This window comes from Bartonella bacilliformis Ver097 (genome assembly GCF_000709795.1).
Taxonomy (GTDB): Bacteria; Pseudomonadota; Alphaproteobacteria; order Rhizobiales; family Rhizobiaceae; genus Bartonella; species Bartonella bacilliformis_A.
Genome location: NZ_KL503802.1, coordinates 403,700 through 461,370 on the forward strand (window position 1 = coordinate 403,700; position 57,671 = coordinate 461,370).

A 57,671-nucleotide genomic window follows, 5' to 3' on the forward strand; every position below is an offset into this window, starting at 1 on the left:
AAGCGGCGCGTATCATTATTACGGGCGATTGCTGAACAACCAGACGTTCTATTGTTGGATGAACCAACCAATCATCTCGATTTAGCAACCATTGAATGGCTTGAAAGCATTTTATGTTCTCTAAATTCAGCACTTGTAGTGATCTCGCATGATCGGCGGTTTTTAGAAACGGTGACACATTGTGTTGTATGGCTTGATCGTGGCCGGACTAAAAAGCTTGAAAAACGTTTTTCTGAATTTGAAACTTGGCGCGATAAAGCTTTGGAAGAAGAAGCACTTGATCAGCATAAGCTTAGCCGGCAAATTGCGCGAGAAGAACAATGGGTGCGCTATGGGGTGAGCGCACGGCGAAAGCGCAATGTGCGGCGTTTGACCGAGTTAAAAGAGCTACGGCAGCAGCAGAAAAATTATCAAGCGGTGCCAGGAACGGCACTCTTTTCTGCTGCGGACAGTCATGATTCTAGCCAATTGGTACTTGAAGCTAAGAAAATTACAAAATCCTATGGTGAGCGCGTGATTGTGAAAGATTTTTCTTTGCGCATTCAGCGTGGCAATAGGATCGGCTTTGTGGGACCAAATGGGGTTGGAAAAACGACCTTGCTTTCTCTTCTTATAGATCAGGAAAAGCCAGATAGTGGAGTGATTAAGCGTGGGCATAATCTGGCAATGGCTCTGCTCGACCAACAGCGCATTGTCAATGAAGAGGAAACAGTGGCACATTATTTAACCGGAGGGCGGGGTGATAGTTTGGTGATCAATGGGCAAGAGCGTCATGTTGTATCCTATATGAAAGATTTTTTATTTGCGCCGGAACAAATGCGTACACCATTGAAAGAATTATCTGGTGGGGAGCGTGCGCGTTTAATATTGGCACGGCTTTTATCGCAGCCAGCAAATTTTTTGATTCTCGACGAGCCGACTAATGATCTGGATATGGAAACATTGGATTTGCTGCAAGAATTTATTGCTAATTTCCCAGGCACTGTTATGGTTGTCAGCCATGATCGCGATTTTTTAGACCGGACTGTAACACATACTATAGCTCCACAAGGGGATGGGCAGTGGATTTTGTATGCGGGTGGGTATAGCGATATGATTGCGCAAAGAAAACAGGCTGAGTTTGCGCGGCGCCAAGATCAGAAAAAGCCTGTTACTGTTCTGCGTGAGCGGACAAAGCAACCCTTGCTGCGTGAGGGAACATCTTTACGCAAATTGTCTTATAAGCAAGTCTATGCGCTTGAAACACTGCCGAAAAGCATTGATATTTTATCTCATGAGATCCAAACACTTGAAAAAGAATTGTCTGATCCCACACTCTATTGTTCCGATAAGGCGCGTTTTGAACGTTTATCGGCTGCACTAGAAGAGAAAAAAAATCTTTGTGCGCAACAAGAAGAGAAATGGTTGAATTTGGAACTCTTGCGTGAAGAGATCGAAAAGGAGCTTTGCTCTTCGAATTAAGTCATCCCGAGAGCATTTTTATACAGTTGAATAACCGCTTCTTCTTCTATGCGCTTATGGTCTTCTTGTTTGCGTAATCCAACAATTTTACGCACGGCCTTACTATCAAAACCAGAACTTTTAAGTTCTGTGTAAACATCTTTAATATCATCAGCAATTGCTTTTTTTTCTTCTTCTAGCCGTTCAATACGTTCGATAAAAGAACGTAATTGATTGACGGAGATAGCGTGTGTTTGATCGCTAGCGGTGTTCATTTTCATTTTCTCCAGATTAGTATGTTATTAACTTTAAGTTATTTATCGGTGGATTTTTAATAAGAAATTTATGTTGGGGACGGCATGAAGAACAGGGTGAGAGTCAAGTTTTTCATTTTTTACACATTAACATTAAAAAAATATCTATAAATTAAGAGTAGTGCAAAGATCATAAGAGAAAATTATGATTAAAAATAAAAAATTTTCTTTTTCATAATTGCCTCCTTTGGGAAAAGGATAAAGAATTACAAGATTTTAAAAGACATGCTATTCGATGCAGAAAACTTCACAAAATCTGAAAGGAAGAAAAGAGATTTATGGTTTATTGTATAGGCTGTTATCGCAAAAGTGGAGGGAGGGATATAGAGGAGCAATATGGGGCATTGCAGAATATTTTTCTACAGAAAATAAGAGGAATATTGGTGAATATTTTTCTTTTATTCTCATGTTTGGACTATGCACAAGCTGATTTTCGGGTTTGTAATGAGACACAGGGGCCTGTGGGGATCGCTCTTGGTTACCGTTCTTCTTCAGGATGGGTAAGCGAGGGTTGGTGGGTTGTGCCGACGGCAGAATGCAAGACCTTAATTGATGGGCAGTTGACATCGCGATTTTATTATATGCATGCTGAAGATGCTGAGAGAAAAAATGGATGGAACGGCCCTGTGACAATGTGTGTGAAAGATAGTTCTTTTTTGATTGAGGGGGTTCATGATTGTTTTGCTAGAGGGTTTCAAAAGGCGTATTTTGAAGAGATTGATACTGGCAATCAGATTAATTGGACGGTTCAGTTAACGGGATCATCTTTGTTTGATAATCCTGCTTTGAATAGGCCTGAAGTGAAAAAAGATCCTTCTTCGCTATAAGCATTGCACGATCATATTGAGCGCGCACGTTCGTGAAAAAGGATTGTTGCCATGAGCACTAATGGGCTGTGCACGTTAGTTTGCTATTAAGCGTGCATGTTAAAGCATATACGTTCGTGAGAGAGGATTGTAATTATCACTAGAGGATGAGCACTATACGCGTGCACATTGGTGAAGGTCTTATCATTGCTATGAAGGTGAACTAGAGTCTTGAAAATATTGTTCTAAAGGGCTGCTTATTTAATATGTTGTCTTTGTGTCAATCACGTTTCGTTGATTATTGGGTGCAGATCAGATGTCTTGGCAAAAATTTCACTGATTCAGTATCTTACAAAAGTTGCACTGATGATCATTAACAGTCTGTTGGCTCGCTCTCTTACTGTAAGTTAAGAGAATGTGCATCTTTGCGCAATTCTTGGGTTAGTTTTTCAATGCGTTTGGTTGTTTCCTGTACAATTTGGATCATGTGACGGTCTTGTTCCTGGTTTTTTTGTAAAAGAGTTGCGTGGCTTTCCTGTAATTTTTTGTATTCTCGCTTAATTTCTTCTATTTCATCGAGTATCATAATACCAGCCATAACTGATAAACGGTGATCGCCAATTTCCCCAAAATTATTTTTTAAATGTCTGATATATTGGTCTAATTGCGCAGCAAGTTTTGTAAGATGGTCTTCTTGCCCTTTATCACAAGCCATACGATACACTTTATCATCAATGGTGACTAAAATGGTTTCCATATATTTTAAACCTTTATCGATCGAGGAGAGTGCGAATAGCTTCCATGGCTGTGATAAGCCGTTTGGAAACTTCCTTATTGGCTTCTTTCAACCGTTCTGCACGCGCTTCGGAGTTATCAAGTTCTTGGGCAAGACGGTTGCGATCTGCGTTCATGTACTGAATTTCTTCTTCCCACTCATTATGTTTATCCATGAGAATATTGTGGTTGATAATTGTGGTTTCTAAAGTTTTCAGTGCATTGTTTAATTTTTTGAGCACTTCTGGCAAAGAAGTAGTCTCTTGATTCATAATGATTTCACCCTTTATCATTTTTTCACAAAAACGAATCACGCATTTTTTATAATGAATTTATTCCTTAAATATGTAAAATCTTTTGGCAAGAAAAGCATCAGAGACATATAAATTAAAAACTAGATTTTTTGAGACTATTAGCATAAATGGTAGAAACCAGTAAGATGGAGGAAAGAAATATAAGCACGTGATCACAAAAGGTTTCTATGAAAAGTTACTGTATTTCTCAAACTAGCCGTATTTCTCGAATTATCAGAAGCAGAAAAATCAAACAAAAGCAGTATTATAACTCATGATGAATACTAAGCAACAAACACAAATGGCCAATGCGGTTCGGTTTCTTGCCATTGACGCAATTGAAAAAGCAAAGTCTGGTCACCCTGGTTTGCCAATGGGAGCAGCCGATATTGCGACAGTTCTTTATACACAATTTTTAGTCCATGATCCTAAAAATCCTCATTGGGTCAACCGTGACCGCTTTGTTCTGTCGGCAGGGCATGGGTCTATGTTACTTTATGCTGTCCTCTATTTATCTGGCTATGAAGACATCTCTTTAGAAGAAATTCGCAATTTTCGCCAAATGGGGTCTAAGGTTGCTGGCCATCCAGAATATGGACACGCTGCAGGCATTGAAACAACAACCGGGCCATTAGGCCAAGGGTTGGCTAATGCTGTGGGTATGGCACTGGGTGAGTGTTTGCTTAATGCTCGCTTTGGCGATTTAATTAACCATTATACTTATGCCTTGGTCGGTGATGGTTGTTTGATGGAGGGAATTTCTCAAGAGGCGATCGCTTTTGCAGGCCATTTGAAACTTAATAAACTCATTGTTTTATGGGATGATAATAATATTTCCATTGATGGAGAAATTTCACTGACTGACAGTACAGATCAAGAGGCACGCTTTAAGGCGTGTGGATGGAATGTCATAAAAGTTGATGGACACAATCAAACAGCTATAGCCCACGCTTTGAAAGCAGCACAAAAGTCTAATCAGCCAACGTTAATAGCTTGTAAAACAACCCTTGGTTTTGGTGCCCCCAAAAAGGCGGGAACCAATAAAGTTCATGGTGCCCCTTTAGGAGAAGAAGAAGCCGCTGCAACGCGTGAAGCTTTGGGGTGGGAGGCTGAGTCTTTCATGGTTCCATCGGATATTCTTGATTGTTGGCGCTTGGCAGGTTTAAATGCTGCGAAAAAACGACAGGAATGGGAAGAAAAATTAGCTGCGTTACCAACTGAAGAGCGGGTTCAGTTTGAATGTTTTGTGCGTGGTGATCTCGTCAGTAATTTTGATGAAGTTCTTGAGGCTTATAAAGAAAAGCTTGTGGCAGAGTGTCCCACTGTGGCAACACGTAAAGCTTCAGAAATGGCTTTGGATGTCATTAATGAAGTGGTGATGGGAACCATTGGCGGATCAGCTGATTTAACGGGCTCTAATCTAACAAAAAGCAGCCAAATGAGAAAAATTACAGCGGATGATTTTTCAGGCCGCTATATCCATTATGGGATTCGTGAACATGCGATGGGGGCCATCATGAATGGCTTAGCCCTTTATGGTGGTTTTATCCCTTATGGCGGAACTTTTTTATGCTTTGCTGACTATATGCGCCCTGCTATGCGCTTGTCCTCTTTAATGGGGTTGCGTGTGATTTATGTCATGACGCATGATTCTATCGGCCTTGGCGAAGATGGCCCAACTCATCAACCCGTTGAACATTTGGCCGCGTTGCGTGCTTTGCCTAATCATTATGTTTTCAGACCTGCAGACGCTGTTGAAACTGTCGAATGTTGGCAATTGGCTTTAAAATCTCTCAAAACACCTTCTACTTTAGCGTTAAGTCGGCAAAATTTGCCGCTTGTGCGCCGTGAGCATACAGGAGACAATCTATGCTTATTGGGGGCATATGAGTTGTTGACAGATGGTGATGATGCACAGGTGACATTATTTGCCTCAGGTTCAGAAGTTGAGATTATTGTGCGGGCGCATGCTATGTTAGAAGCAGAGGGGATTGCATCCCGCGTAGTTTCTGTGCCTTGTTTTGAATTATTTTTTGAACAATCTGTTGCTTATCAGAATGCGTTGATTGGGAATTCCCCTGTGAAAGTTGCTGTTGAAGCTGCTATCCGGCAAGGGTGGGAATGCTTTATTGGTCGGGATGGCATTTTTATTGGCATGGAAGGGTTTGGTGCCAGTGCGCCGATAGATGAATTATACAAGCATTTTGGCATTACATGTGAAAATATTGTCGCGGTGGTGAAAGAAAAACTCCAAAAAATAAATGAGGAATCGTGAAATGAGTGTTCGTGTTGCCATTAATGGGTTTGGTCGTATTGGGCGCGGTATTTTGCGTGCTGTGGTTGAAAATGAGCGCCAAGATATTGAAGTTGTAGCGGTTAATAGTTTAAGTTCTGTAGAATTGAATGCACATTTATTACGCTATGATTCAGTGCATGGGCGTTTCCCTGAAACTGTAAAAGTGGTTGGGAATGCTTTGGAGATTGGCGGGCGTTTGGTTCAGGTAACAGCATCGCGCGATCCAGTACAGTTACCGTGGAAAGATTTAGATATTGATATTGCCTTGGAATGTACGGGTAAGTTTACAGCACGTGACCAAGCAAGCGCTCATCTGGTGGCCGGGGCAAAACGTGTTCTCGTTTCTGCTCCTTCTGAAGGTGCTGATTTAACAGTGGTTTATGGGGTTAATCATCGCGATTTGAAAAAGGAGCATCAGGTTATTTCCAATGCTTCTTGTACAACCAATTGTTTGGCGCCTGTGGCGCAGGTGCTACACGAGACGGTGGGTATTGAAAAAGGCTTTATGACAACGATCCATTCTTATACGGGGGATCAAAATCTATTAGATGCAACCCACCGTGATCTTTATCGTGCACGGGCTGCAGCTCTTTCTATGATCCCGACATCAACAGGAGCAGCGAAAGCCGTGGGCTTGGTTTTGCCAACATTAAAAGGTTTATTAGATGGCGTGTCTATGCGCGTTCCCACTCCGAATGTCTCTGTGGTTGATTTGACATTTACTTCTCAACGTTCCACCAGTGTGGAAGAGATTAATGTGGCTTTATGTGCGGCCTCAAAAGGAGTGCTTAAAGGCATTTTGGGCTATACAGAGGAAAAGCTTGTGAGCTGTGATTTTAATCATGATCCACATTCAGCCATTGTGCAAAGTGACCAAACTAAGGTTATCGATCATCGTTTATGTCGTGTTTTGGCTTGGTATGATAATGAATGGGGTTTTTCAAACCGCATGATCGATACAGCTGTTGCCCTGGCTAAAACTTTGTAAAAGAAAAAGGTTTTTAAGTTTCTACTTGAGAAAAAGCTTATCCCACTGGTATCTTTCCATAAGCTAATAGGGATAGCGGCGTGTGTTATGCATTTGAGTAAAATGAAAAAACCGATTGTCTCACTCGTTATGAATTGTCTAACCTATTATTCAAGAGACAATGCTGTTTCCATAGGGCAAGAAAAAAAGAGAAAGCTGTTTAGACAGATATCCCATAAATTTTTTTGAAAATCTCTTTCTAAAAAGAGAAAAATTGAAGGAAAAGAGACAGTGTGAGGGGTCAAAAAAGGAGAATAAGCGCAGTGATGAAGTTTCGTACAATTGATGAAGCGAATGTTTCTGGAAAGCGTGTATTGGTGCGCGTAGACTTTAATGTACCGATGTCACAGGGTAAGGTCTATGATGATACGCGCCTTGAGAGACACAAAGAAACGCTTTGTGCACTGCAAAAACGCGGTGCTAAGATCATTCTTTTTTCCCATTGCAGCCGCCCCAGGGGCAAGATTGTGCCGGAATTATCTTTGCGTCCTGTTGCAAAGGCACTAGAAACTATTATGGGACAGCAAATTTTCTTTGTTGAGGAGTGTATTGGGGCTACCGTACAGACAGCGATTGAAACTTTGCAAGAGGGGCAGATTCTTCTTTTAGAAAATCTCCGTTTTTACAAGGAAGAAGAAAATAATGATGCTGATTTTGCTGAAGCTTTAGCACAACAGGGTGATCTTTATGTGAATGATGCTTTTTCGGTATCTCATCGTGCGCATGCTTCTGTTGAAGCGATCACACATTACCTGCCTTCTTATGCGGGTATAGCGCTGCAGCGCGAATTGCAGGCTTTAGAAAAAGGGCTTGATAATCCAAAGAAACCAGTGACCGCTATCGTGGGAGGAGCCAAGGTTTCAAGTAAGCTTTTTGTGCTCAATCATTTGGTAACAAAGGTTGATTATTTGGTGATTGGCGGCGGGATGGCCAATAATTTTTTAATGGCTCAAGGTCATGGTGTTGGCAAATCCCTTTGTGAACCTATGCTTATGGATGTGGTCAAAGATGTTATTGAAAAAGCGCGTGAAAACCACTGTACACTTGTTTTACCTGTTGATGCGGTGGTAGGATTACAGTGTGAAACAGGAACACCGCATCAACATTGTATGATTGAAGCGATCCCTGATGAGGGGATGATTTTGGATATTGGCGAGCATTCTGTCGCGCGTATTAATACGGTGATTGATGCTTCTGCGACTCTTGTGTGGAATGGGCCGCTTGGTGTTTTTGAGGTACCTCCTTTTGATCATGGAACGATTGCCGTTGCACGCTATGTGGCAGCGCGCAGCCAAAAAGGCCATTGTGTGTCGATTGCAGGAGGTGGAGACACGATTTTTGCTCTTAACCATGCTGGGGTTGCTGATGATTTCACCTATCTTTCAACGGCAGGGGGAGCTTTTTTGGAATGGATGGAAGGGAAGACCCTTCCTGGTGTGCTCGCTTTGATGCAAGATTTAAAGAATTAAAAATTTGCAGAATTAAGGCTTCTGGCATTGAACAGATGTTTTTGTTTTAAAGACTAGGCTTTGCTTTAAAGGCCAGAATTTTGGTTTTAAAAGGGTGATAACCCTTGTTTAAAAATTGAGAAACAAGAGGAGCTTGTTATGAAGGAACGTCTTGAAGACATTGCACTTGCCTTAGTTGATGGAGGTAAGGGGATTTTAGCAGCAGATGAAAGTACAGCGACGATTGGGAAGCGTTTTGAAACTATGGGGATCGAGTCTAGCGAAGACAATCGCCGGGCTTACCGTGAAATGTTTTTCACAGCAAAAGATGCTATGAAATCAGCTATTTCTGGTGTGATTTTGTTTGATGAAACGATACGCCAAAAAGCATCAACGGGGAAAATGTTGACAGATCTCATTCATGAGACAGGCGCTTTGTCCGGCATTAAGGTGGATACAGGTGCGAAGCCTTTAGCAGCTTTTATGCATGAAACTATCACAGAAGGGCTCGATGGATTGCGTGAGCGTTTAAAAGAATATTATGTGCTCGGGGCTCGTTTTGCCAAGTGGCGTGCTGTGATTGCGATTGATAACCAGACTTTACCAACACGGGGGGCTATCCGCCAGAATGCACAGGCTTTGGCGCGCTATGCTGCTTTGTGTCAGGAAGTTGGTCTTGTGCCGATTGTTGAACCAGAAGTTTTGATGGATGGTCCTTTTCGCCAACATTCAATCACACGCTGTTTTGATGTCACTTACGCTGTTTTAAAAACGGTTTTTGAAGAATTATTTGAAGCCCGTGTGATGTGTGAAGGGATGATTTTAAAACCCAATATGGTGATTGATGGCAAGGATGTTCGCCGTGCTTCTGTTGAAGAAGTAGCTGAAAAGACGGTTCGTGTTCTCAAACAAAGTGTTCCGACTGCTGTTCCAGGGATCGCTTTCCTCTCAGGTGGTCAGTCTGATGAAGAAGCCACGGCTCATTTGTCGGCGATGAATGCTTTGGGCACCATGCCTTGGAAATTAACTTTTTCTTATGGGCGTGCATTGCAAGCTGCAGCGTTAAAAGTATGGGGTGGTAAACAGGAAAATGTTCCTGCTGCTCAAAAAGCTTTTTATCACCGTGCACGGATGAATCACCTTGCAGCGTTAGGGCAATGGACAAAAGCACAAGAACAGTCTATTTTGAGATAAAGCTTGGGTTGTTTTTGCTTGGTGTTTTAACCTGACGGATTATTATGCCCTTCCCTTTGTGGATTATGTGTGGAGTAGCTGTGGATTATGAACCCAGTGATCGTGAGTATGAGTATAAGTGGCATGCCAGGGAAAGTGTTGAGGATGGGGCAAAAGCAGAGTATTGGTTCTGCATCTTTATGGTGCTTGTCTTGAAGGCTTTCTTGAGTTTTTTTGTTTAAATCAACTTGTTTGAATTATGGAAAACTATGCTGGATGAGAGTTGCAGTACTTTCCCCGTGTAAAGTTCAATGTGAACCCAATTAAGGCTTAGAATGAAATCTAACGTGATGGCCCTTATATTAGGCTCCCTATGAGATTTCCTATATATTAGGTGCCAATTAGGCCTACCAGTATAAGACTCAATTGAGATCCATAGATATTTATGGTGTTTTGCCAAGTAAAGGAGACCACGCTGGGTCAGAGGCATTATTGGGTGTGGGCAATCGACGCTCATTACGTCCGGTGATGTCAATCGTATAAATTTGTGCGCCTTGATTTGCATCTTGACGAAAGAACATGAGAACACGTCCATTAGGTGCCCAGGTTGGTCCTTCATTATGAAATCCTGTTGTTAATAATCTTTCGCCTTTCCCATTAGGATGCATCACCCCAATAGAAAATTGCCCCTGAGATTGTTTGGTGAAAGCAATATAATCACCGCGTGGTGACCAAATGGGTGTTGAATAACTACCTTCATTTTCAGAAATACGATGAGGGTTTTTCCCATCTGCGTCCATAATATAAATTTGTGGTTTTCCATTACGATCAGATGAAAAAACAATCTGTTTGCCATCTGGCGAATAGGAGGCCGATGTATCAATGGCGCGTGTTGTTGTTAAGCGTGTCACGGTTCGTGTGCGTAAATCCATGGTGTAAAGATTGGCACTGCCATTATCTTCTAACAAACTCATAATCACTTTTTGGCCATCTGGTGAAAAGCGCGGGGCAATGGTCATATTATCGAAGGTCCCGATCAACTCTCTTTGTCCCGTTTCAATTTGTTGCAGATAAACATGTGGAGTTTTATGCGCATCATAAGCCATATAGGTAATTTCTTGTCGATTAGGAGAAAAGCGCGGTGTCAGTACTAGTTCCTTGCCATTGGAAAGATAGGTCAAATTTGCGCCATCTTGGTCCATGATCGCTAAACGCTTTACACGGGCATTGAGCGGCCCTGTTTCATCAACAAAAACAATACGGGTATCAAAATAACCATTTTCTCCTGTCATTTTGCTATAAATTTCATCCGAGATCATATGAGCAACACGGCGCCAATATTCCGTTGTTGTGTAAAAGCGCCGTCCTTTGATTTGCTTCTGGGTAAAGACATCCCATAAACGGAAATCAATTCTTAATCGTCCATTAGAGTCTCGGTGGATATACCCGGTGACCAATCCTTGTGCGTTAAGTTGCTGCCAATTGGAAAAATTGGGTTGGCTATTAGGGTCGGTGATTTTTTCAAGAAAAGAGTCCTTGTCTAGTGGTTTAAAAAGCCCTGACCGTTCAAGATCTGCGGCAACAACAGCAGCAATCTTTTCGCCAATTGAATCTTGCGCAATAAAATCTGTGATTGCAATGGGAATAGGGTTAAAGTCAGCATTAGAAATGGCTCCCTTTAACTGTGCATGAGAAAAAGAACCAGAAAAAAAACACACACTCGTACTGATTATAAACCAAGAAAAAAGAGGATGTTTCATCATAGAAATCATGGGGACTACCCTTTTATGTATCAAAAAGATCAATTGTTGTTTCATGGTTCTTGTCCTTGCAGGGGATCAACATTAAAATCAAAGCCCTGTCCCCATAGATTATATTGATCACGTGGGAGATCTGCATAGGGTTGGCAAGCAAAAACAGCTGCATATATTTGTCGTGTCATGACAGTTTTTTGATTTTCATCACCTTGAAGTGGGTCAATGATAGGCGTGCCTTGAATCATTCCGTTATTATCTAGTTGAAATTGTAATCGCACAATAGGACGATTTTGTAAATTGCCACCAATAGCAACAAGTTTGAGCTTGCTTTGAATACAAGCGCCAACAAGATTTACCAGAGTTTGGGCCATGCGTTCTGAAGCGTTAATATCTTTTTTTGCCCCTATTGCTTCTGGTTGTTGTGAGCGTTTTGCCCCTCCGCCTTGTGTGCGAGCACGATTTATAAGATCATTTTTCTCGAGTGCGAGAATATCTTCAATGGTTTGTTCACCTTTTGGGGGTGAAGCTTGTGCTGTTTGTTGAGGGCGTTTTGGTGAGGCTTTAGCTTTAATCCGTGGCAGAGGAACTGTTTCTGGTACAGGTGTGAGTGGTGGGGGTATTATTGCCGGAGCCGGTTCTGGTTGTGCTAGTTCCGATTGCGTTGGCTCTGGCTGTATTTGTTCGGATTGCGTTGGCTTTGGCTCGGGTTGTAGTCGCTCTGGTTGAACACTCTCTTCTTGTGTTTTTTGTGGAAGCACAGGAAGTTCTGCAGCATCCTTTTCACCAAAGATCGGAGATGCTGCATCAATTTGGCGTAGTTTTTCTTGCTTTTTAAAAGGGGCAGCAAGATCCATTTCTCCATCACCCACATGACGTGCTTGCTCTTTTTCCTGCAGTTTGGTTGTCGGATTTAGGGCAGGGCTTTCACCAGGAGGAGCGTTTAATGAACCTTGTTGGAGAGACAGCTCCTGACTAAGAGGCGTTAACGTAATGGGTACAGCTTCCAGTTGATGAGAAGGTAAAGAAGGCGAATGGATAAAATGCATCATTCCCAAAATGAGAAAGATGATATGAGCTGCAAAAGAAAAAGCTAAGCTCCATTTCATGGAATGATGAGAATTTTTTTCCATCAGCATTGCCTTGGTTTTTTATTGTTCAGCCCTGTTATAATTTATATTGACATGGTACGACGATTAATATTTGCATCATGCAACGAGAATCATTTTATCAAGATCACCATTTATTGTGCTAAGCTAGCTAAGGAAACTTGTGAGAATCCTGTTTTTTGAATGCTAGCAAGAAGTGCTAAAATTTCCTGATATTCAACAGTTCGGGCCGCACGTACAAAAATACGTTGCGTATTTTGTGTTGGATCTGTTTCAAGAAGAGACTTCAATTTTGCAATCAATTCTTCCACACTGTTATAATAATCATTATTGATGGCTAAGCGGCCTTTTTCATCAAGCGAAACAGTAAGCGGAGGACGATCAACCTGAATAGGGCCTGCTTGACTTTTCGGTAAATCAAGGGGAACACCATTCACCACAAGGGGAGCAGAGACCATAAAAATAATCAATAAAACTAAGATAACGTCGACAAAAGGTGTCACATTAATTTCGCTTATCAAATGGTTACGCGAGCGACGCTTTTTTCGTGAGCCTTTTTGAGAAAGAGGAGAAACAGAAAGTGCCATAAAACTTTCCCTTTATGAGTTAGAAGTTATCTTCTCATCAATACGTCGTGATATAATGGTTGAAAATTCATCGGCAAAATTTTCTATTTGCGCAATAATTTGCGCGCTTTCACCTGTTAATTTGTTATAAAAAATAACTGCGGGAATAGCCACAATCAAACCAATTGCCGTGGCCAAAAGCGCTTCTGCAATACCTGGTGCCACAATGGCAAGGGATGTATTTTGTGAGGCGGAGATTGAAAGAAACGAGTTCATAATGCCTACAACTGTTCCAAATAAGCCAATAAACGGAGCTGCGGACCCAAGGGTTGCCAAATAGCTTAATTTCGATTCTATTTTTGCACTTTCACGCCCGATAGCCAGGTCCATCGCCTTTTCAATTCTAATTTGTAAGCTCGATGAGGTATGGATCCCTTTTGTGAGTGACTTTTTCCATTCTGTCATCGCCGCTATAAAAACTGTAGAGATATTATTGAAGTGCTGATTTTGACAAGCCGTGTAAAGCTCTTCTAACGATTTCCCTGACCAAAAAAACTTTTCAAAATGTCTGATATCACGGCGGATTTTCCGGTAAGCGAATGTTTTATGAAAAATAATACTCCAGCTCCATACAGAAGCAAGCACAAGCCCAATCATAACAGCTTTTACAACCCAATTGGCTTGTATGAATAAAGCCCACATTCCTGTAATTTCTGGACTAGCAAGGTCTACGTGCGTCATAATTCTCGTCTCTTTAGAATGAAAACTTTAAAACTCTTATACTCTATTTGTGTATAGTTTCTAAATTTAACAAAGGAAATCGTTACTTTGCGGAGAAAATTTTTGGACACAAAAGTTGCCCATTTTATCTCAGGCATTTTAGATTTCTTTTGAACACGCCTTGTAAGAAAGGTCCTCATATGCGTAGATAAACCCCTCCATACGGAAAAATCTATGCGTGGATAAATGATTTGAGCATAAACGATCTGCTCATTCTTAATCTTACGCACTTAAGTCTTTATTTTAATACTTGTTTAAGCGATTTCAACATGCAGATGAAGAATTATTTAAGCAAAAAAGCTATCCCTGCGTATCTGAGAGGGTTTTTTGAAATAAATTTTCAAGAGATCTTCTAAGAAGTAGATCTCTTAAGCTTTTTGTGATCTATGCTCAGGAGATCTGCATCCCATCTTAATGTTTCTGGTCGTGCATTTTAACAAGAGGTTCCAGAAAATAAATTCTTAGGCAAGCGTCTTGGTCTACCTTCTTGGTTGATGATGGCGATTTCAACCTTAGCTTCGGCCAACAATGTATCATCACGCATAATCACTTGATCAATGAAAAGGCGTGCCCCTTGTGCACGATTGATTCGTGTTTTGATGGTTAAAAGATCATCAATGTGAGCGGGTTGAGAATAACTGATCTCTATGCGTCGTACAACAAAAAATAGCTTTTCCCCCTGTTGGCCTGAGGCCAAATCGATATTCTTTAACCCTATATGGCGCAAAAATTCTGAGCGTCCTCGTTCAAAAAATTCCAAATAGCGTGCGTGATAAACAATGCCAGAAAAGTCAGTATCCGCGACATAAACACGCGCCTGCAGGTTATCAAAAGAATAAAAGGGAGAAGCCTGAATATCGGTTGTTTCAGTCATAATCTTTTTCCCATAAATGTTTTTGTATCAAAGAGCTAACGGGGATATCCGATGATGTGCTGAGATTTGGTGTTGAGTGTGTGGCTGAAGCCGCTGGCTGTGTCGGAGCACGAAGCCCTAAATGTGCCCAAGCTTTCTCTGTGATTATACGCCCACGCGGTGTTCGTTGAATAAAGCCTTGTTGGAGCAAATAGGGTTCTATAATATCTTCAATCGCATCACGTGGTTCTGAAAGAGCTGCTGCGATTGTTTCAATGCCGACAGGGCCCCCTAAAAAAACATCAGCAATCAACATTAAATAACTACGGTCTAGCGGGTCAAGACCAAGATGGTCCACCTCTAAACGCGAAAGTGCGGTGTCTGCAATTTCACGGTCAATGGCTTTTGCTTGTTTAACCAGAGCAAAGTCACACACGCGGCGCAACAGTCGCCCGGCAATACGCGGTGTTCCCCGTGCACGGCATGCAATTTCATGCGCTCCGTCATCGCTGATGGGCACAGAAAAAAGGCGTGCATTGCGTTTAACAATATATTCTAATTCTTCGATCGTGTAAAAATTGAGCCGGATTGGAATGCCAAAACGATCCCGTAAGGGAGTGGTTAATAACCCCAAACGCGTTGTGGCGGCGACTAAGGTAAATTTTGCTAAGTCAATTTTGACCGAACGCGCTGCCGGACCTTCACCAATGATGAGATCAAGCTGATAGTCTTCCATCGCAGGATAAAGAATTTCTTCGATCGCTGGGTTTAAACGATGAATTTCATCAATAAACAAGACATCACGCTCTTCTAAATTAGTTAAAAGCGCTGCTAAATCGCCTGCTTTAGCAATCACGGGCCCTGATGTAGAGCGAAAATTAACTCCTAATTCCTTCGCCATAATTTGCGATAAGGTTGTTTTTCCCAAACCAGGGGGACCAACAAATAAAACATGATCCAAGGCCTCGTGACGTGTTTTCGCGGCTTCGATGAATATTTTTAAATTGGCGCGGGCCGCTTCTTGACCAATAAAGTCATCCAACACTTGTGGTCTTAAAGAACGATCTGGATCGTCCGGAAGGGACACGTTACCAAGAAGACGGTTATTCTCATTTTTATGCATCTTGACCTTATTTTGAATGAGAGGAAAGCAATTTCAAACTATGGCGAATAAGAAGTGCTGAAGAAGGGGTTTCTCCTTCAAAAGCCTTTATCGCTTCTTGAAGAGCATGGGTTGCTTGATCCCGCTCAAAACCAAGTTTTGTCAAAGCAGCAAGGGCATCCATACTGTGTTGATGGCCAGTTTGTTGAGTGCCTGCTTGAGAAAAGGTCTCTGACAAATGAGAGACAAAATGTGGCATGCTTTGATGAGGTGCGTTGGAAGGCAAAGCTTTGTTTTTGAGCTCATTGATAATTCTTTCGCTCACCATTTTGCCCACTCCGGGAGAGCGGCTGATCATGGCGATATCACTGAGCGTAATGGCTTGTGCCAGCTGTGGGGGAGGCAGAGTGCTTAAGATCGCCAAAGCGACCTTGGCGCCTACACCGCGGACATTTTGTAGCAGACAAAACCAGTCTTGTTCAACTTTTGTTTCAAAACCAAAAAGGCGGATTGCATCTTCCCGTACATGGGTTTCAATAAAGAAACTGACCGCTTTCCCCCGCTCAGGGAGAGAAGAAAGCAGCCGATTGGATAAAAAGATGACATAGCCTACACCCTGGACATCCAGAATGATGTGATCTTCAAAAACGCTATCGAGAATACCCGTTAATTTTCCAATCATAGGCTCACCCCTTTATGCGATGAGCAAAGTTTGTGCGGTGGGCACTGTGACAGATCACAAGTGCAAGTGCATCAGCGGCGTCATGGCCATCAAATTCAGCGCGGGGAAGAAGCCTCTTAACCATCATATGAATTTGTTCCTTTGCTCCATGACCAACACCAATGACAGATTTTTTGATCGTATTTGGTGCATATTCAAAGACCGGCAATCCTGCTTGTGCCGGAACAAGAAGCGCAATAGCACGAGCTTGCCCCAATTTTAAAGTGGCTGTAGCATCTTTGTTAACAAAAACATGCTCAACAGCGGCTTCATGTGGCATAAATTGGTGTACAACTTCTGAAAGCCCTTTATGCAGCTGATACAATCTTGAGGCAAGGTTTAATTGCGCGTCAGAGTGAAGCGTTCCTGAAGCAACAAAATGCATATGATTCCCCAAGAAATCAATAATGCCCCACCCTGTTCGTCGTAATCCTGGATCGATGCCTATAATACGAATCTTTTCTACCATAGGGCGAGTTTATGTTATTTTTTTGTTTTTGGATAGATGCAATACGGTCTTACAGAATGCAATAAAGGGAGCAGAGAGTACGAGAAAGAGGGCGGAATGAGAGAGAAGGAGGGGCTAGAGTGAGGGGCTAGAGTGCGAAAAAGGGAGCGGAGTGTGAGAGGGAAGAAAGAGTGAGAGAAGCAGGCAAAATGATGCGAGAGGGAGCAGAGTATGAAAAGAGGAGCAGGATGAAGGAGGAGAGTTAGAGTGTGAAAAGGGGCAGAGTGCAAGAGGAAAGGTGAAATGCAAAAGGGGAAAAAATGTGAAAGGGAGTCTCATAATGTATCAAGCACAAAAAAATGCAGAAAAAAACATGAAGTAAGGTGTCAGGATGCAGGGAAAATCAGAAAAGAGCGTGTAGCATAAAAAAGCAGAGGGAGATCTTTATGGGCGCACATAGAGGGAGCCTGATATATCCACTAGGATAGAGGAAAAGAAGAGACTCTTAAAACATCAATCTTAATCTGTGCTAAAAGTGCCGAAAGGCATTTTTTAGCAATTCAAGTTGTTTATTAACTGGATTTTTGTCTTCTAAGCTTTTAGAAGAGACATAGTCTGAGTCATAGTGCATATGATATACGCGTTTTTCTAAACTTAGCGAGCGCGTTACAAAAGAACGGAAAATTTCTGGCAGTTCTTGCCAGTGCGCAATATCTGGCCCAAGCGATGGTGTATGAAGCGATATTTTGGCAATTTCTTTTTCTATTTGTTCAGGTAACATCTCTTCTTCGCGTCCCGCACGAAAGAGCAAAAGTCGTGAGGCAATTTGCATCAGCCTTGTACTTAAATACATCGCTTCCTTTACGTAAAGGGCAGAAGTTTCAACAGAAAGATCACGTGTTGCCAATTTGCCATTTTGATCAATATACGCTGCCGTTTCTTCAATCAGATTCATTGTCTCTTCATAAAGGCGGTTAAAGGCATTTTCAAAAGCATCATGCTCAATCATGACAATAGGTTTATCGTGCGGATGGTCATGGGCGCTCACGTTTATTACTCCGATACGAAGAGGGGATGGCTAACGATACAGACATCATTAAACTGAATAAACCATAAAATTGAAATGTTTTTTCAATCATATAGCTTAAATTACTCTTAAGATGACGTGTTTGCAACGATTACGCAAGATGCTTTTTTCGCTAAGGTTAATGAGCACGTATAGAAGGAAACTTTAAACCGCGTAAAAGAAAAGCTTTAAGTGTGCATATGGAAAAAAGCTTAATAAGCGCGTGTAGAGAGTGTTTAAGGTCCTTTCTGTTGTGGCAGGAAAGATAGAGGACGCTGCGATTTTCTCTTTTCATAAAAATAAGCAACAGCAAGTTGTACCACAATGCCACTTGTGATTAACAAGGTATCCGACAAGAAATTACTTGTCATCACTGTTTTATAAATTTGCCCAATCATTGCAAAAATAGTCCCAGTAACAAAAACGGGTAAGCTATGTTTGCCCAAAATCACCAAAGGGTGTTTAACCGAAAGGCGAAATCGCTCATTCAGCCAAGGAAGGCAAAGAAAGATAGACGATAAAGCCAGAATATGAAACAGACGAGGCAGACCTAAAAAACTCTTATTAAAACTCGCCAAGGGTGAAGGCAAACCAAGCCATGAAAAACTGCCCCACCAGTTTAAGCGTACCCAGAATAGGGCGATCACAAGATAACTGATCGAGACAGTAAGGAGGAAAGGTTTAAATATAATTTTTCCCCCTTGTTTGAAGTATAAGCTCCCCGTAAACCCGAGGATAAAGAGAAATTGCCACGAGAGTGGATTTAAAAACCATTGCCCTGGTAAAGGATAAGAGGGAAAACCAATCTTGTAGAAGCCGCACACTAAGTAAAGGCTGAATGAGCTGAAGAGCAGAAGCCCCTTTTGTTTGTAACTACAATAAAGAAGAAAGGGAGAAAAAAGCGTGAAAACAATATAAAGCGGGAGAATATTATTATACCCTAGCTGATGGCCAAAACTCAGCATGCTGAAAAAGGCAACGACAGGCTGTGTGACAAACAGACCGATATTATTCATAGACGTTAGTTTTTCGCACTGCCAGATTAAAAAAGCCCCTAAAAAAAGGCCTAAGGTTATAAGGCTGGCAAAAAGATAGGCTGTATAAAGCTGAACAATTCTTTGCCAAATTTTGCGCAGATTCTCTATAAAATTCATCCGCTCAGGCAGTGTGCCAAAACTCAAGGCAAGAGAAATCCCCGACAGAAAAACAAATATTTCTGTCGAATCAGAAAAACCAAAATGTTTATGTGTGATATGTTCATAGATCGTGCCAGGAATATGGTTGATGAAAATTGTCAATAACGCTAAGGAACGCACAACATCAAGACGTGTATCACGTTGCGACTGCGTTGAAATATGAGGAAAAGCGTTATGTAGTGCCATAAAGGAACCTCTATCAATTCACGAGCATCACTTAATTTTAGCAAAGCACGATCATAAAAAAAAACTTATTTTGAACATATGAGCTATGCAAGGATAGTAGTCTATGACAGAACAGAAAAGTAAACCGCTTGAGTCTTGTCTTTATCCGCAGTTAGTTTTGACAGTGGATGTTCGACGGACTCTTAATCCATCATTACTCCGCACACTTTTGCAAACACAATCGTTTACTTGCGTTATTATTTACGATTCGTTCATTCATCAAGGCGATGAAAATTTTTTACAAAATAAAGCGCAAAGCTATGTTGATGACGTTCAACATAGTGGTGCAGCTCTTATCATTGCTGATAATAGCCAGATTGTTGGTCGAATCAAGGCCGATGGTTTGCATGTTGAAGGAAATAAGGAGGCGCTTAAGATTTTCAAAGACCAAACAAAAGAAAATAAAATTGTTGGGTTTGGCAATTTACGTGATCGCCATTCGGCAATGACTGTTGCCGAAGCGGGTGTTGACTATTTGTTTTTTGGAAAATTAGGGGCTGACCAAAAAGCACAGGCGCATCCGCGCAATCTTTCTCTAGCGACATGGTGGGCAGAAATTATGGAAATTCCTGCGATTATTCAAGCTGGGAACGATTATGCAACGGTTGATGAAGCTTTTAAGACTGCTTGCGAATTTATTGCGGTTGAAGACATGTTTTTGTCTCATGAGGATCCTCTCCCCCTACTGCAGGAGATAGTGAAAAAGTGTAAAAATTTTCCTTTATTGATGGGGAAAGCATGATCATGACGAAAATTGCTTATTGGGCCTATAGGGTTTTTTGGGCTTTTCGGTTGATGTTGGTGGTTATTGGCGCTTTGGCTCTATCGGCGGCTTTTGCTAAAGACGAGGAAATTTTAGATCTTGAACAGTCTTTAAACACGGTGCAGGATTTTTCAAAAAACAAGGGGACACAAAAAATACCGCAGATTTTGCGCGCAGGAAAATATGATGAGGCTTATGATTATTATATGCAAGGCCTTTATTTACAAGCGTTTCGTGCAGCACTCAGACGGGCTGAAAATAATGATCCAAAGGCACAAACCTTGGTAGGGAAAATGTATATGGAAGGTTATGCCGTTGCCCAAGATGGTGCGCGCGCGGCTTTGTGGTTTGGACGTGCTGCCAAACAAGGCGATCCACATGCACAACTGCGCTATGGACTGATGTTGTTTAATGGGAGTTTTGTCAAAAAAAATGAAGAAGAAGGTGAAAAACTCGTTCACGAAGCGATGCGAGCAGGCCTTAAAGAAGCCTATTTTTATTGTGGACAATTGCTTCTTTACAAAACGATGCGTGAAAAAGAGAATCTCCGAGGTGTTGCAGCAGCTGATGATAACGATGAAAATTCAGATAAGGCTTTGGCCTTCTTTTTAAAGGGAGCTGCTTTGGGCGATGTTGAAGCAGCTTTCGCTGCAGCACAAATTTTGGCTGTGGGAACTATGAAATATCCAAGACATGATCATTATGCACGACGGTTGATGACCATTGCTGCACAAAAGAAGCATGTGATGGCGCAAATGATGTTGGCGCAGTGGTTGCTACAAGGCCGTGGTGGCGAAGCTGATTTTAAAGAGGCTTTTTCTTTGCTTTATGACAATGCCCTAAAAAGGGTGATGCTCGCACAGGTTAATTTAGCTAGGATTTATCGTGATGGCTTAGGGGTTGAGGGGGATATTGTCACAGCGGCCGCTTGGTATTTGGTGGTTAAAAGTGGAAAAGGGCAAGCCGCTGATTTGGATATGATGCTGGAGGGGATGAGCGAGGCCCAATTAGAGCAGGCACACCAAAAGGCCTATGAATTCATGCAGCTTTTTTAAAGAGTTTCTCGATTTTTATAGGGAGCAACTGTTATCATACTTTTCTTATTATAGGACATTATAGCACTCCATTCAATAAAGGGGCTGAATATAATAGGAGATGTTGGGGCAGATGCGGGTATGGAGCGCTCCATGAATGAATGGGAGCCAAATATAATGAGAGACTATAGTGGCCCCCAATATCATTGGACATATGGGGGCCTATAATGGGCGACAGAGGGGAAAATGAAAAAGACGCGAAGGAAAGCTATCGAGCCTTAAGAAAATTACCCTTCAGCCAAGATAAATTGAAGGAAAATTTTATTAAAATGATGTTTTGAATTTTATGCTCTTGCAAAAAGCTAAAAAGCTAAGGTACACAAAGACTAAGACTTTTCCATGACACAAGCTGAGACATTAGAAATATTTAAGATATTAGGAAAGTGCTTGAAACATTGAGAAAAAGTTTAAGATATTGAAAGTTCTTGGAAAAATGCCTGTTCTTTGCTTTATGACAATGAGAAATATCTCCTGGAATATACTTGGGGAAAATACCTAGGATAGCAAGTGCTTGAGAGAGTGAAAGTCAATATATGAAATTGGGAAATTGGATGTGAATCATGAAGATTAATGGTAATGAAATTCGCCCCGGAAATGTGATTGAACATCAAGGAAGTTTGTGGGTAGCTGTTAAATGCAATGCTGTTAAACCAGGCAAAGGGGGTGCATTTAATCAGGTCGAACTAAAAAATGTGATCGATGGAACCAAGCTCAATGAAAGATTTCGTGCCGCTGAAACTGTTGAAAAAGTGCGGTTAGAACAAAAAGATTTTACCTTTCTTTACCAGCAGGGTGAAGCGTTGGTTTTCATGGATACGGAATCTTATGAACAGCTTGAATTACAAAGAGATTTTGTCGGCGATCGCGCGGCTTTTTTACAAGATGGAATGACGGTCACTGTTGAACTTCACGAGGAAAAACCTCTTGGTATATCCTTGCCGGATCAAGTTACTGTTACCATTGCTGAAGCCGATCCTGCCATTAAAGGACAAACGGTGACATCTTCTTACAAGCCTGCTATTCTTGAAAATGGCATTCGTATCCTTGTGCCCCCTTTTGTTCAAGCAGGTGAGCGGGTCATTGTTGATACTAATGAATTAATTTATATACGCCGCGTGAGTGAAAAGGGGTAAGATATGGCTCGTTCTGCCATCATGAATGTTATGGTTCAAGCGGCTCTGAGAGCGGGTCGCTCTTTAGTTCGTGATTATGGCGAAGTACAAAATTTGCAAGTCTCTTTAAAAGGGCCAGCTGACTATGTTAGCCAAGCGGATCGTAAAGCGGAAAAAATCGTTTTCGCTGAATTGAGCAAAGCACGGCCAAGTTTTGGTTTTCTGATGGAAGAAACAGGCAATATTGTTGGGGAAGATCCTCAGCATCGTTTTATTGTTGATCCTTTAGATGGGACAACCAATTTTTTACACGGCATTCCTTTTTTTGCGGTTTCTATTGCTTTGGAACGGCAAGGACAGATTTTTGCTGGTGTGATTTATAATCCTATTTTGGATGAGCTTTTTACGGTAGAGCGTGGTCAGGGTGCTTTTTTTAATGATCGGCGTTGCCGTGTGGCAGGGCGGAGAAAATTGTCAGAATGTGTGATTGCAACCGGCATGCCTCATTTGGGTCGTCCGCAGCATGGGCATTATCTGGTTGAATTGCGCAATATGATGGCTGAAGTGTCAGGGGTGCGCCGTTTTGGTGCAGCAGCTCTTGATTTAGCCTATGTAGCGGCTGGCAGAACCGATGGCTTTTGGGAAAGTCATTTGCGGATTTGGGATGTAGCGGCTGGAATCTTGATGGTGCGTGAGGCAGGAGGGTTTGTTAGCGACCAAGTCGATGAAGGTGATTCTTCCCGTGTGAAAAATATTATTGCTGGTAATGAAATCATTCACGCTGAATTAAATAAAGTTCTCAAAAAACCTGTTTGAAAGCATTAAGAAATTTCAGCTGTGGAGCCCATGCCTTTGAGGCTCTACGATTTGAGCTTCATGCGTTTGAAGCCTTAAAGATTTAGAGCTCAGGGGGCCATTCTGAAAAAGTTAGCGGCCCTACAGATTTAGAGTTGAATAGGATGAAATCCGCGAAAATTGGAGCCCTATGATCTAAGGTCATGAGAGATGAAATCTCTGCAGATTAAGGCTGATGGGAGCAGTTCTGGAAGCGTGAGGCTTTACAGATTTAGGGTTGAAAGGGATGAAATTCCCGAAAGTTGGAGGCGTCCTACGATTTAAGATCGTGAAAGATAAAATCTCTGCAAATTAAGGTTGATGGGAAAAGTTCTGGGATTGAGAGGCTTGACAGATTTAGGTGGGAGGTTGACAGATTTAGGGTTGCAGGGGATGCAATTCCCACAAAGTTAAGATTAAGGAGATGAAATCCCTGATGAAAATTGCAAGTTAGTCCAATGGGCATAAATACCATCCTGTGCGACCAATTGTGCGTGCGTTCCTTCTTCCACAAGCGTTCCTTGATCAATCACAAGGATGCGATCTGCCTTCAAAACTGTTGCTAAACGGTGGGCAATCACCAAGGTTGTGCGATTGTGCATAAGATTTTCTAAGGCTTTTTGTACCAGATGTTCATTATTGGCATCTAAGGCTGATGTCGCTTCATCCAAAAGCAAAAGGGGAGCATTTCTTAAAATAGCCCGGGCAATACTAATCCGTTGTTTTTGTCCACCAGAAAGCATGATGCCCCGTTCTCCTACTTTACTGTCAAAGCCATCGGGGAGAGTTTCGATAAATTCGAGCGCATTAGCTGCTTGAGAGGCTGCAATAATTTGCTCTTGGCTCGCATTTTCTATGCCAAAGGCAATATTGTCCCGTATCGTACCTTCAAAAATAGCAACATCTTGCGAAACATAAGCCATGGAAGAGCGTAAATCATGCAAGGAAAGCTGGTTCAGATCTACACCATCAAACTGGATATGGCCGCTTGTCGGGTCATAAAAGCGCAAAATGAGAGAAAAAATTGTACTCTTTCCCGCTCCTGAGGGCCCTACAAAAGCAACGGTTTCGCTAGCTTTGATGGAAAAGGAAAGATTTTGTAAGATTTTTTTTTGTGGTCTGGATGGATAATGAAAATCAATCTGATCAAAAAGAATCGCCCCTTGGATAGGCTGCTTCAATGGTAAAGGAGAAGTGGGCGTGGTAATAGCTGGTTTTTCTTGCAACCAGTTAAACAATTCTTCTGCGGCATTTGCTGCTTGCCATAATTCTGTTCCCATTTCTGGTAATTGCGCAAAGGTTGCGGCACCAAAAATGGCATAGATAACAAATTGACTTAAAGTTCCGCCAGACATGGTGCCATGAAGCACATCATGTGATCCGATCCACAAAACCGCAACAATACTGCTAAAAATAAGAAAAATCGCAAGGCCAGTAAAAAGAGAACGCACTGTAATCGAAATTTTCGCTGTTTGAAAGCTATGTTCTATCAATTTGGAAAAGCGGTTAGCAATAAAGGGTTCTGCCGTATAGGCTTGCACTGTGCGAATGGTGCTCATTTGTTCAGCAGCTAGGCTATTGGCTTCAGAAAGTTTATTGTGTGCGATGCGTGCATGTGTGCGGACTTGGCGCCCCAAAAGTATGAGAGGGATAACCACAAAGGGGATAGATAGCAAAACAAGCAAGGATAATTTGGCATTTGTGATGACCATCATCATGATGGCCCCGACAACAATAATAAGCTGACGCAAAGCGGTAGATATTTTGGAGCCAATAGCCAATTTTACTTGGGTTGTGTTTGTGGCGAGCTTTGCAATAATGTCACCAGAATGGGAACGGTCAAAAAAATCAGGTGAGAGTTGTAGGATATGGCTAAAAATATCGCGCTGTAAGTCGGCAACAACACGTTCACTTAATGTGATGACACAATAATAGCGACTTGCTGAAGCTGCGGCCAAAAGAAAGGCAAGCACAAATAAAATGCTAAAATAACTATTGATTTCCCCATAACGAGACGCTTGAAAACCATGATCAAGCATTTGCTGAATAGCAATAGGCAAAGCCAGAGTGATAAAGGCAGCTGCCAACAATGAGATGAGCGAACCAACAATCAACCAGCGATAGCGCATAAGATAGGGGAGAAGATGCGCAAATAAAGATAAAGAATGCTGTATCTTAAAAATTTGTGTTGAAGGTGCAGAGTGATTTGGAGATGTTGGGTGCAAAGGGGTTTTCATGTATTTGACTGATAAGACTTTGAGTAATCGATTGTGTTTGAACCCTTGTTTTTTGATGCATGCTCAGCTATAGGGAAATCAACTCAATGAATGTATCAAAAAGGCGAAGAGAGTGCACTTAAAAAATAATAAAGAGCTTTTCTTCGTTCTCTGAAAACAGAAAGTTTGCCGTATGAAACCCAATATTCATCCCGACTATCATCAGATTTATGTTGTTATGACTGATGGAACCAAATATGCGACGCGTTCAACATGGGGAAAAGAAGGGGATACATTGAATTTGGATATTGATCCAACAACCCATCCGGCGTGGATTGGTGGGTCACAAACACTTGTTGACCGTGGCGGACGTGTTTCCAAATTCAAAAACCGCTTTGGAAATCTTGGCGTATAATTTTTACTTCAATCTTGGTGGATGCTTCATTTTATAAAGTTTCAACGAGAACAGGCCTAAAAAAGCAAAGTCCTTAAAAGAGGGCTTTACCTTAAGGAATTTAAGAGAATCCTTTTAAGGTTGAAAAAGCTTAAGCGATGCAAGGTTGCTTTTTTTGCCATTTTACCGATAGTTTGGTTTTTCTATGCTTTTGCTGATGAATAAGGTGCTTGTTTCAGCCTGAAGGAGTGCCTATCAGGAGGCTACAAAAAATCTATTGATAGTGTCTTACAGATAGTTGCAGGAGGATCAGGTTGCAGCCTTAGTTCAAAGTGCCTATTAGAGCGGTTTGCAAGAAGTTTCAAGGGGAATCAGGTCCATAAAGGGATAGCCAAAGAGAGGACAATAGTTACCGGAAAATGGCTCATAAAAGAAGGGGCAACAAGCACTCATCTCATAAGAAAGAATTCTTAATTTGCTTAATCAAAAAAGCGGACTGCTTCTCAACAGAGAGCCCAAATTTTAAACAAACACTATTTTAAGCAAATACTATTAAAAGCGGAGATTATAAACAGGCGCTATTTTAAGCTGATAATGTCGCTAAAACTTCATCACTCACATCAAAATTAGCATAGACATTTTGCACGTCGTCATCTTCTTCCAATGTAGAAATGAGACGTAAAATTGACATGGCTTTTTCTTCATCTACGGGGGCAAGTGTGGTTGGCTTCCAAATGGTTTTAATGAATTCTGCCTCGCCTAGGGTTGCTTCAAGCATTTTTGAAACTTCACCAATATCTTCAAACGCACAGGTAATATGATGGCCTGTTTCTTCTGATTGCACGTCTTCTGCACCTGCTTCAATGGCAGCTTCCATAACGCTTTCTGCTGTACCGGCTTCAGGCTTGTAGATAATTTCACCAATCCGGTTAAACATAAAGCCTACGGATCCTGTTTCTCCCAAAGCACCGCCGGCTTTGGTGAAGGCTGCACGCACATTGGAGGCGGTGCGGTTACGGTTATCGGTGAGGGCTTCAACAATGACAGCCACGCCACCGGGACCGTATCCCTCATACCGGACTTCATCATAATTTTCGACATCACTGCCTGAAGCTTTCTTAATCGCTCGTTCAATATTATCCTTTGGCATCGATTGTGATTTAGCATTTTGAACAGCAAGTCTTAAACGCGGGTTCATCGCTGGGTCAGGAGAACCTTGTTTGGCAGCAACCGTAATTTCACGTGCAAGTTTAGAAAATATCTTTGAGCGTACCGCATCTTGACGCCCTTTACGGTGCATAATATTTTTAAATTGTGAATGGCCTGCCATTGGCTCCCTCTCTGTTTGATGAGTGAGATTGATACTATCTCACATGTGCTTAAGGGCACTATGAAAGAGTATAGACTATTGAACGAAGACCCTTATAAAAAAAATCTTATCAAAGGTAAAGATCCTCGTAAAGAGAGATATCTTGTCGCAGCATAAAAATCACGTTATAAGAAAAGGATCACGCTATAAAAAGGTATCATTGTGTGATAGAAGCGATTTATTCGCAGCCGCGGTGGGATGTAATGTTTATTAAGAAGATGTTAGTGTCTACTGATTTGGAGCGAATGAAGAGGCTCTCTTTATTCTCTATAAAATTTTATAGAGAAGAGTGCAAACCCTGTAGCGTGACGAAACTGTGATCTGATGGTCCTATGGTTTGAAAAAATCTATGGTTAAAAAGCCTGTGGCTTGAAAAACTCGTAGTTTGATGATCTACAGATTGAAAATGGGCAGTTTCCTGCCTTTAAAAAGGAAAGCAACCTACCTTTAAAAAGGAAAGATGAGGAATAAGAAAATGGCAACGCAACTCTTGATGCCCAAGGCAACAGCTGTTTGGCTGGTTGATAATACAGCACTTTCTTTTGAACAAATTGCAGATTTTTGTAAATTGCATGTGTTGGAAGTAAAAGCAATTGCCGATGGTGAGAGTGCTTGCAGTATTAAAGGGCTTAACCCTATTAGTTCTGGGCAATTGACACGCAGTGAGATTGCGCGCGTTGAAGCAGACCCAACAGCTCGTCTTAAACTTGCTGAATCTAAAGTGAATATTCCCCTTCCTAAGCGTAAAGGTGCACGCTACATTCCTCTTTTTCGGCGTCAAGACCGTCCAAATGGAATCTTGTGGTTGGTACTCAATCATCCTGAATTAAAAGATGCACAAATTGCACGGTTAATTGGAACAACAAAGTCAACCATTGAGCAAATTCGCAATAGAACCCATTGGAATAGCTCTAATCTTGTTCCTATGGACCCTGTTGGGTTAGGATTGTGTTCGCAAATTGATTTTGATATCGAATTGCAGCGCGCTGCAAAAAATCGTCCTCAGTCTGAACAGCGGGATGAAACTTTGCTGCCTGCATCTGTTACAGAAAATGCCTTCTTCGATTTAATGGAAGATAAGAGAGAAAATAAATCTATAAAAAATCAAGAATTTGATGCAGATAAGGTTTTTGCCAAATTAAATACACAGATAAGAAACGCGCAAGACGCTGAATAGATATTTAAAGAGGGATTTTGAAGGGGCGCGGCAGAGACGTAAGTCAAACAGTTGGTATTTATGACTTAAGGTGTTTGTGTTTCCTAGCGGGCGGCTTTGAAAAATGGCGATATTAATAGGGTGAGATAAGAGATTTTTGTTAAAAGATGAAAAACAAAAAAAGAAGATGAGTATAAATAAAGACAAAGATTTTTCTTACTTAATTCTTGTTGGGATTTTTTTAACGATACTGCATTAAATTTTTCCTTTTAGTGCTTCAAAATTACCCCAACTTTGGCCTTTATAAAGAGGAGAATTAGCGTATGGATTTTGTTTACAAAATTATTTTCTGTCCATTGACTCTGGTCTTTGTTTGTTTGCTAAGTGTGGCTGGGTGTGGAAAAAAGACTATCAATCCAACCAATGATATGGGATTTTTTGCAAAAAATGCAAAGTATGGTGATGTGACACTAGGTTCAGAGCAAGATTTTGTAGTAAATGTTGGTGATCGTGTTTTCTTTAGTCTTGATTCTTCAGTTATTGAAGCAGACGCTCAACGTATTTTAATGCGCCAAGCAGAATGGTTGCTTTCTTATCCCCAGTATACCATCATGGTTGAAGGGCATGCGGATGACCGCGGAACACGCGAGTATAATCTAGCTCTTGGGCAACGCCGTGCTGTTGCGGTACGGGATTATTTGATTTCTCTTGGTATTTCTCCACAACGGATGAAAACCATGTCTTACGGTAAAGAAAGGCCTGTCGCTGTGTGTGATGATATCTCTTGTTGGAATCAAAATCGACGGGTGGTTATTAGCGTTACGTCAAAGGGCGGTGCATAAGGGTTTTTGTCAAAAATCTATTTTCCTATTGAGAAAGAGAGCTTTGTCTACTGAAAAGAGAGCAGGACGTGTTAACTGCTTAAGGGCTCTTTTTATAGAGGAGCAATAGCTCTGAAAACTTTTTGTGCAAAGCTTTTTTCCTCCATTGAGCCGTGTTGCTTTTTGCGCTCTCTTAAGAGAAGTTGGTTTTTTTGAGAATGTTCTCTTTTGCGGATTTTTTTATTTTTCGCTTTAAGAAAGGGGCAAATTCGAGGAGCACTTTCATATCATTGTGTTTTTTTCGGCAGACTTGGCCATCTGGCTTTTTTCCCGGTAGGCCGTGTCGTCATGTCTTTTCCAGCTGACAAAGATAGGGAGGCAAAGAGAGAAAGCGTTTTTTGAGGTATCTTCTAAGCATTTTTCGGATCTTACGTGTGTTCTTTTCAAAAAATTCAAGATAAAGTTGAAACTCATTGTGAGTCTCGCTACTCTTGGGGCCACTTGAAAAGCTATAAACGCTTTTATCAGATTGTTTTAACAAGGATAAATGGTGAACAATATTTTATCAAAGCCTTAAAAGAAGGAAAAATCGTTTTCGGTGTTTGTTAAATTAGCAAAAAATGTGTTTAAAGAGTCTGATTTTGTTCAGTGCCAGAAACTGATCTTAGCGGTTTCAGGAGGAAGTGATTCGCTAGCTTTGTTGTTTTTGCTGAGAGACTATTTCAAAACATGGTCTGCTGCTGATGAGACTGTTTCCTCAAGATCTCTTTCTTCTGAAAATATTCCTATTAAAAAAGTCCCCCCTGAAATTATTGTGGTGACAGTTGATCATCAATTGCGTGCAGAATCTGCTTTGGAAGCAGAAAATGTTGCTGCTCTTTGTCGCGCGCATCACATTAAACATGTCATTGTGCGGTGGGAAGGTGAAAAGCCAAAGACAAATATTGCTCAACAAGCCCGTATTGCCCGCTACGATTTGCTTTTTAAAGAAGCTAAAAAACAAGGTGCAACATTGATTATGACAGGGCATACGCTCAATGATCAGGTGGAAACTTATCATATGCGTCGTCAGCGTCTTCACAAGGGCGCTGTTATTGCTGAGCCAGAAGGAGAGGATGATACAAAGCAAGAGGCCGATATTAAGCAAAAAATTGGAGAAAAGAAAAAAGTCAAGCCAGAGATAGGAGTTCAACCAGAGGTCCACCCAGAAAGAGGGGAAGATGCTCAGCCAAAGACAGAGTTTGCGCTCAATGTTGTGCCACAAGAAGAGCCGAAGGCGCCAAAAAAGGCCGAGAAAGCGGTGGGTAGTGGTGTGTATCAAGAATTTACTTCTGAAAATGTGGAACAAAGTCTATCAGGTTACGATAGGAACAGCTTGTCAAGTTGTGATGGGGAAAGTGTATCACATCAGAGAGAAGAGAGTGATCTGTTCTATGAACGGGGTTTAGCCTGTATCCCGAGAGAGGCATTGTTGCGCGGCAAGGTGCGTTTGATTCGCCCTTTACTTGGCGTTAAGCGGAAAACATTGCGTGCTTATTTATCTTTGCAAGGAACATCATGGATCGATGACCCGACCAATGAAGATCGCAAATTTGAACGCGTGCGCGTGCGTCATTCTCTGCATCAACAAAAGCTTGCTGATATTGCCAAAAAGGTTAATCACGCGGCTGTGCAACGGCGCAAACAAGCACAAGATATTGCAGATTTGATTTTGGCTTTAGATATTTGTGTTGAATATGGGCACTGCTTTATCGGCAAACCTGCATCCTTCTTACAACAGCATGTCAATTTTCCCTTTGTTGTCGGGTTATTTGTAGTGCTGATGGGGGGTAACCCTTATTTACTGTCTTCTCAAAAAGTAGCAGCACTTGGGCGGAAATTATCTTTGCAGCATCCAGAAAAACAACGTTTCACGCTGTCTGGGTCTGTTATTGAATATAATCATAAAGGCATTGTGTGTTGGCGCGAAGCACGCAACATTAAGGAAGAGATTCTCTTCCCAGGACAAAGCTTGCTGTGGGATGGGCGCTATCAGATCATCAATCATGATGAGGAGGTTATCCGCGTTGGACCAGCAGATATTGACCATTTGAAATATTTTCTCAAACAGGGGGCTATGGATGGTGTCTTGAATTTTGAGCGGCCTCATTTCCCCTCTTTGCAGTCTCTTTTGATGATTTCGAAGAGTCAAGACGTTGATATTCCAGATTTGACTTCCCATCTCTATAGTAAGCGCAAAGTCATCATCAAACGTATTATGGCACCCTTTGATTGGTTGTTATCACGCGAAGATGCTGCTATTGTTAATGTTGTAGAGCCTTTATTAAACATCGAGTAAAAGAATTGAAAAAAATTATTCTAAAAGATAAGAAACCGCTTTCTTTCTCTTGGCAAGGCTGAGACAAGATTATATGCTATAAAGACTTCTTCGAGAACCTGTATCTGATAAATGGGCCAAATATGAATTCTAATTTTCGATCCTTGATGATTTGGGGCCTTATCGCCTTAGTTTTAATCGTTTTATTTTCTTTTTTTAATGGCAATAGGCAACGCGCCAGCAATGGTGAGGTTTCTTATTCCGAATTTTTACAAAAGATTGACAGTAATGAGTTGAAAACTGTGACCATCCAAGGTCAAAAATTAACAGGGCAAACGGCGGATCGTCGCACAATTTCAACTTATGCGCCAAGAGATCCCAGTTTGGTACAAAGATTAGATACAAACAAAGTCAATATTAGAGCTGTGCCCGAAAGCTCTGGCAATAGCATTTTCCTCAATTTATTATTCTCACTGCTTCCTGTTCTGATTATTGTTGGGGCATGGATCTTCTTTATGCGGCAAATGCAAGGGGGATCACGCGGTGCCCTGGGTTTTGGAAAATCAAAAGCAAAATTGCTAACAGAAGCGCAAGGGCGTGTCACCTTTAAAGATGTTGCTGGGGTTGAAGAAGCTAAACAAGATTTACAAGAAATTGTCGATTTTTTGCGTGAACCACAAAAATTTCAGCGTTTAGGGGGGCGTATCCCACGAGGCGTTTTGTTGGTGGGGCCGCCAGGAACCGGAAAAACATTGTTAGCACGCTCTATTGCTGGGGAAGCCAATGTGCCGTTTTTCACCATTTCAGGGTCAGATTTTGTTGAAATGTTTGTTGGTGTTGGGGCAAGCCGCGTGCGAGACATGTTTGAACAGGCAAAGAAAAATGCTCCTTGCATTATCTTTATCGATGAAATTGATGCTGTTGGTCGGCATCGTGGTGCCGGATTGGGTGGTGGAAATGATGAACGAGAACAGACATTAAACCAGCTGCTGGTTGAAATGGATGGCTTTGAACCCAATGAAAGCATCATTCTTATTGCTGCAACAAACCGGCCAGATGTGTTGGACCCTGCTTTGTTAAGACCAGGTCGGTTTGACCGACAAGTTGTAGTGCCCAACCCTGATGTTGCTGGGCGTGAGAAGATTTTAGAAGTTCATGTGCGCAGTGTGCCTTTGGCGCCAAATGTTAATTTGAGAGTTTTAGCACGGGGAACCCCAGGATTTTCAGGGGCGGATTTGATGAATCTTGTCAATGAAGCTGCTTTGATGGCAGCAAGCCGCAATAAAAAAGTGGTCACAATGCAAGAGTTTGAAGATGCCAAAGATAAAGTGATGATGGGGGCTGAACGCCGTTCAACCGCCATGACACAGGAAGAAAAAGAACTCACTGCTTATCACGAAGCAGGGCACGCGATTGTAGCTTTAAATGTGCCTGTAAGTGACCCTGTTCATAAAGCAACAATCGTGCCACGGGGCCGGGCTTTAGGGATGGTGATGCAATTGCCTGAAGGTGATCGTTATTCCATGAGCTATCTCTGGATGATTTCACGTTTGGCTATTATGATGGGCGGAAGAGTGGCAGAAGAGTTAAAATTTGGCAAAGAGAATATCACCTCTGGGGCTGCATCAGATATTGAACAGGCAACAAAATTAGCCCGTGCTATGATCACCCGTTGGGGGTTTTCTGATGTGCTTGGACATGTTGCTTATGGTGACAATCAAGATGAAGTCTTTTTAGGCCATTCTGTGGCAAGGACACAAAATATCTCTGAAGAAACCGCCCGCATGATTGATGCTGAGGTACGCAGACTGATTGATAACGCCTATAAAACGGCGACAAAAATTCTTAAAGCACAAAATAAACAATGGTTAGCTTTAGCGCAAGGATTATTGGAATATGAAACATTAACGGGGACAGAAATTAATGAAGTGATTGCAGGAAACCCTCCTTCACGTACACAGGGCAGTGATACTGCACCTTTGCGCACGTCTTCTGTGCCAAAGATTGGCGCTAAAAATGGCAAAGGGGCTTCACAAGCTAGTGATGCTAAAGAAGAAGAACCAAGTGTTGGAACAAAAGCTGTAGCAGCGAACTCTGCCAAAAAGGTGGTAAAAAATGCGTCTGCTAAAAGTGCGGAAAAGAAGGCATCCGGTACACAAATTAAAACAGCGACACCGGCCGCAACGCCTATCAAAGCCACATCAGCGAAGGTAGCATCGGCAGAGGCAGCGACAGCCAATATGGCCAAGAAGAGTCTGGGAAGTGCGCAGGCTAGTGATGCTGAAAAGAAACGCTTAGAGCATAATAAATCAGCACACAATAAAAAAGGCAATTTAACGGCAGAAGCCGCAAGCAACACAGAAGATGAAAAATAAGGGTATCTGCGTGATACAGAGAGGAAGCCTTCTTTTTCATGGGGATGTTGCATAGCATAGCGCTTTTTCAATGATAAAAACCAAATTTGTGAAAATAAAAGCGCGCTCTTATTTTGCGAGACGGATTGCCAACAAGGGTGCGTGAAGATTGAAGCCAATGAGCATTGAATTTTTGTCAAAAATGATGTGTGAAGATTGAGACCTGTGAGAGTGAGGTTTCGTCAGCGAGGGCATGTGAACTTGAAGCTTGTGAGGATTGAGGCTTTATCGACAAGGATATGAGAATTGAGCCCTTGTTAAAATGGTCTATGGAGATTTTGGCCCTTGTTGAAACTTGGGAATGGGGTAAAGTTTTCAGCGTTGAGCTTTCCGCTCTAAATTTTCAGCTTTGATAAATGGGCCGCTCTGGGAGATGAATTATTCTTTGCGGCTGTTCAGTATAGGGTAAAAGGGTTTTGCGAGAATTTTTAAAAACGAAGTGAGCATTTTTAAAACGATATTGTGGAAAAATAAAGGCTGTTTTCTGTGAATTTTAGATCAGTTTGTAAAAACAGTGTGTGGTCTTTCAGGATTTAGAGAATATTATAAGTCAGGAATTCATGAAAGGGTTGCGTCTTGTTTTGTTGAAAAAGATAAGCACTCTGAGGGAAAGTTTGTAATGGGCTTCAAGCAGTCGTGGTAAAGGAAACAAAATGGCGCGTAAATATTTCGGTACAGATGGAATTCGTGGCAAAGCTAATGTTTTCCCCATGACACCAGATTTCGCCATGAAAGTGGGGATGGCTGTTGGTGTTTTGTTTCGATCAAAAGCGACATCCCGTCGTGTTGTGATTGGGAAAGATACCCGGTTATCTTGTTATATGCTTGAAAATGCCTTGGTTGCAGGGTTTACAGCAGCAGGGATGGATGTCTTTTTGCTGGGGCCTATTCCAACACCTGCTGTGGCGATGTTGTGTCGTTCGTTACGCACTGATATTGGGGTGATGATTTCTGCCTCTCATAATGCTTTTTATGATAATGGCATCAAGCTTTTTGGTCCTGATGGTTTTAAGCTATCAGATGAAAAAGAAACAAAAATTGAGGCTTTGCTTGATTCTGATATTTCAGAACTGCCCCTGGCAAATTGTGAAGAAATTGGGCGAGCCAAACGGGTTGAAGGTGATATTTATCGTTATATTGAATATGCCAAGCGAACTTTGCCGCGTGATGTGCGTTTGGATGCTTTGCGTATTGTGGTTGATTGTGCCAATGGTGCTACCTATAAAGCGGCGCCACGTGCCTTGTGGGAATTAGGGGCTGAGGTTATTGCCATTAATAATGAACCTAATGGTTTTAATATTAATCAAGAATGTGGTTCAACAGATCTGACATCTTTAAGAAATAAAGTTCATGAAGTGCGTGCTGATGTTGGTATTGCACTTGATGGTGATGGCGATCGTGTTTTGATGGTTGATGAAAAAGGGCAAATGATTGATGGTGATCAGTTGATTGCTGTCATTGCGGAACATTGGCACAAAACCGGGCGGTTGCATCATAAGGGTATTGTAACAACGGTGATGTCGAATTTAGGGTTGGAGCGCTTTCTATCGGAGAAAGGGCTAGAGCTTATTCGCACAGATGTTGGAGATCGCTATGTTGTTGATATGATGCGCCAGAAGAAATATAATATTGGTGGTGAATCCTCTGGCCATATTATTTTGAGTGATTTCTGCACCACGGGAGATGGCTTGGTGGCTGCTTTGCAGATTTTGGCCTGTATAAAGGAAAGTCAACAACCAATGAGCCAGTTATGTAAGCGCTTTGAGCCTGTGCCACAAATTTTGAAAAACAAGGTCGTGCACAATAAAAATGTCTTGCAAAAGTCTAAAGTGCAAACAGCTATTATGAAAGCCTCTGAACATTTAGGCAAAGAGGGGCGGCTGTTGGTGCGCGCTTCTGGAACAGAACCGGTGATCCGTGTCATGGCAGAAGGGGATAACCGCGAAGCTATAACTGCTATAGTCGATGATCTCATTAAGCTGATTGCGCGCCATGATCATGATTAAGACAAAATCATAATGGGGAAATTTTCCTCGTGTACAATTTCTCCATGGACACAATGTTGTGAAGCTTTTCCCTAAAAGGCAGATCCCCTATGGGATGGGGCTAGAACTAAGGTTTTAAAGGTAAGATTTTGGACTCAAGTGTTTAAGGATCGGGGTTGGGGATAAAGCCCTAAGGGTTTAGATTTTGGGGCATAGAACTCGATCAGAAGGTTCTGCTTTATGCTTAAAGAGCATTTTCCAGCTCTGCTTGTGTTTCATAACCTTTGTTTTATAAGGTTAAACTTTGAAATCAAAAATTTAATCCAGCAATGATAGCATGTTGCTCCTTATTCATAGAGCTATTTCATGTTGTTGAACTTGTGTAAACAGACCAACTTTCTATGCAGAATGTACATCAAGTATGGAGAATATGCAGTAAAGGGTTACAAGGGGGCTAGAGAGGGCTTTTATCAACGCGGAACGGATCTCACTCTTTATCGTTTTCATGCTGTTTTTTTGTAAATTTTCGTTGCAAGGGGGAAGAAAAGTCTCTGTGAAGGGGGAGCAGAAAAGGACAAGGGTTGACTTAAACAAGATTTGTTTTTGGTTCTCTCTTATGGTCAAAAAGCTTTATTTATTTTGTGTTGTTGGCCTTTGATCGTGAAGAGGCAAAAAATACAGTTGCAATATAATCGCGATACAGTCAAAGAAACAATAAAAACAATGCAAATGATGAGGGTACAGTAACACTGTCTGCGAGGGAGAAATGGGACCTGACGTAGCACCACTTCTAGAGAGTAATTTTCCTTCATTTGCAGCGCATGATTTTTCCCCTCTTGCCATGTTTATGGCAGCCGATTTTGTTGTAAAAGCCGTGATGGTTCTTCTTATTTTGGCATCTATTGTATCGTGGACAATTGCTTTTGCCAAAATCGTTGAAATCACTTTGGCAAAACGTAAAGCACAGCGCGCTTTACGCTCCGCTCAGCAGGCGCAGACTTTGGCGTGTTTGGTGGATCAATTGCAAAATCAAACAGGGGCTAGTGTTTTATTTCTCCAAGAGACATTGAGAGAAATTTCTTTGTCAACACAACAGGGTGTTAGTCTATCCGCACAACAGAATGTTGCCTCATCCATGCAACAAGGTGTTGCTGTACAAAAAGGTGTTCCTTTGTCAACAACACAACAGAGCGCTGCTGGGTCTGAAGAGGCAGAGAGCAACAATAATCCAGACATTCTTTCAGGCATGCTCCATGAGGGTGTGAAAGAGCGGGTTCATTCGCTGTTATCGCGCTACTTATTGGTGGCAACACAGCGCATGGCAGCAGGCAATGCTATCCTGGCAACGATTGGGGCCATTTCCCCCTTTGTCGGGCTTTTTGCAACCGTTTGGGGGATTATGAATTCCTTTATCGGGATTGCAAAAACACAAACAACGCGGTTAGATGTGGTGGCACCAGGCATTGCGGAAGCCTTGTTGGCAACGGCTCTTGGGCTTTTTGTTGCGATCCCCACTGTGGTGATGTACAATGGTTTGTCGCGTGCATTGAGCCATTATCGCAGTGATTTAGGCAATGTCGCCGCAGCAATTGAAAGACTCTTAAGTCGTGATATGGATCGACAAAGACAACAAAAAAGTCTCCAATAATGGCTATGAATTTTCAAGATGATTGGGATAACGCAGAAGATTTTGAGCTCAATAATACAATCAATGTGACACCTTTCATTGATGTTATTTTAGTGTTGCTCATTGTTTTTATGGTGGCAGCGCCTTTGGCTACATCGGTCATTCCTGTTCAACTGCCAGCTGTTACGCAAGAGCCTGTTTCACATCTTGATGAACCACTTTACATTACTTTAAAAAAGGATGAATCTTGGTATGTCGGCAATAAGCCTGTGAGTGAGGCTGATTTTATGGAGATCTTATCTCAAGAGACTAAGCAGAATCTTGAAACGAAGATTTTAATCAATGCTGATGCTGAAATTGATTATGGCTATGTGGTGGGTGTGATTGATCGAGTCCGCATGGCTGGCTATACCAAAATTGGCCTTGTCGGGCTGCAAAAAACGGCCAATAAAACGGTTGAGACTATTCCTGCTGAATAATCTTTTCAATTTTTTCAATGATTTAAAAAATTTTACGCGTAAACAAAAAACCTCATGCTTAAATTAAACTAAGTGAGGAACAGATTATTTTCTTAAAGCATTTGCGCGGGTCGTGGTGTGCATGGGGCGCGTGCGTAAATGTAAGTGCATGCGATGGAGGAAGGAGCCGGTGTGAATGTAGTTGCTATGTTTGGAGTTGTATGCATAAAGGTGAGGGTATCCGTGTTCGTGCTGTATGGGGGTAGGTGTGCTTAGTCGTTGTGGACATGGAGCGCGTAAATGTTGAGGGAGCAGTTTTTGGGCGTTTTTTCTCAGCATCATCAGCCTTTTGTACTCTCTTCACATTCTTCTTCACTGTTTTGACCGGTGTGCTGGATGCCTTCTTTTTTGCACCTTTAGAATAGGACGTATAAGTGATTTCGCGAGTTGTGGCAGGGATTATCGAGAGTGCATGCTATAGTGCATGAATGTAGGTGTATAGTAGATAATATATGGGGGCAGGGAGCAGACGTGAATGTAGTTGTGTGAATGTAGATGCCATAGGGTGAGACGTATAGGCTTGATGCTTAGGTTCTTTCCTTTCATGGAGAGCGTTGGGCTTCGTATAGGAGATGATCAAGCCTTGCATATGATGAGGTTATGTAAGTGTTGCGCCTTATGCTGGCAGGTATTTAAGAGTGTGTTACAAGGCATTGACGCATAAAGGTGAGCACATAGATGTTTGTGCATGGGAAATCCGATGGGGAAGAAAGAGATAGCAGAGATGGATGGTGCAAAGCGCACCATCACTATCATCGTGATTTCTATTATAGATTTGTATTATTTCTGTCCTGTTGAACCAAAGCCGCCAGTGCCGCGCCCTGTGTCAGGTTGATTGCTAAGATCTGTTTGAGAAGAGGTCCGATCTGAATTTGGGTCCAACAGGCGAACTTCCACCTGAGTTACAGGAGCGATGACCGTTTGGGCAATGCGCATTCCACGTTCAATGATAAAGTCTTCTTGGCCTAAATTGATCAGCAACACTTTTACCTCACCACGGTAATCACTATCAATCGTGCCTGGGGTATTGAGGCAGGTGATGCCGCTCTTTAAAGCTAAGCCAGAGCGTGGGCGTATTTGTGCTTCAAAACCAGGGGAGAGATGAAAAATAAGACCTGTGGGGATAAGAGCCCGCTGCCCGGGGAAGAGTGTGATGCTCTCATTTTCAGGAAGCGCGGCCCGTAGATCAAGACCTGCTGAGCCTTCTGTGGCATAATGGGGAAGTGCTAGACCTTGTCCATGTTCAAGGCATTGAACCCATAAAGGTAATTTTTGCGATGGAGAAGAAGAATTGTGTGCGTCTTGCAAAGACATGTGGGGATGATGATCAGACATGACAAAAGATTTCCAAAACAGTAAAAAACAGACAAAATGTTAACACCAGCATGTTAAAAAAAACGAGCCGATAAATGGCGCACTCCATGGGATGAGCTGTGCTCCACAGTGTATACGTTACCAAAAAAATGTCTGTAATAAAAACCAAAATTCCATCAAGAAGATGTTAATGTAACACTTGGCCCAAAAGAGGGAAGAGCAAGCAAGTATGGCTTAAGAGGGTGAAAGGCAAAGAACAGCCTAAATGATAAGAAGATGTTGACGTAGAATGGGAGGAGAAGATGTTGGGTGTGAGGCCATGAAAGGGCAGGGACGCAGCTGATGTGAGGCACAGCTTAAGAAGGGAAAAGGCATGTTCTAAAGGGTGAAAAGATGTTGGTGGTGAGGTGGCAGGGAAAGTGAGAGGCCATATGAAGTGGGCTGTCTTAAGAAGGCGAAGAGACATTGGTGGGGGGCATCCTAAAAGAGGAGAAGATGTTAGGTGAAGCTTTCTGAAAAGGATGAAGCAGGAACGGCTTAAGAAGGCAGCCGGTGCAAGGCGTGGATTAAGAGAGGGGAAGAAGAGTAGGGTTCAGCCTGAGAGAGGAAGAAGACCTTTATACGGCATGGCCTGAGAGAATGAAGGAAAGGTATGGCTTAAGAAGGTAAAAAATGTTGGTATGAAAGGTGGCAGGGAAGAGTGAGAGGCAATATGGAGTGGGCTATTTAAAGAAGGAAAGAAAACGTGTTGGTAGGAGCATGCCTAAAGGGAAAAATATATTGTATAAAGCCTGAAAGGGCGTAACATAGCTGATGTGACTCATGACCTTAAGAAGGGGACAGGGACGGCCTAAAGGACGAAAAGATGTTGGCAGTGAGGTGAGCGAAGAAAGAGGTGAGGAGTAACATTGTGTAAGGTACAATCTAAGAAGGAGAAGAGCAAGGCATGGCTTAAGGGCGAACCTTGGTTCCTCTTCCAGATTTATGCACTGCCAATCAAAATACCGGTCGCAAAAACCAAAATTCCACCAACAATCACCTGCAGGGAAGCACGCCAAAAAGGTGTTGCCATAAATTTATTTTGAATCCAAACAATGGCCCATAATTCAAAAAACACAATAATAAGCGCAAGAATTGTTGCCGCGTAAAAAGAGGAAAGCAAATAAGGCAATGTATGGCCCAACCCACCCAGGGTTGTCATGATGCCGTTGGCGATGCCTCTTTTCAGTGGTGAGCCGCGCCCGGATAATTTACCATCATCATGGGCGGCTTCTGTAAACCCCATGGAGAGACCCGCCCCAATCGAAGCAGAAAGGCCTATTAAAAAGGTTTTATGGGTGTCACCCGTGGCAAAAGCTGCAGCAAAAATTGGCGCCAGAGTAGAAACCGATCCATCCATTAAACCCGCAAGGCCAGGTTGGATCCATGTTAACAATCGTTGTCGATATTTTGGTGACGAATGTGTATGGTCTGTTGGCTTTGCTCCTTCTGCACAGGCTGCTTGTATAGCTGGTACTGGTGCAGGAGAGGATTCAGGAAGCCATGACTCTAAAATTTTTACATAATTTTTACAGGAAAAACACTGACAGCGTTGATGATGCTGCGAGGAATGATCCTTCGTATTAGCAGGGAATGTTGCTTTTAAAGGGCAAGACAGCTGCAGTGCTTGGCTATTGTTGTCGCAACAAAGGGCTGCACAAGGCCCTGTCACTGTTAAAGCATGAGAGTCTATGTAAGAGGTAGAGAATTTGCGTTTCAACAGTGAAAAAAAGGCTTCAAACATAACAGACCTTTATAATTTAGAATAATTCTAAATGTAGGGCGTCAAAAAGACAAAGTCAATCCGAAATCAGAATTTTCCGTGTGATAAGATGAGAAAATTTGTGTTTTGCTTCTGTGCAAGAGAGGGGGCCAGGTTGTGGTGGGGCAGGTAAGGGAGAAATGGCTGTGATGAGGGCTGTAATACAGGGAGACAGAGCTGTTATGGAGAGGAATTATGGTGAAGGTGTAAAGGTGATGGAAGATATGATGGAGGATTGTGACGAGGACCATGAATGATAGGGGCCATGGTGAGGAGGCCGTGATAAAGGTCATAATGGATGGCTGTGATGGGAGGTTCTCATGGATGGGTGTGGTATGTTGTGCATAGTTTGTAGAGATGCGATGTGGCATAGTTTGTGGATGTGGCATGTCTATCCTGTGGATTGCAATGCATCTTTCATGTGTGGGATGTTGCTCTTTAAGTGCAGGATTTATGTTATTTTGCGTTTTGATAACAGTCCCTTTGAAGCAGCAAAAAGGCTAAGCAGCATATAAAACAGGCTTGCTACGGCGTTCCATCCTGCAAAGGATAAAAAGAGAAAATGTCCTGGAGTTTGCGAACAAGAAGGTGGTTGAATATTGTTTAAGTGATGCAATAAGTGGTTGGCATTTGTGATGATCCTTGTTGCCCCTACGCCACAACTGGTTGGTGCAGGCCAAAGTTGATATTCAATCCCCACATGATAGATCGCTAAGCCAAGGCTACAAGCCATGATTCCCCCAACACATAAAAACAAAAACCTTACCCAGCAAGATGTTTTGACAAACCATGCCCATAGGCTGGCGGTACCCAAAAAAACAAGAGCACTATAATAAGGCAAACGCTCAATAAGGCATAAAGAACATGGGAGATATCCCCCAATATATTCAAAACCCAGGGTCAGACCTACAGTTACTGAGAGACTGAGAGTAAGGCATAACGCCCAAAAACATCGTTCTTTATTGCTTTGTGTTTGGTAAAGATGTTTATGCAAAAAGGAGGGCAATGATAAAAAAGGAACCATGGCTTATTGTCTTTAAAAATTGAGATAATATTTCAAAACAGTAGAAAAAAGTCCATAAATCAATCCAAAAGCAATTAAACCAATGAGTAAGACCCATTTCCACTGTTTCGATATAAAGGAAAGCACTTGTGAGCCAAAACGTTGAATAAGCCACGCGAAAAGATAAAAACGAGCACCGCGGGCGATCAAAGAGGTGGTGGAAAAAAGCCAAAGAGGAATGTCCATCGCACCTGCAAAAAGTGTGGTCATCTTGATGGGAGGAATGTGAAACAACCCTGAAAGAAAGATGCAAACCACAAGCATTTCCTGCGTGATATGGGTTTGTAGAGCTTGAAAATAGTCATATTTGTCGTAAAATTCTAAAATGGGTCTGGCGATGCTGTCATAGGCATAGGCGCCAATATACCAACCCAAAATGCCGCCTAAAACAGAACAAACTGTCGCAATAAATGCGTAAAAATAGGCTTTTTTAGGGCGAAGAAGCGACATCGGAATGTACAATACATCCCCCGGGATAGGGAAAAAAGAACTTTCAATAAACACAATGAAGCCAAGCCAATAGGAAGCTGTCCGCCGCGTTCCTAAAGAAATTGTCCAATTTTTTATTTTTTTTATGTTTCGTTTTATATTCATATAAAATCAAATTCTTTGTTGTAGAGTTAAAAATATTGATCCAACGGATGTTCCATCCAAAGAGTGTTCCATAGAGAGAAACTTACAAAAATTGAACCCTGGAGGAAACAACAGAGATCAAAATGTGGCCCATTTTGTAAAAAATAGAATGCACCTGTTGACGAATCTACCATTCTTCATATAGTGCAAGGTCAAAGAGTACAAGTCTAACTATGCTGTACTCTTGAGCATTGTATGCGGGTGTGGTGGAACTGGTAGACGCGCCAGACTCAAAATCTGGTTCCGAGAGGAGTGTCGGTTCGAGTCCGACCACCCGCACCAGTGCCCGTAGGCGCTACCCTGTAATTGGTATATTGGGTGAGTGGTTTGTTGAGTGGGCCTGTCTATTCAAGGGGGCTATGCATTGAATAGCCCCACATATCAAACAAGACCATTTTTCTCAACTTTCCAGCTTAAGCTTTCTGATTAATTTTTCTTTGTTAATGCGAGCTTGATGAAACTTTGCTGCGCAGGCTCTTTCTGTTATGCGTTAACTGGCAACACATCAATCATCTATGGGAGGATTTCATATTTGGAAAATTGGTATGGGGGATTTTTTACCTGGGATTCATGTGGGGATTTGATATCTGGATATGGAGGATTTGAATTCTTGGAGATTGTGCAATTTTAAAATGACGACATTTTTTATTGATTTTCTATAGAAAGTTCATTTGAGAAAAACCTATTTGCGGTTTTTTTTAAGACTTTGCTTTCATATAACTCCAATGAAGAGCCATCAAGTCCAAACAGTCGCGCAAATGATCCGCTAGGGAGTTTTGTTTGCGTTTGACAGAGTTTAATTCTTTGATCGATAGGCCATAACCGACCACTTGCTCAACCAGGGCATAGCCGAGAATTCCAAGTTGAATTTTGATCTCTTGTAGCTGTTTGGTTGCTTCTATTTGGTACTCGATCTTGCCTTGATAAGGGGGGTTGCCGTCAACCTTTTGCCGGGTGAAATCAAAGCCCATATGCGCTTGTCCCTGTATTTGGTACCAATATTTATAGAAATGTTCTGCTGCCTTATATTGTGCTTTGCTGATATGCCCTTTGGCATATAATAGGGCAATGGGGCGGCTATGCGCATCGGCGATGGCTATGATGGTGCGTGGGTTTCTGGAACTCTCTTTATACGCTGGTTGGAAATATGGGTTGCTCGTTTCAATAGCGATAGCCTGTGTTTTTAAAGACCCGAGACTTTGGGAGGATTTGCTTGAGTTTTGAGAGAATTGGCCTATTTTTTTTAAAGATTGTGCGACATCTTGCTTTGAATGCGCAACATCTTGCTTTTTTTGTTGCGGTGTTTTTACAGAATGAGCGTGTTTCTTCATGGGATTCTCCTAAAAGAAAGATCATTAATCTTTGTGTGTTTGGAAAGCAGATGTAGCTGTGCACCTAATGCACAGGGTTAGGAGTGAGGCTGCGAGGAGAGGCATCTTCAAGATAGCGGCGTAACCATGGCGTTTCTTCTGGTGAACAGCGATAACGGTAGCTTTGTGTATCAAACCACAGGCCGACCTTGCCTTCAAAATCACCGGAGCGTTGTTTGGCGATATTCATCACCACACCGGGGCGTTTGGTTAATTCTGCTTTTTCATGCAGCTGTTGTGTGGCAAAAATTTTATCTTCTAAAGGGCGGTTGCGCCAGATGGTGATGATGTTAAACGCATTGGCGCCAATTTCTGAAGCGCCTTTGATATCTTCTGTACCAGGGACATCTTTGTCGACACCGCTTTTACGTGCATGGGCAACAAGGTGAACGTGCACAGCGTTTAAGACAGCCCAGTCTACTATTTTATAAACCGCTTGTTCTTGCCCGGTATAGTCATCAGCGGCGATGCCAAGTCGCATCAAACTGTCGATAATAAATTGGTCGCAGCCATATTTGGCACGGCAATAGTCAAACACATCAAGAAGAGTTTCGACATTTGATTTGCCTACATGTTCGTACAAAATGAGACCGTGATCAAGAAAATGCAAAATCTGTTCAATTTTTTCTTTTGTCGGGTGGCTAGTGCCCCCTGTTTGTTTGATAAGACGGCGCAAAGATTGCTCTCCTTTCATTTCTAAAGAGGCTAAACAAAGGCGGCTTTCCTGTGCGATCCAATGGGGGATACAGTCTGATAACAACTGACTTTTTCCGACCCCACTGGCGCCGCTCCATAAGGTTAATTCTGCTGGCCGAAACGATAATTTCCCCTCTAACTTCGGGTAGGGCACGCTATAGCCTACATGCTGTTTTGGGTTTGGCCAAAAGAGTTCCAGCACTTTTCCCTTATAATCAGAGGCATGGTGCAATCCTTCCGGCGTGAAGCTTTTTGCTTTTGCAAAGGCTTGCGCTATAGTGGCGGCATCTAGGCCTGCGGTTAAACAATCATTTGCATCCTTATAAGGTAGACATACTCGGTAACAACGGTGGCGTCCAAGCCGGTTAGCAATGACCAGAGCGGCTTCTTCCCCCGGTGGGTCCATATCGGTTGCGAGATAAATTTTTTCAAAAATCTCTAAATGATCAAATTCTTGTTCAATCCAGGCATGTTTGCCCCCTTTACCTCCTCCAAAGGGAAGAGATAAAGCCGGATATCCATAAGCTGCCAAAGAGAGAGCATCAATTTCCCCTTCAGTGATGACAAGATCACGCGTCTGCTTTGCACCCTGCGTTGGTGGAGGTGAGGAGGCTTGCTCCGCAGGTTTTTTTATGGGGATCTGCGGGGATGTTTGCACAGATAAGAAAGAAAGGTCATTCAAAGGCGCTTGCGTTGGTGGAAAGGCACAGTCACTCAAAGGAGTCTGCGAGGCCGGTGAGGATGATGGGGCCTGTGCAGGTCGGGAAAAGAGCTCATCCAAAGAATCCTGCGAAGCAGGGAAGAGGGCTTGCCAGCCAAATAAAATCGGCTCACACTGCGCGGTAGTAGGCTTAGCTTTGGCTCCTGCTTCAGCGCGCCGGGCTTTCACCATGGCCAGTGTGCCATCAGGCTTATAAAAAGGAAAAAGGATGCTATTGCCCTCTTCTTTAATGCGGTAACGCGCTAAGATCTCTAGTGGTATACGCCGTTTATGGTGCAAATAGCTTTTCACCACACCGCTAGGGTCGTGACCTTTTGGGGGAGGCGGAAGACAATAAGTGCGGCGCGGCGCCATAAAGGGTTTTGGGCGGGAAAGATTAAGATAAGTATGTGCTTCCTCTAACGCCGCTGAGAGGGGGATGCCTTTTACTGCACACCAGAGATCTAACAGATCCCCCCCAATTCCCTCAGCAAAATCATACCACAGGCCTGCTTTGTTGCCGCTTAAACAGAGCGATAAACTTTGCCCTGCTTCCCCGTGGATATTGCCAATGATCCAAGCATTGCCCTTTTTTCGCCCTTGCGGAAGAAGCATTTCAGCAATGGCTTGCACGTGAAGCAAAAGTTTTTGTTTAACCTCAATAAGTGTGCTCATGGTTTCTCCCCTGACGAGAATGTGTTCCTGATTAGAATGTGATTAGATCTGCATCGTTAGTGTGAATGGGTTGTGGTGTAAGTAGGTTGCTATAGTTGCTGATGGGTGAATGGGTGCGGTGTTGTTGGGCCATGAGTGTAGTGGATTTTTGTGGTTAGTGTGTGAATGGGTTTTCATTGTTGGTGATAATGGGGTTATGGTTTCTGGTTTGGATAATTGATCAGGCTTTGGTAAAATCTCTCTTCCCCTGTATGACGATTTGTTTGATGAGAAGGGACACGGAGAAGAGAGGGCGTGGGATAACACGTGTCTTGTGTCTCTTTTAACCGCTCAATCTCATAACGGCACCAGTTGCGCCATGTGGCTGGCCAATCCACTTTAAGCGCTTCTTTGCCGCTTTTGGCTCGCCAATAGTCGCGAAATTTCTTCTCTTGCCAACGGGCTTGCTCTTCGCTCAATCCTTCAGTCATGGCCATGCTGATATCAGCTTGCCAATCGGCAGGAAGACGATGGCCTTTTAAGCACCCTTTACGAGCAGAATGCTTTGGAGGAAGAGCAGAATTTTCAGAAATTATCGGACTTTTTAGAAATGGTGGGCTTATAACAGATGGTGAGCTTGTGATAGGTGTTGAAGTTGTAGCAAGTGTTGGACCTATAACAGCTGTTGAGGTTGTTGGTATAGGCTCTTGAGAAGGGGCAGAAGACCAAGAGGGAGAAGAGCATGAAGGAGCACAGTAGAGGGCATAAGAGGAGGAATTGTCTGCCGAGAAAGAAGCCTTGTTTTGCTGTTTTTGTGAAACACCGTTAGGTGTTTCTTTTTCTTTCTTCTGAGCTTCTGAGTTATAGGTCTCATCTGTTCTACATGTGTTGAGCAGCTGTTGAGGTGTTGCATTGATTTTCTTACGTTTTTGCGCTGAAGAACGGCCAGCCAATGATTTTTGCTTCAGTAATTTTGCACGCTCACGAAAGATACTGTCACAGCGCTTATTCCATAAGCCATTGGCGAGAGGGATAATCTTGCCTTCTGCGATCAGAATATTGAGTGCGTTGAGAAAGGTGCGTTTGTCACATCCGCAAAGCCGCGTTAATCTTTGTGTTGAGAGGTCTAAGGGGTGGCCTCTGGCATACATTTCATTGAGTAAAATGGTGTAAATGCCAATTTCATGCGCACGCATACCACGGACACCACCTAGAAAATCATTTTGATACCAACAGACATAGGGAAGAATAGAAGATTCATAATGCGGTGTTTCTTCTATGGCGGATGAGGTTGTAGCAACAGGAGATGCTGCTAGAAGAGGAGCAGATGCAGGTGCTGGGGATGCTGTTGCTGGAGCGGATGAAGGTGCTAAAGACACCGCCGCAACGGTTTCCGAAAAAAATAACCCCGAAGAAGGAACGGGTGTTGAGGATAAGGTTGCAGTGCAAAGAGCTTGTTGATGGGCTGTGTCTCGGGAAGAGGTTTTGTACATGGTGCAAATCAACTTTCTTATTGTTTCATCCATTTCTATTCAGATAAAAAACATTAAATGATGTTTTTATGTCTTTTTATGTTTGTGGGAGATGCAGGAAAAGTTTACTATTTTGTAAGATGTTTCTGGTTTGCTTTGCTTTTGTTGCAATTTGTTCTGTTAAATAATCTTATTTTTCATTAGACCCTGTGAGTGCAATTCTATACGCTTATGAGTATATTGTTGTACAACTTTAAATTGCAAAGCAACAAAGGACAAAGAATACAAAAGTGAAGACATGCGAGTTTTTGGGAGCGCCTGTCTGCATCCTTTAGGGTGATAAATGGTTGGTTAATCAAATAAAGTGCAGTTCCCCCCGAAAATAAAATGTGTCCTATAAATGTATATCCTTTTTAGAGGATATTGCAAGATAAATTTATAAAACAATATGTATTTTTTTAGACAGCTATAGGATGAAATGATGAATATTGATGGTTGGCGTCAAAGATTGAGTGAAGTGCTCAAAAAAAGTGGACGGTCAAAACGGTCCATTTCTCTCTCAGCTGGAAAGGGAGCAGGCTACCTTCACTCTATCTTGTCTGAAGGAAAGGATCCAACTATTGAATCCCTTTCTGATGTTTGTAAAACAATTGATGTTAGTATGGGATACATTCTTTACGGGCAAGCTGCCAGCACAGAAGATCAAGAATTTATCGAGTTGATTTCAAAGATCTCTTCCGAGGAACGACAGGCGATTTTGACGCTTTTGCGCAAACCAAATGACGAAGTAAAATAAGGAGTGCTCTTTTCTTTGTGGCATCAAGAGTTTTCCAATGGTTAAGTAAATCGGAATCATTCATTTTAGCTTTTCCCCCCCGTTTGGGTTGCTGTGATTAGAAACAATAGGAATTATAACAGCACAGTAGAGAATAAGGTGTAGGATATTTTCATTCTTACAAAGCTATTTGGATGTCTGATAAATTGAAAAATATCTTTTTAAAAGGATAAAATTGATTGACATCTCTCCCATAGAGGAGATAAGACTAAAGCTATATTTGACCATGTCAAGACTAAAGCTGCGTTTTATTACGATCTAAGGGGGAAAAAATGATCAAACATATACCGTTCGTTAAAGAGGATGAAATTCTCATTATTCTCTGTGAGGGTGAAGAGGGCGATCTCTATATTGGGCCTATTGAAACTTCCGAAGAGGTGCTTGATTTTGTCGATAATCGAGAGGCTGTGCAGAGGCTTTTGCGGCTTGATTTAACAACGCTCCATGCTGATGATGTCAGTGAAAGTGTCGCCGATATCTATGTTGCACTTTCTGATATGGCCGAAAAGACAGAGTCTCTGCAGCCTTTCATTGTAAATAGTGAAGCTTATCACGACTATTTAGAGCAACAAAATAAACAAGCTTATCATGATACGCTCTATGGCTCTTATGAACAACAGCATCGTCTCCGCTTTAGTGATATCTTGTCGGCTCCTGATCATCTTTTTGATGAGCAGGAGGGATAAAGATATGCAAAGCTATCTTATGATCCTTGCTTATGGGGTGCCCCTTTATTACGTGGGCAGACAGCACGACACTATCCAGCTTGATCCACAAAAACATCAGGCCTTTCTCTTCCCTTCACAAAAAGAGGCAGAAGGTACTGTGCAGGCCTTGGCTTATGATCTCTGTGATTTTTTTGATCTCTTCGAGATAGAAAGTGTTTCTTAAGAAGCACAGAGCTCTGGGTAAGGTGGGGGTGGATTTGCGAAGGGAAGCATAAGCTTTGCCAATAAAGAGAGCTAGGTTTGAAATGAGGAGCCGCAGGTAAGTGGCTTGCAAGAATAAGGGAAGCTGAGCTTTTTGGTAAGGTAGGGCTGGACTGGTGAGAGAGGAGGGCTGAGTCTGTGAAGGGAAGGATTGGTGAGAAAAGGGAGTTTGGCTTGTAAGAAGGGGCTTGTGAAAAGGGAAATGAAGTGTGCGAGCAAGTGGGCCTTGCGATTGCGATAAGATTAAGCCTCGAGAAGGGGGGCTTGAAAGTGTTGCAGGTAATGGGCCTGCAAGAATATGGGGCATGGTGTGCCCACTGGAGAGAAATTTTATCAAGGAATAAGACAATGCCCATATGCATCGAATGTCAGCAAGGAACAGAGGAATGGCGCCAAGTCCGCAGGGGGGTGATAACCGCTTCTGTGTTTGAAATGGTTATCGCACGGAAAAAAGATGGGCAACGATCCCAAAAATATCATTCTGTGATGATGAAGCTTGCTGGGGAGAGAATTACCGGAAAAATTGTTGACGAGGGAACAACTATGCCAATGCGCCGCGGTACAGAATTAGAACCAAAAGCTCGCCAGTTTTATGCAGCGCTCACCAACACAGAGCCTGAATGTGTTGGGTTTCTCTTGGCGGATGACCGTAAAAAAGGATTTTCACCTGATGCGCTTATCGGGGCAAATGGGCTGCTGGAAATTAAAACAAAAAAGCCTGAAATTCTAATCCCGCATTTTTATCAAAATATATTTCCTGTTGAGCATAAAGCCCAGTGTCAGGGAGGATTATGGATTGCGCAACGCGAATGGGTAGATTTAATGCTTTATTGGCCGGGGATGCCCCCTTTGATCAAACGTGCTTACCGTGATGAAGTCTATATTCGTAAGCTAGACAATGAGATTAATCGTTTTAATGAAGCTTTGGAAAGAATGGTGCAGGCGATCAAGCAGGTTGGTGAAAGGAGCCAGGATATTTTCAGAAAATATGAAACAATCAGGGGATGAGGTCTACTGTCTAGCGGGGTGCTAAGTTTGTGAGGGAGCAGCTCGGTGCGGATCTAAGTGCAGGAAGGGAGCTGAATGGGGAGAGTTTGCGAGAGCCAGCAAGCCAGACGAGCTTGCAAAGAAGTTTGAAGGCTTACGAGGAAGTGAAGATGAGATTTGGCACGGGTGTGACAGCAAGCCAGGGAAAAAGCGGGAATAAGATTTGCTGTTTAGCGGGGTGTTGAGCTTGCGAGGAATCAGGAAATAAAGTTTGGCACAGGTGTAACAGCGAAATTACAAGGAAGTGGGGGCTCCAAGATGTCAAAAACTGTTCTGGGATGGCATGCCGCTATGCAAATTATAAGGTTTTTGTGTAAGGTGAGTTTCTGCCCGCGTGTGCAGAAAACCAGAAGGATAAAGAGCTGGATGTTAAGAAAAGCCAGCAAGACTTGCAGCTAAATGCAGGAAGATCCATTCTTGAATTAAAGATAAAGGGCGTGAGTGAAGATAAGGAAACAGGAGTAAAAGCCTTAAGGTTTGCGTGCTTGTAAAAGCTAGCAGGAAAAAGAGCTTGCGAAAAGGGGAAGTTGGGCTTGTGAGGAAGCGGGGATGAGGTTCGGTGCAAGGGAAAGAAAATAGACATGGTGCTGCGAGAGAGGATTGAACTCTCGACCTCTCCCTTACCAAGGGAGTGCTCTGCCACTGAGCTACCGCAGCATTTTGCCAATCTTTGCGCTGCCTTGTGCCACATTGGCGCCAAATAGGCAAGAGAGCTCTTGCAAGAAAATCTTCCTTGTGTCATGATATAAAGGTTAAAAAATATCAGTTATTTCTGTATATTCGTAGTTATAATACCCCCTCATTATTTTCTTAAATTAGGGTTTTAAAATGTGTGACTTCTTGCATATTTACTTATTTAAAAATAAGGGATGAAAATGGGGAAGTTGAAAGGATAAGAAATTCACAAATTTTAGCCTATAGGGGAGTTAAGAAAATAGAGGGTTGAAATGAACGAAGAAAGTTTGCGCAAAAGAGGGTAAGCGAACAGGGAGGTTAAGCAAATAGGGGCTTAAGCAAGCGAAGTTTAAGCGAAAAAATTTGAGCAAACAAAGTTTGCCAGAATTTGTCGAAATGTTTGCCAAAGTGTTTGCTGGAGTTTGCGCCATGAAGGACAAAAAGAACCCATAAAATATCATGAATGAGAATAAAAATACCGTTACACACAAAGATGATCAAAGAAAAAATGAAAAAGCAAAACAGCGAGAACAAAGACTTGCTAAGCAATTGCGCGATAATTTAAAACGACGCAAAGAGCAAAGTCGACAGCGCTCTCCAGAAGGGTTTAGAAAAACTTTTTCTGTTTGATACATCTTACGGCAATCTTGCAGCATACGTTTTAGTGATTCGTTTTCAATCTTGTGAAAAAATACTCTCAAGAATCCAAATTTTCAGAAAATTAAAGAGAACCTGTAAAAGAAAGATTCCAACGAGGAATAGAGGGATAAAATTAAATCTATGGATTCAATTAAAATTACAGGGGGCCATATTCTTAATGGGGTTATTCCAATTTCTGGAGCTAAAAATGCTGCGTTACCGCTTATGATTGCTGCTTTGCTTACCGATGAAACACTCATTGTTGAAAATGTCCCTCATCTTGCAGATGTTGAATGTCTTATCCGGATCTTAAACAATCATGGCGTCAGTTATGCCGTTGAAGGACGGCAATACCACAATGTGTGTAGCGATGCACGAACCATCTATTTTACCGCAAAAACCATCACCACAATACGCGCGCCTTATGAACTTGTCAGAAAAATGCGGGCCAGCTTCTGGGTGATTGGGCCGCTTCTTGCCCGCTGTCAGGAGACTTGTGTTTCCCTACCAGGGGGGTGTGCTATTGGAACACGCCCTGTTGATTTCATCCTTGAAGGGCTAAAAGCTTTAGGTGCCGATATTGCTATCAAAAATGGCTATGTGCATGCAAAAGCGCCAAAAGGTTTAAAAGGGGCTTCTTACCATTTCCCCAAAGTGACCGTTGGAGGAACTCATGTTTTGCTGATGGCTGCTGTGTTGGCGGAAGGAAAAACTGTTCTTCACAATGCTGCGTGTGAACCGGAAGTGACCAACCTTGTGCAAGCGCTGAAAGCTATGGGAGCTGATATCTCTGGGGAAGGTACGGATGTTTTAACCATTAATGGTGTCAAAAAGCTCTATGGTGCGCGGGTTTGTATTATCCCTGATCGTATTGAAGCGGGAACTTATGCAATGGCTGTTGCTATGACTGGAGGAGATGTCTTGTTGCAAGACGCTGTTCCAGAACATCTGACAGAAGTTCTCACTGTGCTTGAAAAAGCAGGGCTCTCCGTTAAAATTGAAGCTGAAGGCATTCGCGTTTTCCGCGATCCACACAAAAAAATGAAGCCTGTTGATATCACGACAGCGCCTTTTCCAGCTTTCCCAACCGATCTGCAAGCACAATTTATGGCTTTGATGACCCTTGCTGAAAGAAATACGCATATCACAGAAACGATTTTTGAAAATCGCTTTATGCATGTGCAGGAATTGGTGCGTTTGGGTGCGCGTATCACGTTGCAGGGAAAAACCGCAACGGTGCACGGAACCGATAAGTTGCAAGGTGCACAAGTGATGGCAACAGATTTGCGGGCTTCTGTCTCACTTGTTATTGCAGCACTCGCTGCTGAAGGAGAAACCACGGTTAATCGCGTTTATCATCTGGATCGCGGCTTTGAACGGTTGGAAGAAAAGTTAGCTCAGTGTGGGGCATGTATTCAACGCGTCACAGCTTCTTAAATAAGAGAAATAGCCTTAAATCAGAAGAAATTAGTCTTTGCAAGCGGTTCGTGCCGCTTGCTGAAGGGCCATTCGCATCTCGAAAAATGGCTAATTTAATTTAAAGGGGTCCTGAATGGTATGATGAAGGGTGACCTGAAGTGGCCCTGGTAGGGTGGGTCTTGGTGGTAAGGTGAATGACAGGTTAGAGGGGTGGTTTTGAAGGTAAGAGTGTGGGGTGTCAGGTCAGGATGCAGTGATGGCTTGAGTGGCAAGGTGTAGAGGCAGAGGCAGTAAAGGGTGGCTTGAAGTGTAGCCCTGAGTATTGGGATGAAGGGTAGCTTAGCGGTGAGCTTTGAGCTAAAGCGTTAGGGGGCTACAGCGTTAAAGCACAAAATTTTCAGGCAGAGGTTCCCAAAAATCAGGAGCTTCAGTCTTTAATCTTGGGCCAAGACGAAGAGGAGAAATCTTTTCCGCCAGGCCTGTGCGGTCTGACACTTCAACCGCTAAGCCACAAAGCGTTGCAGGGCCTTGAGCAGGGCGATATGAACCACAAGATTCTTGATAGACAAACCGATGCAATGGTTCTTTTTTATCCATCCCAAGAGAAGAGTCATAATCACCACACATGCCAGCATCTGATAAATAGGCACTGCCCCCTGCTAAAATTTGCGCATCCGCTGTTGGAATATGCGTATGGGTACCCACAATGACGCTAACACGGCCATCAAGAAAATGACCAAAACATTGCTTTTCACTTGTTGCTTCAGCATGAAAATCAACAATAATTGCGTCTGTCTCTTCTTTTAAAGGAAATTTGGAGAGAATTTTGTCTGCTGTTGTAAAAGGATTCTCTACAGTGCAAGGCATAAAAACAGATCCCAAAATATTGGTCACCAAAATACGCGCGCCATTTTTAGCCGTAAAGATACCGGAGCCCTTGCCTGGTGTCCCCGCGATAAAATTAGCAGGGCGTAAAAAACGGTCACTATAATTGGCGTATTTTAGAGCTTCCTTGCAATGAAAGGCATGGTTTCCTGTGGTGACGACATTTGCGCCTGCTGTTAAAAGAGAATGATAGGTCTCTTGGCTAAGACCAAAGCCATGCGATGCGTTTTCACCGTTCACCACAACAAAATCAAGCTGCCATTGCTGAATAAGGCGAGGAAGTGCATAAAATACAGCAGCACAGCCTGTTGCACCTACAATGTCACCCAAAAATAAAAACCGCATATTTACCGCTCTAAAAAACCTTTTTCTGTAAAAATGCCTTGTAAAACCAAGTCATGCTTTGTGTTAGGAATAGACTCAACTTCCTGACACGAAAATCCTAAACCAAATAAATCTATGCAGTGCCCTTCTGCCTTTAATGCTGCAATGGCACGATCATAATAGCCTTTACCATAGCCAAGGCGGTTATACTGACGATCAAATGCTAAAAGAGGCACAAGTATAAATGTAGGGGTGACAACCGCGCTGCTTGCCTCCGGGCCCATGGTATGAAACCGCATGCTCTCTAAGGGTGTGTGCGGTGAATAAGCACGGAAAACCATTGTCTCATCATCAATGATAGCAGGCAAAGCTAGACGACCACCATGCGACACAACATATTCTAAAAAGAGGTTAGGGTCGAGCTCTGATCGTATTGGCCAATAGCCTGCAATAATCATTTGAGAAATATCTCCCATTTTTTGTTTAAGTGTATGGGCGATATGCCAACAGGCACGATGTGAAAAAATACGATGATTATCCTTAGATAGCTTCTCACGCTCTGAAAAACCCAGATGCCGCAAGTGTGACCGAACGGATTGAATAGAAAGCGAGTCTTTAGACATTCTTGGTATTGCTAATCCATCATCCATAAAAATGTTCATACCATTCTGTTTTCACATCGCCAAGGCATGAAGAACATGTTCCCCAAAAAACAAGAACGAGCTTTAGGAAAGCAGGGGTTGATTCCAGAAAACGGAAATAGAGCCCGTAAACAGGGGTAAAGTTATGCGAGGCGCATAAGAGTGTAGGATTGTGATGTTGTCAGACTAGTAAAGGGAGTTTCTAGGCAAAGTAGGGGCTGCTTGATGAGAGCTTATGGCATTTACTAAGCGCTTACGGCTTTTTGCTATAGGAAAAAAACAATAAATAAAGCCAGCAAGGAGATGAAGCAGTGAGGCAATGTGGTAAAAGAGAGGCCAAGAGGTCATGAGGCAGGGAGGTGAGAGGGTAAGGAAACAGGAAGGTAGAGAGGTGAGGTCGTAAGGTAAAAAAGAGGCAGGAAGCTAAGAGGTTATGAAGCAGGGAGCCAAAGCTCCTCTTCCTAATAAAAATGGTGAACCGCAGCGACCGATGGAAAAGTCTGATTCCGGGAACCTACACAAGTAGGTGGGCGCCATATGAAAAAGCCCACGGACTTTCTCAGGGACAGCTCCCTTAGGAATCAATAAGGCCCCGGGAATGTCTGTATTTCCTGTCGAGAAGAGCAGAACACCACCTATAATTATAGGAGAATTTATACGTTCTGACCAGAGAAAATAATGACACAGCGCAATAAAAAGACTTTTTAAATTTCCTTTATGCCAAATTCCTTACCTAAATGCCCCCTTATCTCAAATTTTTCATTCAAATACTTTGTGGGGATTTTTCATCAAGCAATAGGCCAATACGTTTTTGGAGTTTTTGCATTTGCGGATAATAATGCAATGCCATTTTATAGGCCTTAATGGCAAGCTCTGTGCGGTCTGTTGCTTCCATCGTTAATCCAAGTTCAAAATAGGCAATATAATTGCGCGGTTCAAGCTTAAGCGCATGACTTAAGTCAAACATGGCAAGTTTAAAATCACTCATTTGAATGTGAACCCAGGCGCGTCTGACCCAAGCTTCCGCATAAGTTGGGTTGAGTGCAATGATGGTGTCAAGATAATCAAGAGCAAGGCCATAATGATCACTATTAATGCCATTTTCAGCCCATTGCATCAAAAGATCAATCGTTTCACTGCCCGATTGCAACCATAAACGTTGCACTTGTTTGCTAAGTTTCTGAGCTTCTTGGGCATTGGCACAATGTTTTAATTCTTTCAGCAAACGAGCAATCTCTGCTTCTTTACGCTGTTCCGTTGTTTGTGTTTGAGAGAGGTTTTCTGGGGTTTGATCATCAAAAAGCGTGGCTGTTGAGGGGAGAGAAGATGTTGAAGGATGTAGATCGGGGATTAGGTCATCCAACGATAAAAAAGACTGTGGAGGAGGCAGTTCAGATGGCAAAGAAGGAGGCTCTTTCCCATAGCAAGGAGACAGTAAAACCAGACTGCTGAAACAAAGGAAAAAATATCGCCATTGAAAAGGGGTTCTCTTGCTCACACGATATTTAAATGGATTGCTGACACTTTTTGCCACACAATATTTTACCCTGTGATCTTTTACGAAAGACACCTGTCTTGAAAAATACCCTCTTAAAAAAGAGAAGGCCCGCATATAAGAGGCCCGCAATACATAGGACAGCACGTTAAATGCTCTATAAGAAATGTGTGAAATTCCTATATGAGAAATGTGTAAACAATATGAAGTCTGCACAGCATATAAAATCTGATATAACCTTGCTATTTTGGCGCAAGCTTTATCAATCGCAGTAGCAGGCATTTGTAATCTTAACCTTGGCGCGCCCTAAAACGCGGGTTGGTTTTATTCAAGATATAAATACGACCTTTTCGACGAACCACCCTGTTGTCGCGGTGACGTTCCTTAAGTGCCTTGAGCGAATTTTTAATTTTCATGATCACCACCGTTTATAACGAAAGACCTAAATTCTCAAAAAGATACGAAGAGAAAGTTTTGACCCTCATCGTACTTGCTTTTTTCTTACGCATTCTTGTTCAAAACTTAAGACTATTGTCATTGTACATTGTCAGACCACAGTTATTTTACTCTGTCGATTAGTGTACTTTGCCATCGTACCCTGTCAATCAGGGTATTTTGTCACTGTGTCCTGTCGATGATTCCACTTTGTCACTTGAGTCTTCTTCCTTAAAAGCAATGCAAAAAAAACTCTGCCTTCTCTTAAAAAACAAAAGCTTGCCTAAGGACAATGAAACCCAACAAGAGAACAATGAAATCGAACAAGATAATGAGTAAGCGAAAATCGCAAAAAATCTGCAATTCTTCTAACAAGAAGTCTTTACCTTGTCAACTCAACAGTTTTCACAAAATCAAGAATAAAGGGGGCTGAAGAGGGAGACAAAAATGGAGGGGAAAGCAGGAGGCAGGAGCAAAAAAAAAGACAAGAGGGTTGTTGAGTAGGGGAGAAAGAAAGAGGAAGCTGAAAAAGAGGAGAGAAGCGGTAAGAATGGAGGAATGAGCAAAAGTGAGCTAAGAATAACAGGAGGAGCCAAAAGAGAAGGAGTGAGAAGTAAGAGAGAAAAGCAAGAG

Annotated in this window: 50 protein-coding genes, 2 tRNA genes and 1 other RNA gene (1 of these 53 cut by a window edge); 25 read left to right on the top strand and 28 right to left on the bottom strand. The window is 42.4% G+C overall.

Features of this window, described 5'->3' with window-relative positions:
* Positions 1-1,461, top strand: partial view of an ABC-F family ATP-binding cassette domain-containing protein gene (locus H710_RS01640; RefSeq protein ID WP_196295837.1) — the 3' portion only. It extends 372 nt beyond the left edge of the window; the window shows 1,461 of its 1,833 coding nt (coding positions 373-1,833); its start codon lies beyond the left edge, outside the window; it ends in the stop codon at positions 1,459-1,461.
* Here H710_RS01640 and H710_RS01645 read toward each other — a convergent pair.
* Positions 1,458-1,715: a DUF2312 domain-containing protein gene (locus H710_RS01645; protein WP_041849120.1), complete on the bottom strand. Its 258-nt coding sequence runs from the start codon at positions 1,713-1,715 to the stop codon at positions 1,458-1,460. The two genes, H710_RS01640 and H710_RS01645, sit on opposite strands and share 4 nt — an antisense overlap.
* Before the next feature lie 317 nt (positions 1,716-2,032).
* Here H710_RS01645 and H710_RS01650 point away from each other — a divergent pair, with 317 nt between their 5' ends.
* Positions 2,033-2,581 (top strand): DUF1036 domain-containing protein, encoded by a 549-nt coding sequence (locus H710_RS01650; protein ID WP_041849121.1) that lies wholly within the window; start codon positions 2,033-2,035, stop codon positions 2,579-2,581.
* A 376-nt stretch (positions 2,582-2,957) separates the two neighbouring features.
* Here H710_RS01650 and H710_RS01655 read toward each other — a convergent pair whose 3' ends face one another.
* Positions 2,958-3,317 (bottom strand): cell division protein ZapA, encoded by a 360-nt coding sequence (locus H710_RS01655; protein ID WP_041849122.1) that lies wholly within the window; start codon positions 3,315-3,317, stop codon positions 2,958-2,960.
* Positions 3,318-3,330: 13 nt separating this feature from the next.
* On the bottom strand, positions 3,331-3,606 hold the full coding sequence (locus tag H710_RS01660; protein ID WP_041843508.1) for a DUF4164 domain-containing protein: 276 nt from the start codon (positions 3,604-3,606) through the stop codon (positions 3,331-3,333).
* A gap of 295 nt (positions 3,607-3,901) precedes the next feature.
* On the opposite strand from H710_RS01660, the gene tkt reads away from it, so the two are divergent.
* From tkt to H710_RS01680, 4 genes are all read left to right on the top strand, one after another.
* Entirely contained in the window at positions 3,902-5,902 is a 2,001-nt protein-coding gene (gene tkt, locus H710_RS01665) for a transketolase (protein WP_041849123.1), read from the top strand.
* 1 nt (position 5,903) lies between these two features.
* Entirely contained in the window at positions 5,904-6,911 is a 1,008-nt protein-coding gene (gene gap, locus H710_RS01670) for a type I glyceraldehyde-3-phosphate dehydrogenase (protein WP_041849124.1), read from the top strand.
* Between the two features lie 305 nt (positions 6,912-7,216).
* Entirely contained in the window at positions 7,217-8,419 is a 1,203-nt protein-coding gene (locus H710_RS01675) for a phosphoglycerate kinase (protein ID WP_041849125.1), read from the top strand.
* Positions 8,420-8,557: 138 nt separating this feature from the next.
* Positions 8,558-9,592 (top strand): class I fructose-bisphosphate aldolase, encoded by a 1,035-nt coding sequence (locus tag H710_RS01680; protein WP_041849126.1) that lies wholly within the window; start codon positions 8,558-8,560, stop codon positions 9,590-9,592.
* A 422-nt stretch (positions 9,593-10,014) separates the two neighbouring features.
* Here H710_RS01680 and tolB read toward each other — a convergent pair whose 3' ends face one another.
* The 10 genes from tolB to H710_RS01735 form a co-directional block, all read right to left on the bottom strand.
* Positions 10,015-11,343, bottom strand: a complete 1,329-nt coding sequence (gene tolB / locus H710_RS01685; protein WP_041849127.1) for a Tol-Pal system beta propeller repeat protein TolB — start codon at positions 11,341-11,343, stop codon at positions 10,015-10,017.
* Between the two features lie 41 nt (positions 11,344-11,384).
* Positions 11,385-12,458, bottom strand: a complete 1,074-nt coding sequence (locus tag H710_RS01690; RefSeq protein ID WP_041849198.1) for a hypothetical protein — start codon at positions 12,456-12,458, stop codon at positions 11,385-11,387.
* 110 nt (positions 12,459-12,568) lie between these two features.
* Positions 12,569-13,021, bottom strand: coding sequence for an ExbD/TolR family protein (locus H710_RS01695; protein WP_041849128.1), 453 nt, complete (start codon positions 13,019-13,021; stop codon positions 12,569-12,571).
* A 12-nt stretch (positions 13,022-13,033) separates the two neighbouring features.
* Complete coding sequence (gene tolQ, locus H710_RS01700; protein WP_041849129.1) at positions 13,034-13,741, bottom strand: protein TolQ; 708 nt, start codon at positions 13,739-13,741, stop codon at positions 13,034-13,036.
* Between the two features lie 472 nt (positions 13,742-14,213).
* A complete protein-coding gene (ybgC, locus tag H710_RS01710; protein ID WP_041849131.1) occupies positions 14,214-14,654 on the bottom strand; it encodes a tol-pal system-associated acyl-CoA thioesterase in 441 nt (146 codons plus the stop codon).
* A complete protein-coding gene (gene ruvB / locus H710_RS01715) occupies positions 14,647-15,756 on the bottom strand; it encodes a Holliday junction branch migration DNA helicase RuvB (RefSeq protein WP_041849132.1) in 1,110 nt (369 codons plus the stop codon). The genes ybgC and ruvB overlap by 8 nt, the downstream gene beginning before the upstream one ends.
* Positions 15,757-15,763: 7 nt before the next feature.
* Positions 15,764-16,417 carry a Holliday junction branch migration protein RuvA gene (ruvA, locus tag H710_RS01720; protein WP_041849133.1) on the bottom strand — a complete coding sequence of 218 codons (654 nt, stop codon included), beginning with the start codon at positions 16,415-16,417 and terminating at the stop codon, positions 15,764-15,766.
* A gap of 4 nt (positions 16,418-16,421) precedes the next feature.
* A complete protein-coding gene (ruvC, locus tag H710_RS01725) occupies positions 16,422-16,925 on the bottom strand; it encodes a crossover junction endodeoxyribonuclease RuvC (protein ID WP_041847125.1) in 504 nt (167 codons plus the stop codon).
* Positions 16,926-17,433: 508 nt separating this feature from the next.
* Positions 17,434-17,952 carry a DUF1465 family protein gene (locus H710_RS01730; RefSeq protein WP_041849134.1) on the bottom strand — a complete coding sequence of 173 codons (519 nt, stop codon included), beginning with the start codon at positions 17,950-17,952 and terminating at the stop codon, positions 17,434-17,436.
* Positions 17,953-18,206: 254 nt separating this feature from the next.
* On the bottom strand, positions 18,207-19,352 hold the full coding sequence (locus H710_RS01735; RefSeq protein ID WP_041849135.1) for an OpgC family protein: 1,146 nt from the start codon (positions 19,350-19,352) through the stop codon (positions 18,207-18,209).
* 103 nt (positions 19,353-19,455) lie between these two features.
* On the opposite strand from H710_RS01735, the gene H710_RS01740 reads away from it, so the two are divergent.
* The 4 genes from H710_RS01740 (at position 19,456) to H710_RS01755 (ending at position 23,176) form a co-directional block, all read left to right on the top strand.
* Positions 19,456-20,133, top strand: coding sequence for a thiamine phosphate synthase (locus H710_RS01740; protein WP_041849136.1), 678 nt, complete (start codon positions 19,456-19,458; stop codon positions 20,131-20,133).
* 2 nt (positions 20,134-20,135) lie between these two features.
* The gene (locus tag H710_RS01745; RefSeq protein WP_052472871.1) at positions 20,136-21,209 is read left to right on the top strand and encodes a tetratricopeptide repeat protein; all 1,074 of its coding nucleotides are present in this window, start codon (positions 20,136-20,138) and stop codon (positions 21,207-21,209) included.
* Positions 21,210-21,808: 599 nt separating this feature from the next.
* On the top strand, positions 21,809-22,381 hold the full coding sequence (gene efp, locus H710_RS01750; RefSeq protein ID WP_041849137.1) for an elongation factor P: 573 nt from the start codon (positions 21,809-21,811) through the stop codon (positions 22,379-22,381).
* 3 nt (positions 22,382-22,384) lie between these two features.
* Positions 22,385-23,176, top strand: coding sequence for an inositol monophosphatase family protein (locus tag H710_RS01755; RefSeq protein ID WP_041849138.1), 792 nt, complete (start codon positions 22,385-22,387; stop codon positions 23,174-23,176).
* 434 nt (positions 23,177-23,610) lie between these two features.
* Here the strand turns inward: H710_RS01755 and H710_RS01760 are convergent, their stop codons facing one another.
* The gene (locus H710_RS01760) at positions 23,611-25,431 is read right to left on the bottom strand and encodes an ABC transporter transmembrane domain-containing protein (RefSeq protein ID WP_041849139.1); all 1,821 of its coding nucleotides are present in this window, start codon (positions 25,429-25,431) and stop codon (positions 23,611-23,613) included.
* 172 nt (positions 25,432-25,603) lie between these two features.
* Between H710_RS01760 and rpmE the strand changes: the two genes are divergently transcribed.
* Positions 25,604-25,825 (top strand): 50S ribosomal protein L31, encoded by a 222-nt coding sequence (gene rpmE, locus H710_RS01765; RefSeq protein ID WP_041849140.1) that lies wholly within the window; start codon positions 25,604-25,606, stop codon positions 25,823-25,825.
* Positions 25,826-26,387: 562 nt separating this feature from the next.
* On the opposite strand, the gene H710_RS01770 is transcribed toward rpmE, so the two are convergent.
* Positions 26,388-27,134, bottom strand: coding sequence for a YebC/PmpR family DNA-binding transcriptional regulator (locus H710_RS01770; RefSeq protein WP_041849141.1), 747 nt, complete (start codon positions 27,132-27,134; stop codon positions 26,388-26,390).
* A gap of 514 nt (positions 27,135-27,648) precedes the next feature.
* Here H710_RS01770 and H710_RS01775 point away from each other — a divergent pair.
* The 7 genes from H710_RS01775 (at position 27,649) to H710_RS01805 (ending at position 37,972) form a co-directional block, all read left to right on the top strand.
* Positions 27,649-28,350 carry a DUF1013 domain-containing protein gene (locus H710_RS01775; RefSeq protein WP_041849142.1) on the top strand — a complete coding sequence of 234 codons (702 nt, stop codon included), beginning with the start codon at positions 27,649-27,651 and terminating at the stop codon, positions 28,348-28,350.
* A 302-nt stretch (positions 28,351-28,652) separates the two neighbouring features.
* Positions 28,653-29,171 carry a peptidoglycan-associated lipoprotein Pal gene (gene pal, locus H710_RS01780; RefSeq protein WP_041849143.1) on the top strand — a complete coding sequence of 173 codons (519 nt, stop codon included), beginning with the start codon at positions 28,653-28,655 and terminating at the stop codon, positions 29,169-29,171.
* Positions 29,172-29,748: 577 nt separating this feature from the next.
* Positions 29,749-31,488, top strand: a complete 1,740-nt coding sequence (locus H710_RS01785) for a tRNA lysidine(34) synthetase (RefSeq protein WP_041849144.1) — start codon at positions 29,749-29,751, stop codon at positions 31,486-31,488.
* A 122-nt stretch (positions 31,489-31,610) separates the two neighbouring features.
* Entirely contained in the window at positions 31,611-33,842 is a 2,232-nt protein-coding gene (ftsH, locus tag H710_RS01790) for an ATP-dependent zinc metalloprotease FtsH (RefSeq protein WP_041849145.1), read from the top strand.
* Positions 33,843-34,534: 692 nt separating this feature from the next.
* Positions 34,535-35,887, top strand: coding sequence for a phosphoglucosamine mutase (gene glmM / locus H710_RS01795; protein WP_041849146.1), 1,353 nt, complete (start codon positions 34,535-34,537; stop codon positions 35,885-35,887).
* A 745-nt stretch (positions 35,888-36,632) separates the two neighbouring features.
* On the top strand, positions 36,633-37,514 hold the full coding sequence (locus H710_RS01800; RefSeq protein ID WP_041849147.1) for a MotA/TolQ/ExbB proton channel family protein: 882 nt from the start codon (positions 36,633-36,635) through the stop codon (positions 37,512-37,514).
* Positions 37,514-37,972, top strand: coding sequence for a biopolymer transporter ExbD (locus H710_RS01805; RefSeq protein WP_041849148.1), 459 nt, complete (start codon positions 37,514-37,516; stop codon positions 37,970-37,972). The genes H710_RS01800 and H710_RS01805 overlap by 1 nt, the downstream gene beginning before the upstream one ends.
* Before the next feature lie 819 nt (positions 37,973-38,791).
* Here the strand turns inward: H710_RS01805 and dut are convergent.
* The 4 genes from dut to H710_RS01825 all read right to left on the bottom strand — a co-directional run bounded on the left by dut (position 38,792) and on the right by H710_RS01825 (position 42,783).
* The gene (gene dut, locus H710_RS01810) at positions 38,792-39,346 is read right to left on the bottom strand and encodes a dUTP diphosphatase (protein WP_052472861.1); all 555 of its coding nucleotides are present in this window, start codon (positions 39,344-39,346) and stop codon (positions 38,792-38,794) included.
* A 961-nt stretch (positions 39,347-40,307) separates the two neighbouring features.
* On the bottom strand, positions 40,308-41,108 hold the full coding sequence (locus H710_RS01815) for a VIT1/CCC1 transporter family protein (protein ID WP_041849149.1): 801 nt from the start codon (positions 41,106-41,108) through the stop codon (positions 40,308-40,310).
* Between the two features lie 469 nt (positions 41,109-41,577).
* Positions 41,578-42,150 carry a disulfide bond formation protein B gene (locus H710_RS01820; protein ID WP_041849150.1) on the bottom strand — a complete coding sequence of 191 codons (573 nt, stop codon included), beginning with the start codon at positions 42,148-42,150 and terminating at the stop codon, positions 41,578-41,580.
* Between the two features lie 12 nt (positions 42,151-42,162).
* On the bottom strand, positions 42,163-42,783 hold the full coding sequence (locus tag H710_RS01825) for a YqaA family protein (RefSeq protein WP_041849151.1): 621 nt from the start codon (positions 42,781-42,783) through the stop codon (positions 42,163-42,165).
* A 236-nt stretch (positions 42,784-43,019) separates the two neighbouring features.
* Here H710_RS01825 and H710_RS01830 point away from each other — a divergent pair.
* Positions 43,020-43,104 (top strand) — tRNA-Leu (locus tag H710_RS01830).
* A 416-nt stretch (positions 43,105-43,520) separates the two neighbouring features.
* Here H710_RS01830 and H710_RS01835 read toward each other — a convergent pair.
* From H710_RS01835 to H710_RS01845, 3 genes are all read right to left on the bottom strand, one after another.
* A complete protein-coding gene (locus H710_RS01835; RefSeq protein WP_041849152.1) occupies positions 43,521-44,153 on the bottom strand; it encodes a hypothetical protein in 633 nt (210 codons plus the stop codon).
* A gap of 64 nt (positions 44,154-44,217) precedes the next feature.
* The gene (locus H710_RS01840) at positions 44,218-46,263 is read right to left on the bottom strand and encodes a toprim domain-containing protein (protein WP_041849153.1); all 2,046 of its coding nucleotides are present in this window, start codon (positions 46,261-46,263) and stop codon (positions 44,218-44,220) included.
* A gap of 194 nt (positions 46,264-46,457) precedes the next feature.
* Complete coding sequence (locus H710_RS01845) at positions 46,458-47,438, bottom strand: YdaU family protein (protein WP_041849201.1); 981 nt, start codon at positions 47,436-47,438, stop codon at positions 46,458-46,460.
* A gap of 757 nt (positions 47,439-48,195) precedes the next feature.
* Between H710_RS01845 and H710_RS01850 the strand changes: the two genes are divergently transcribed.
* The 4 genes from H710_RS01850 to H710_RS01865 all read left to right on the top strand — a co-directional run bounded on the left by H710_RS01850 (position 48,196) and on the right by H710_RS01865 (position 50,486).
* On the top strand, positions 48,196-48,510 hold the full coding sequence (locus H710_RS01850; RefSeq protein ID WP_005766025.1) for a hypothetical protein: 315 nt from the start codon (positions 48,196-48,198) through the stop codon (positions 48,508-48,510).
* A gap of 311 nt (positions 48,511-48,821) precedes the next feature.
* A complete protein-coding gene (locus tag H710_RS01855) occupies positions 48,822-49,235 on the top strand; it encodes a hypothetical protein (RefSeq protein WP_080772748.1) in 414 nt (137 codons plus the stop codon).
* A gap of 4 nt (positions 49,236-49,239) precedes the next feature.
* Complete coding sequence (locus tag H710_RS01860) at positions 49,240-49,440, top strand: hypothetical protein (RefSeq protein ID WP_041849154.1); 201 nt, start codon at positions 49,240-49,242, stop codon at positions 49,438-49,440.
* Positions 49,441-49,826: 386 nt separating this feature from the next.
* Entirely contained in the window at positions 49,827-50,486 is a 660-nt protein-coding gene (locus H710_RS01865; protein WP_041849155.1) for a lambda exonuclease family protein, read from the top strand.
* A gap of 621 nt (positions 50,487-51,107) precedes the next feature.
* Here the strand turns inward: H710_RS01865 and H710_RS01870 are convergent.
* Positions 51,108-51,182, bottom strand: a tRNA-Thr gene (locus tag H710_RS01870).
* 477 nt (positions 51,183-51,659) lie between these two features.
* On the opposite strand from H710_RS01870, the gene H710_RS06235 reads away from it, so the two are divergent.
* Complete coding sequence (locus tag H710_RS06235; RefSeq protein WP_196295838.1) at positions 51,660-51,830, top strand: hypothetical protein; 171 nt, start codon at positions 51,660-51,662, stop codon at positions 51,828-51,830.
* 150 nt (positions 51,831-51,980) lie between these two features.
* Positions 51,981-53,276 (top strand): UDP-N-acetylglucosamine 1-carboxyvinyltransferase, encoded by a 1,296-nt coding sequence (murA, locus tag H710_RS01875; protein ID WP_041849156.1) that lies wholly within the window; start codon positions 51,981-51,983, stop codon positions 53,274-53,276.
* A 363-nt stretch (positions 53,277-53,639) separates the two neighbouring features.
* Here the strand turns inward: murA and H710_RS01880 are convergent, their stop codons facing one another.
* The 5 genes from H710_RS01880 to ykgO form a co-directional block, all read right to left on the bottom strand.
* Positions 53,640-54,488 carry a TIGR00282 family metallophosphoesterase gene (locus H710_RS01880; RefSeq protein ID WP_041849157.1) on the bottom strand — a complete coding sequence of 283 codons (849 nt, stop codon included), beginning with the start codon at positions 54,486-54,488 and terminating at the stop codon, positions 53,640-53,642.
* Positions 54,489-54,490: 2 nt separating this feature from the next.
* Entirely contained in the window at positions 54,491-55,129 is a 639-nt protein-coding gene (locus H710_RS01885) for a 5-formyltetrahydrofolate cyclo-ligase (RefSeq protein ID WP_041849158.1), read from the bottom strand.
* Between the two features lie 450 nt (positions 55,130-55,579).
* A non-coding RNA gene (ssrS, locus tag H710_RS06025) (6S RNA) lies at positions 55,580-55,741 on the bottom strand.
* Positions 55,742-55,871: 130 nt separating this feature from the next.
* Positions 55,872-56,720, bottom strand: a complete 849-nt coding sequence (locus tag H710_RS01890; RefSeq protein WP_244875581.1) for a tetratricopeptide repeat protein — start codon at positions 56,718-56,720, stop codon at positions 55,872-55,874.
* Between the two features lie 173 nt (positions 56,721-56,893).
* Positions 56,894-57,019, bottom strand: coding sequence for a type B 50S ribosomal protein L36 (gene ykgO, locus H710_RS06030; RefSeq protein ID WP_080772749.1), 126 nt, complete (start codon positions 57,017-57,019; stop codon positions 56,894-56,896).
* Positions 57,020-57,671 lie beyond the last annotated feature (652 nt).

Excerpts from the sequence above, each read along its gene's own strand:
- H710_RS01645 (WP_041849120.1), bottom strand. The coding sequence starts at position 1,715 with ATGAACACCGCTAGCGATCAAACACACGCTATCTCCGTCAATCAATTA.
- H710_RS01650 (WP_041849121.1), top strand. The coding sequence starts at position 2,033 with ATGGTTTATTGTATAGGCTGTTATCGCAAAAGTGGAGGGAGGGATATA.
- H710_RS01655 (WP_041849122.1), bottom strand. The coding sequence starts at position 3,317 with ATGGAAACCATTTTAGTCACCATTGATGATAAAGTGTATCGTATGGCT.
- H710_RS01660 (WP_041843508.1), bottom strand. The coding sequence starts at position 3,606 with ATGAATCAAGAGACTACTTCTTTGCCAGAAGTGCTCAAAAAATTAAAC.
- tkt (WP_041849123.1), top strand. The coding sequence starts at position 3,902 with ATGATGAATACTAAGCAACAAACACAAATGGCCAATGCGGTTCGGTTT.
- gap (WP_041849124.1), top strand. The coding sequence starts at position 5,904 with ATGAGTGTTCGTGTTGCCATTAATGGGTTTGGTCGTATTGGGCGCGGT.
- H710_RS01675 (WP_041849125.1), top strand. The coding sequence starts at position 7,217 with ATGAAGTTTCGTACAATTGATGAAGCGAATGTTTCTGGAAAGCGTGTA.
- H710_RS01680 (WP_041849126.1), top strand. The coding sequence starts at position 8,558 with ATGAAGGAACGTCTTGAAGACATTGCACTTGCCTTAGTTGATGGAGGT.
- tolB (WP_041849127.1), bottom strand. The coding sequence starts at position 11,343 with ATGATTTCTATGATGAAACATCCTCTTTTTTCTTGGTTTATAATCAGT.
- H710_RS01690 (WP_041849198.1), bottom strand. The coding sequence starts at position 12,458 with ATGGAAAAAAATTCTCATCATTCCATGAAATGGAGCTTAGCTTTTTCT.
- H710_RS01695 (WP_041849128.1), bottom strand. The coding sequence starts at position 13,021 with ATGGCACTTTCTGTTTCTCCTCTTTCTCAAAAAGGCTCACGAAAAAAG.
- tolQ (WP_041849129.1), bottom strand. The coding sequence starts at position 13,741 with ATGACGCACGTAGACCTTGCTAGTCCAGAAATTACAGGAATGTGGGCT.
- ybgC (WP_041849131.1), bottom strand. The coding sequence starts at position 14,654 with ATGACTGAAACAACCGATATTCAGGCTTCTCCCTTTTATTCTTTTGAT.
- ruvB (WP_041849132.1), bottom strand. The coding sequence starts at position 15,756 with ATGCATAAAAATGAGAATAACCGTCTTCTTGGTAACGTGTCCCTTCCG.
- ruvA (WP_041849133.1), bottom strand. The coding sequence starts at position 16,417 with ATGATTGGAAAATTAACGGGTATTCTCGATAGCGTTTTTGAAGATCAC.
- ruvC (WP_041847125.1), bottom strand. The coding sequence starts at position 16,925 with ATGGTAGAAAAGATTCGTATTATAGGCATCGATCCAGGATTACGACGA.
- H710_RS01735 (WP_041849135.1), bottom strand. The coding sequence starts at position 19,352 with ATGGCACTACATAACGCTTTTCCTCATATTTCAACGCAGTCGCAACGT.
- H710_RS01740 (WP_041849136.1), top strand. The coding sequence starts at position 19,456 with ATGACAGAACAGAAAAGTAAACCGCTTGAGTCTTGTCTTTATCCGCAG.
- H710_RS01745 (WP_052472871.1), top strand. The coding sequence starts at position 20,136 with ATGACGAAAATTGCTTATTGGGCCTATAGGGTTTTTTGGGCTTTTCGG.
- efp (WP_041849137.1), top strand. The coding sequence starts at position 21,809 with ATGAAGATTAATGGTAATGAAATTCGCCCCGGAAATGTGATTGAACAT.
- H710_RS01755 (WP_041849138.1), top strand. The coding sequence starts at position 22,385 with ATGGCTCGTTCTGCCATCATGAATGTTATGGTTCAAGCGGCTCTGAGA.
- H710_RS01760 (WP_041849139.1), bottom strand. The coding sequence starts at position 25,431 with ATGAAAACCCCTTTGCACCCAACATCTCCAAATCACTCTGCACCTTCA.
- rpmE (WP_041849140.1), top strand. The coding sequence starts at position 25,604 with ATGAAACCCAATATTCATCCCGACTATCATCAGATTTATGTTGTTATG.
- H710_RS01770 (WP_041849141.1), bottom strand. The coding sequence starts at position 27,134 with ATGGCAGGCCATTCACAATTTAAAAATATTATGCACCGTAAAGGGCGT.
- H710_RS01775 (WP_041849142.1), top strand. The coding sequence starts at position 27,649 with ATGGCAACGCAACTCTTGATGCCCAAGGCAACAGCTGTTTGGCTGGTT.
- pal (WP_041849143.1), top strand. The coding sequence starts at position 28,653 with ATGGATTTTGTTTACAAAATTATTTTCTGTCCATTGACTCTGGTCTTT.
- ftsH (WP_041849145.1), top strand. The coding sequence starts at position 31,611 with ATGAATTCTAATTTTCGATCCTTGATGATTTGGGGCCTTATCGCCTTA.
- glmM (WP_041849146.1), top strand. The coding sequence starts at position 34,535 with ATGGCGCGTAAATATTTCGGTACAGATGGAATTCGTGGCAAAGCTAAT.
- H710_RS01800 (WP_041849147.1), top strand. The coding sequence starts at position 36,633 with ATGGGACCTGACGTAGCACCACTTCTAGAGAGTAATTTTCCTTCATTT.
- H710_RS01805 (WP_041849148.1), top strand. The coding sequence starts at position 37,514 with ATGGCTATGAATTTTCAAGATGATTGGGATAACGCAGAAGATTTTGAG.
- dut (WP_052472861.1), bottom strand. The coding sequence starts at position 39,346 with ATGTCTGATCATCATCCCCACATGTCTTTGCAAGACGCACACAATTCT.
- H710_RS01815 (WP_041849149.1), bottom strand. The coding sequence starts at position 41,108 with ATGTTTGAAGCCTTTTTTTCACTGTTGAAACGCAAATTCTCTACCTCT.
- H710_RS01820 (WP_041849150.1), bottom strand. The coding sequence starts at position 42,150 with ATGGTTCCTTTTTTATCATTGCCCTCCTTTTTGCATAAACATCTTTAC.
- H710_RS01825 (WP_041849151.1), bottom strand. The coding sequence starts at position 42,783 with ATGAATATAAAACGAAACATAAAAAAAATAAAAAATTGGACAATTTCT.
- H710_RS01835 (WP_041849152.1), bottom strand. The coding sequence starts at position 44,153 with ATGAAGAAACACGCTCATTCTGTAAAAACACCGCAACAAAAAAAGCAA.
- H710_RS01840 (WP_041849153.1), bottom strand. The coding sequence starts at position 46,263 with ATGAGCACACTTATTGAGGTTAAACAAAAACTTTTGCTTCACGTGCAA.
- H710_RS01845 (WP_041849201.1), bottom strand. The coding sequence starts at position 47,438 with ATGCGTGCGCATGAAATTGGCATTTACACCATTTTACTCAATGAAATG.
- H710_RS01850 (WP_005766025.1), top strand. The coding sequence starts at position 48,196 with ATGAATATTGATGGTTGGCGTCAAAGATTGAGTGAAGTGCTCAAAAAA.
- H710_RS01855 (WP_080772748.1), top strand. The coding sequence starts at position 48,822 with ATGATCAAACATATACCGTTCGTTAAAGAGGATGAAATTCTCATTATT.
- H710_RS01860 (WP_041849154.1), top strand. The coding sequence starts at position 49,240 with ATGCAAAGCTATCTTATGATCCTTGCTTATGGGGTGCCCCTTTATTAC.
- H710_RS01865 (WP_041849155.1), top strand. The coding sequence starts at position 49,827 with ATGCCCATATGCATCGAATGTCAGCAAGGAACAGAGGAATGGCGCCAA.
- H710_RS06235 (WP_196295838.1), top strand. The coding sequence starts at position 51,660 with ATGAATGAGAATAAAAATACCGTTACACACAAAGATGATCAAAGAAAA.
- murA (WP_041849156.1), top strand. The coding sequence starts at position 51,981 with ATGGATTCAATTAAAATTACAGGGGGCCATATTCTTAATGGGGTTATT.
- H710_RS01880 (WP_041849157.1), bottom strand. The coding sequence starts at position 54,488 with ATGCGGTTTTTATTTTTGGGTGACATTGTAGGTGCAACAGGCTGTGCT.
- H710_RS01885 (WP_041849158.1), bottom strand. The coding sequence starts at position 55,129 with ATGAACATTTTTATGGATGATGGATTAGCAATACCAAGAATGTCTAAA.
- H710_RS01890 (WP_244875581.1), bottom strand. The coding sequence starts at position 56,720 with ATGCGGGCCTTCTCTTTTTTAAGAGGGTATTTTTCAAGACAGGTGTCT.
- ykgO (WP_080772749.1), bottom strand. The coding sequence starts at position 57,019 with ATGAAAATTAAAAATTCGCTCAAGGCACTTAAGGAACGTCACCGCGAC.